Origin of the sequence: Actinocorallia aurantiaca (assembly GCF_039533685.1) — a bacterium.
Taxonomy (GTDB): Bacteria; Actinomycetota; Actinomycetes; order Streptosporangiales; family Streptosporangiaceae; genus Actinocorallia; species Actinocorallia aurantiaca.
On the sequence record NZ_BAAATZ010000026.1, the window covers coordinates 21,520 to 78,307 of the forward strand.

46 protein-coding genes and 2 pseudogenes are annotated in these 56,788 nt (G+C 69.1%); 27 read left to right on the top strand and 21 right to left on the bottom strand.

Annotation, left to right across the window (positions count from 1 at the left end):
• Window positions 1–14: 14 nt before the first annotated feature.
• Entirely contained in the window at window positions 15–1,097 is a 1,083-nt protein-coding gene (gene recA, locus ABD327_RS27295) for a recombinase RecA (protein ID WP_344454253.1), read from the bottom strand.
• Window positions 1,098–1,340: 243 nt separating this feature from the next.
• Here recA and ABD327_RS27300 point away from each other — a divergent pair, with 243 nt between their 5' ends.
• The 4 genes from ABD327_RS27300 to ABD327_RS27315 all read left to right on the top strand — a co-directional run bounded on the left by ABD327_RS27300 (window position 1,341) and on the right by ABD327_RS27315 (window position 4,283).
• Window positions 1,341–2,204, top strand: a complete 864-nt coding sequence (locus ABD327_RS27300; protein WP_344454255.1) for an ATP-grasp domain-containing protein — start codon at window positions 1,341–1,343, stop codon at window positions 2,202–2,204.
• 131 nt (window positions 2,205–2,335) lie between these two features.
• Complete coding sequence (locus ABD327_RS27305) at window positions 2,336–2,671, top strand: hypothetical protein (protein ID WP_344454257.1); 336 nt, start codon at window positions 2,336–2,338, stop codon at window positions 2,669–2,671.
• A gap of 3 nt (window positions 2,672–2,674) precedes the next feature.
• A complete protein-coding gene (locus ABD327_RS27310) occupies window positions 2,675–3,811 on the top strand; it encodes a glutathionylspermidine synthase family protein (RefSeq protein WP_344454262.1) in 1,137 nt (378 codons plus the stop codon).
• Window positions 3,812–3,833: 22 nt separating this feature from the next.
• On the top strand, window positions 3,834–4,283 hold the full coding sequence (locus tag ABD327_RS27315) for a DUF350 domain-containing protein (RefSeq protein WP_344454264.1): 450 nt from the start codon (window positions 3,834–3,836) through the stop codon (window positions 4,281–4,283).
• Here ABD327_RS27315 and ABD327_RS27320 read toward each other — a convergent pair.
• A complete protein-coding gene (locus tag ABD327_RS27320) occupies window positions 4,276–4,470 on the bottom strand; it encodes a DUF3046 domain-containing protein (RefSeq protein ID WP_344454265.1) in 195 nt (64 codons plus the stop codon). The two genes, ABD327_RS27315 and ABD327_RS27320, sit on opposite strands and share 8 nt — an antisense overlap.
• Window positions 4,471–4,715: 245 nt before the next feature.
• On the opposite strand from ABD327_RS27320, the gene rny reads away from it, so the two are divergent.
• Complete coding sequence (rny, locus tag ABD327_RS27325) at window positions 4,716–6,332, top strand: ribonuclease Y (RefSeq protein WP_344454266.1); 1,617 nt, start codon at window positions 4,716–4,718, stop codon at window positions 6,330–6,332.
• 7 nt (window positions 6,333–6,339) lie between these two features.
• Here rny and ABD327_RS27330 read toward each other — a convergent pair whose 3' ends face one another.
• From ABD327_RS27330 to ABD327_RS27350, 5 genes are all read right to left on the bottom strand, one after another.
• The gene (locus ABD327_RS27330) at window positions 6,340–8,319 is read right to left on the bottom strand and encodes a S9 family peptidase (protein WP_344454267.1); all 1,980 of its coding nucleotides are present in this window, start codon (window positions 8,317–8,319) and stop codon (window positions 6,340–6,342) included.
• A 71-nt stretch (window positions 8,320–8,390) separates the two neighbouring features.
• The gene (locus tag ABD327_RS27335; protein WP_344454269.1) at window positions 8,391–9,260 is read right to left on the bottom strand and encodes an amino acid ABC transporter permease; all 870 of its coding nucleotides are present in this window, start codon (window positions 9,258–9,260) and stop codon (window positions 8,391–8,393) included.
• Window positions 9,257–9,928 carry an amino acid ABC transporter permease gene (locus ABD327_RS27340; protein ID WP_344454270.1) on the bottom strand — a complete coding sequence of 224 codons (672 nt, stop codon included), beginning with the start codon at window positions 9,926–9,928 and terminating at the stop codon, window positions 9,257–9,259. The genes ABD327_RS27335 and ABD327_RS27340 overlap by 4 nt, the downstream gene beginning before the upstream one ends.
• 44 nt (window positions 9,929–9,972) lie before the next feature.
• On the bottom strand, window positions 9,973–10,830 hold the full coding sequence (locus ABD327_RS27345; RefSeq protein WP_344454271.1) for a glutamate ABC transporter substrate-binding protein: 858 nt from the start codon (window positions 10,828–10,830) through the stop codon (window positions 9,973–9,975).
• Between the two features lie 27 nt (window positions 10,831–10,857).
• On the bottom strand, window positions 10,858–11,607 hold the full coding sequence (locus ABD327_RS27350) for an amino acid ABC transporter ATP-binding protein (protein WP_344454273.1): 750 nt from the start codon (window positions 11,605–11,607) through the stop codon (window positions 10,858–10,860).
• Window positions 11,608–11,791: 184 nt separating this feature from the next.
• Between ABD327_RS27350 and miaB the strand changes: the two genes are divergently transcribed.
• Both miaB and ABD327_RS27360 read left to right on the top strand, forming a co-directional pair.
• Window positions 11,792–13,288 (top strand): tRNA (N6-isopentenyl adenosine(37)-C2)-methylthiotransferase MiaB, encoded by a 1,497-nt coding sequence (miaB, locus tag ABD327_RS27355; protein WP_425547231.1) that lies wholly within the window; start codon window positions 11,792–11,794, stop codon window positions 13,286–13,288.
• Between the two features lie 10 nt (window positions 13,289–13,298).
• Entirely contained in the window at window positions 13,299–13,973 is a 675-nt protein-coding gene (locus ABD327_RS27360; protein ID WP_344454274.1) for a class III extradiol dioxygenase subunit B-like domain-containing protein, read from the top strand.
• Here ABD327_RS27360 and ABD327_RS27365 read toward each other — a convergent pair.
• Window positions 13,960–14,163, bottom strand: a complete 204-nt coding sequence (locus ABD327_RS27365) for an antitoxin (RefSeq protein ID WP_344454275.1) — start codon at window positions 14,161–14,163, stop codon at window positions 13,960–13,962. The two genes, ABD327_RS27360 and ABD327_RS27365, sit on opposite strands and share 14 nt — an antisense overlap.
• A 117-nt stretch (window positions 14,164–14,280) precedes the next feature.
• Here ABD327_RS27365 and miaA point away from each other — a divergent pair, with 117 nt between their 5' ends.
• The 6 genes from miaA (at window position 14,281) to ABD327_RS27395 (ending at window position 21,239) form a co-directional block, all read left to right on the top strand.
• Window positions 14,281–15,168: a tRNA (adenosine(37)-N6)-dimethylallyltransferase MiaA gene (gene miaA / locus ABD327_RS27370; protein WP_344454277.1), complete on the top strand. Its 888-nt coding sequence runs from the start codon at window positions 14,281–14,283 to the stop codon at window positions 15,166–15,168.
• A 78-nt stretch (window positions 15,169–15,246) separates the two neighbouring features.
• On the top strand, window positions 15,247–16,017 hold the full coding sequence (locus tag ABD327_RS27375) for an SCO6745 family protein (RefSeq protein ID WP_344454279.1): 771 nt from the start codon (window positions 15,247–15,249) through the stop codon (window positions 16,015–16,017).
• Window positions 16,018–16,301: 284 nt separating this feature from the next.
• Complete coding sequence (locus ABD327_RS27380) at window positions 16,302–17,249, top strand: ABC transporter permease (protein WP_344454281.1); 948 nt, start codon at window positions 16,302–16,304, stop codon at window positions 17,247–17,249.
• Window positions 17,246–18,151, top strand: a complete 906-nt coding sequence (locus ABD327_RS27385; protein ID WP_344454283.1) for an ABC transporter permease — start codon at window positions 17,246–17,248, stop codon at window positions 18,149–18,151. Before ABD327_RS27380 ends, ABD327_RS27385 begins: the two co-directional genes overlap by 4 nt.
• A complete protein-coding gene (locus tag ABD327_RS27390) occupies window positions 18,148–19,632 on the top strand; it encodes an ABC transporter ATP-binding protein (RefSeq protein ID WP_344454285.1) in 1,485 nt (494 codons plus the stop codon). The genes ABD327_RS27385 and ABD327_RS27390 overlap by 4 nt, the downstream gene beginning before the upstream one ends.
• Window positions 19,629–21,239 carry an ABC transporter family substrate-binding protein gene (locus tag ABD327_RS27395; RefSeq protein WP_344454287.1) on the top strand — a complete coding sequence of 537 codons (1,611 nt, stop codon included), beginning with the start codon at window positions 19,629–19,631 and terminating at the stop codon, window positions 21,237–21,239. Before ABD327_RS27390 ends, ABD327_RS27395 begins: the two co-directional genes overlap by 4 nt.
• Here ABD327_RS27395 and ABD327_RS27400 read toward each other — a convergent pair.
• From ABD327_RS27400 to aceB, 5 genes and pseudogenes are all read right to left on the bottom strand, one after another.
• Complete coding sequence (locus ABD327_RS27400; RefSeq protein WP_344454340.1) at window positions 21,218–21,844, bottom strand: hypothetical protein; 627 nt, start codon at window positions 21,842–21,844, stop codon at window positions 21,218–21,220. The genes ABD327_RS27395 and ABD327_RS27400 overlap by 22 nt on opposite strands.
• Window positions 21,845–21,987: 143 nt before the next feature.
• A pseudogene (locus ABD327_RS27405) lies at window positions 21,988–23,244 on the bottom strand ((Fe-S)-binding protein); the annotation flags it as partial.
• Complete coding sequence (locus ABD327_RS27410) at window positions 23,245–24,363, bottom strand: FAD-binding oxidoreductase (RefSeq protein WP_344454289.1); 1,119 nt, start codon at window positions 24,361–24,363, stop codon at window positions 23,245–23,247.
• Window positions 24,363–25,787 (bottom strand): FAD-linked oxidase C-terminal domain-containing protein, encoded by a 1,425-nt coding sequence (locus ABD327_RS27415; RefSeq protein ID WP_344454291.1) that lies wholly within the window; start codon window positions 25,785–25,787, stop codon window positions 24,363–24,365. The genes ABD327_RS27410 and ABD327_RS27415 overlap by 1 nt, the downstream gene beginning before the upstream one ends.
• 43 nt (window positions 25,788–25,830) lie before the next feature.
• Complete coding sequence (aceB, locus tag ABD327_RS27420; protein WP_344454293.1) at window positions 25,831–27,426, bottom strand: malate synthase A; 1,596 nt, start codon at window positions 27,424–27,426, stop codon at window positions 25,831–25,833.
• Between the two features lie 206 nt (window positions 27,427–27,632).
• Between aceB and hflX the strand changes: the two genes are divergently transcribed.
• The 9 genes from hflX (at window position 27,633) to ABD327_RS27465 (ending at window position 40,856) form a co-directional block, all read left to right on the top strand.
• Window positions 27,633–29,048, top strand: a complete 1,416-nt coding sequence (gene hflX, locus ABD327_RS27425) for a GTPase HflX (protein ID WP_344454295.1) — start codon at window positions 27,633–27,635, stop codon at window positions 29,046–29,048.
• 314 nt (window positions 29,049–29,362) lie between these two features.
• Window positions 29,363–30,574, top strand: coding sequence for an imidazolonepropionase (gene hutI / locus ABD327_RS27430; protein ID WP_344454298.1), 1,212 nt, complete (start codon window positions 29,363–29,365; stop codon window positions 30,572–30,574).
• 216 nt (window positions 30,575–30,790) lie between these two features.
• Window positions 30,791–31,627, top strand: a complete 837-nt coding sequence (locus tag ABD327_RS27435; protein WP_344454300.1) for a DegV family protein — start codon at window positions 30,791–30,793, stop codon at window positions 31,625–31,627.
• Between the two features lie 257 nt (window positions 31,628–31,884).
• On the top strand, window positions 31,885–32,907 hold the full coding sequence (locus ABD327_RS27440; RefSeq protein WP_344454302.1) for a ComEA family DNA-binding protein: 1,023 nt from the start codon (window positions 31,885–31,887) through the stop codon (window positions 32,905–32,907).
• Between the two features lie 601 nt (window positions 32,908–33,508).
• Entirely contained in the window at window positions 33,509–35,101 is a 1,593-nt protein-coding gene (locus ABD327_RS27445; RefSeq protein WP_344454304.1) for a ComEC/Rec2 family competence protein, read from the top strand.
• A complete protein-coding gene (locus tag ABD327_RS27450) occupies window positions 35,052–36,536 on the top strand; it encodes a site-specific integrase (RefSeq protein WP_344454306.1) in 1,485 nt (494 codons plus the stop codon). Before ABD327_RS27445 ends, ABD327_RS27450 begins: the two co-directional genes overlap by 50 nt.
• 20 nt (window positions 36,537–36,556) lie before the next feature.
• A complete protein-coding gene (locus ABD327_RS27455) occupies window positions 36,557–38,287 on the top strand; it encodes a hypothetical protein (RefSeq protein WP_344454308.1) in 1,731 nt (576 codons plus the stop codon).
• Window positions 38,284–40,437, top strand: coding sequence for a hypothetical protein (locus tag ABD327_RS27460; protein ID WP_344454310.1), 2,154 nt, complete (start codon window positions 38,284–38,286; stop codon window positions 40,435–40,437). Before ABD327_RS27455 ends, ABD327_RS27460 begins: the two co-directional genes overlap by 4 nt.
• Before the next feature lie 53 nt (window positions 40,438–40,490).
• The gene (locus ABD327_RS27465; protein ID WP_344454312.1) at window positions 40,491–40,856 is read left to right on the top strand and encodes a hypothetical protein; all 366 of its coding nucleotides are present in this window, start codon (window positions 40,491–40,493) and stop codon (window positions 40,854–40,856) included.
• A 143-nt stretch (window positions 40,857–40,999) separates the two neighbouring features.
• Here ABD327_RS27465 and ABD327_RS27470 read toward each other — a convergent pair.
• Window positions 41,000–41,134, bottom strand: a pseudogene (locus ABD327_RS27470) (transposase); the annotation flags it as partial.
• Window positions 41,135–41,350: 216 nt separating this feature from the next.
• Between ABD327_RS27470 and ABD327_RS27475 the strand changes: the two are divergent.
• Window positions 41,351–42,019 carry an HNH endonuclease family protein gene (locus ABD327_RS27475; RefSeq protein WP_344454314.1) on the top strand — a complete coding sequence of 223 codons (669 nt, stop codon included), beginning with the start codon at window positions 41,351–41,353 and terminating at the stop codon, window positions 42,017–42,019.
• A gap of 105 nt (window positions 42,020–42,124) precedes the next feature.
• On the opposite strand, the gene ABD327_RS27480 is transcribed toward ABD327_RS27475, so the two are convergent.
• Complete coding sequence (locus ABD327_RS27480) at window positions 42,125–42,469, bottom strand: hypothetical protein (RefSeq protein WP_344454316.1); 345 nt, start codon at window positions 42,467–42,469, stop codon at window positions 42,125–42,127.
• Window positions 42,470–42,679: 210 nt separating this feature from the next.
• Complete coding sequence (locus ABD327_RS27485; RefSeq protein ID WP_344454318.1) at window positions 42,680–45,325, bottom strand: tetratricopeptide repeat protein; 2,646 nt, start codon at window positions 45,323–45,325, stop codon at window positions 42,680–42,682.
• A 494-nt stretch (window positions 45,326–45,819) separates the two neighbouring features.
• Between ABD327_RS27485 and ABD327_RS27490 the strand changes: the two genes are divergently transcribed.
• Together ABD327_RS27490 and ABD327_RS27495 are read left to right on the top strand one after the other, a co-directional pair.
• On the top strand, window positions 45,820–46,146 hold the full coding sequence (locus tag ABD327_RS27490; RefSeq protein ID WP_344454320.1) for a ComF family protein: 327 nt from the start codon (window positions 45,820–45,822) through the stop codon (window positions 46,144–46,146).
• 76 nt (window positions 46,147–46,222) lie between these two features.
• On the top strand, window positions 46,223–47,299 hold the full coding sequence (locus ABD327_RS27495) for an IS630 family transposase (protein ID WP_344454322.1): 1,077 nt from the start codon (window positions 46,223–46,225) through the stop codon (window positions 47,297–47,299).
• A 54-nt stretch (window positions 47,300–47,353) separates the two neighbouring features.
• Here ABD327_RS27495 and ABD327_RS27500 read toward each other — a convergent pair whose 3' ends face one another.
• Together ABD327_RS27500 and ABD327_RS27505 are read right to left on the bottom strand one after the other, a co-directional pair.
• The gene (locus tag ABD327_RS27500) at window positions 47,354–47,503 is read right to left on the bottom strand and encodes a hypothetical protein (RefSeq protein WP_344454324.1); all 150 of its coding nucleotides are present in this window, start codon (window positions 47,501–47,503) and stop codon (window positions 47,354–47,356) included.
• A 337-nt stretch (window positions 47,504–47,840) separates the two neighbouring features.
• A complete protein-coding gene (locus tag ABD327_RS27505) occupies window positions 47,841–48,266 on the bottom strand; it encodes a hypothetical protein (protein ID WP_344454326.1) in 426 nt (141 codons plus the stop codon).
• A 563-nt stretch (window positions 48,267–48,829) separates the two neighbouring features.
• Between ABD327_RS27505 and ABD327_RS27510 the strand changes: the two genes are divergently transcribed.
• Complete coding sequence (locus tag ABD327_RS27510; protein WP_344454328.1) at window positions 48,830–49,264, top strand: hypothetical protein; 435 nt, start codon at window positions 48,830–48,832, stop codon at window positions 49,262–49,264.
• 739 nt (window positions 49,265–50,003) lie between these two features.
• On the opposite strand, the gene ABD327_RS27515 is transcribed toward ABD327_RS27510, so the two are convergent.
• The 3 genes from ABD327_RS27515 to ABD327_RS27525 all read right to left on the bottom strand — a co-directional run bounded on the left by ABD327_RS27515 (window position 50,004) and on the right by ABD327_RS27525 (window position 54,325).
• Window positions 50,004–50,792: a hypothetical protein gene (locus tag ABD327_RS27515; RefSeq protein ID WP_344454330.1), complete on the bottom strand. Its 789-nt coding sequence runs from the start codon at window positions 50,790–50,792 to the stop codon at window positions 50,004–50,006.
• Window positions 50,793–51,149: 357 nt separating this feature from the next.
• Window positions 51,150–52,754, bottom strand: a complete 1,605-nt coding sequence (locus tag ABD327_RS27520) for a UvrD-helicase domain-containing protein (RefSeq protein WP_344454332.1) — start codon at window positions 52,752–52,754, stop codon at window positions 51,150–51,152.
• A complete protein-coding gene (locus ABD327_RS27525) occupies window positions 52,751–54,325 on the bottom strand; it encodes an ATP-dependent nuclease (RefSeq protein ID WP_344454334.1) in 1,575 nt (524 codons plus the stop codon). The genes ABD327_RS27520 and ABD327_RS27525 overlap by 4 nt, the downstream gene beginning before the upstream one ends.
• Window positions 54,326–56,059: 1,734 nt before the next feature.
• Between ABD327_RS27525 and ABD327_RS27530 the strand changes: the two genes are divergently transcribed.
• Window positions 56,060–56,428, top strand: a complete 369-nt coding sequence (locus ABD327_RS27530; RefSeq protein ID WP_344454336.1) for a hypothetical protein — start codon at window positions 56,060–56,062, stop codon at window positions 56,426–56,428.
• The last annotated feature ends 360 nt before the right edge of the window (window positions 56,429–56,788 follow it).

A 56,788-nucleotide genomic window follows, 5' to 3' on the forward strand; every position in this document is an offset into this window, starting at 1 on the left:
CCCCGGAGGGCCGCTCAGTCGCCGGGCTTGGGAGCCGAGGCGGTGCGGGTGCGGCGGGCCGGAGCGGCCGGAGCCGCCTGGGCGTCGGCGGGGGCGTCCACGCGGGGGCCCACACCGAGCTTCTCCTTGATCTTCTTCTCGATCTCGTCGGAGGTCTCGGGGTGGCTCTTGAGGTAGTTGCGGGCGTTCTCCTTGCCCTGCCCCAGCTGGTCGCCCTCGTAGGTGTACCAGGCGCCGGACTTGCGGACGAAGCCGTGCTCGACGCCGAGGTCGATCAGGCCGCCCTCGCGGCTGATGCCGACGCCGTACAGCAGGTCGAAGTCGGCGACCTTGAACGGCGGGGCCACCTTGTTCTTCACGACCTTGACCCGGACCCGGTTGCCCACGGCCTCGGTGCCGTCCTTGAGGGTCTCGATGCGGCGCACGTCGAGCCGGACGGAGGCGTAGAACTTCAGCGCCCGGCCGCCCGAGGTGGTCTCGGGGGAGCCGAACATGACGCCGACCTTCTCGCGCAGCTGGTTGATGAAGATCGCGGTGGTCTTGGTCTGGCTGATCGCGCCGGTCAGCTTGCGCAGCGCCTGGGACATCAGGCGGGCCTGGAGGCCGACGTGGCTGTCGCCCATGTCGCCCTCGATCTCGGCGCGGGGCACCAGGGCCGCCACCGAGTCGATGACCACCAGGTCGACCGCGCCGGAGCGGATCAGCATGTCGGTGATCTCGAGCGCCTGCTCGCCGGTGTCGGGCTGGGAGACCAGCAGGCCCTTGGTGTCCACGCCGAGCTTCTCGGCGTAGTCGGGGTCGAGAGCGTGCTCGGCGTCGACGAAGGCGGCGATGCCGCCCATCTTCTGGATGCTGGCGACCGCGTGCAGGGCGACGGTCGTCTTACCGGAGGACTCCGGCCCGTAGATCTCCACGACCCGGCCGCGGGGCAGCCCGCCGATGCCGAGCGCGATGTCGAGGGAGATGGCCCCGGTGGGGATCACCTCCATGGGCGCGCGCACCTCGTCGCCGAGGCGCATGATCGAGCCTTTGCCGAACTGGCGTTCGATCTGGGCGAGGGCGGTGTCGAGCGCCTTCTCGCGGTCGTTAGCTGCCATGATGGGCCCCTGTCGGGTCGGGTTCTTCTTGCTGGAATTCGCCATGTCGGGATCGAAGTTACGCCGGTCCACTGACAAAAACGCGGACCCCGCGACATCGTCACTCTACCGAACATAAATTCGATCGACGTCCCACTCGCCGACGGAGCGCGGAGACGTCCGGAACCGGCGCGGGAATCAGGCTGCGCGGTAAGCGCGCGGCGACGTACCCTGACGCTCAGACGATCACACGGGGGCTGACCGATGACCCTGACCGTTCTGTTCTGCGCCGACCCTCTCGATCCCCGGCGCGTGGATCCGCACTTCGCCCGAGAGGCGGAGACCGTCCGCGCCACGGGAGGAGCCCTGGCTCTGCTCGACCACGACCTGCTGCGTCGGGGCGAGGCGGCCGAGGCGGTCCGCAGGGTCCCGCGCGCGACCGGAGGCCTGTGGTACCGCGGCTGGATGGTCTCGGCGGCCGAGTACCACGCGATGTCCAAGGCGCTGGCGGACCGCGGCGGCTTCCTCATGACCCCGCCGGACGGCTACCAGCGCGCCCACGAACTCCCCGGCTGGTACGACACCTTCGCGGGGCTGACGCCGTCCAGCGTCTGGCTGCCGCTCGTCCCGCGCGAGGTGCCCTCGCCGGAACGGCTGGCCGAGGCGGTACGGGCGCTACCGCGCGGGCCCGGGATCGTCAAGGACTACGTGAAGTCCCGCAAGCACGAGTGGGACGAGGCCTGCTACGTCCCGGACGTGCACGACGTGAAGAGCCTCCACCGCACCGTCCGCCGCATGGTCGAACTCCAGGACGACTTCCTTTCCGGGGGCGTGGTCGTCCGCCGGTTCGAGGAGTACGACAGCGTGGAGGCCCGCGTCTGGTGGATCGACGGGGATCCCGTCCTTGTCGGCGCCCATCCGGACACGCCGGACGCCGAGTGCGCGCCGGCCCTCGACCGGATCCGGCCGCCCGTCCGTGCTCTCGGCTGCCGTTTCGTCACCACGGATCTTGCCCGCCGCAGGGACGGGGAGTGGCGGGTGGTGGAGGTCGGAGACGGTCAGGTCAGTGGTCTTCCCGCCGGCGCCGACGTCGGCGATCTCTACTTCCACCTGCCGGATCCCGCCTGAAAGTGAAGCTGATTCCACCGGAAGGTGAACCGAATCGCCCTTTCGGAGGTCTGAGCACGGTGTACCGCTGTTCTCGACGAGGCGGTACCCCTACAATTCGTGCGCATCGCTTCAACGGAGGGATACCCCCCATGCTCCGGCGTCGTATGAGCTCCCGGGCCGTCAAGGTCGGCATGCTCGGCACCCTGTCGATGTCCCTGGCCGCCTGCGGAGGCAACTCGTACACGGCCGACTGCGTGGACGGCTACTCCCACAGCGGAGGCCAGTACAAGGTCACCAGGGACGGCGACTGCGACTCCGGCGGCAACGGCGGACGCTACTTCTGGTACTACGGCGGCACCGCCACCGGCGCGGGCTACGTCTACAAGGGCACCACGTTGAAGCCGCGCAAGGGCGAGATCAAGTCGAAGTCCGGGCGCACCCTGCAGCGCGGAGGCTTCGGCAGCGGTTTCAGCAGCGGCGGCTGACCGGTGCGGAGAGAACGGTCACGGGCGCGTGACGGCTGGGAGTCGAAGATCGAGTCCCAGGGGCTCGCCTACCACCGCACGGCCCACCCGGAGAACCTGACCCGCCCCTACTGGGACGAGTCCGTCCACTACGTCCTGGAGATGGACGAGGTCCTCCGGCTGGAGGAACAGGTCGAGGAACTCCACCGCATGTGCCTGGAGGCCGCGGAGCACGTCGTCAAGACGGGGCGTTACGAGGTGCTGGGCATCGACGAGCGCCTCGTCCCGGCGATCGAGGAGTCCTGGAGGCGCCGGGACCCGCATCTGTACGGCCGCTTCGACCTGCGTTACGACGGCACCGGCCCCGCCAAGCTCCTGGAGTACAACGCCGACACCCCCACGTCCCTGGTGGAGAGCGCCATCATCCAGTGGTACTGGAAGGAGGACGTCTTCCCGGCCGACGACCAGTGGAACTCACTCCACGAACGCCTGGTCGACCGCTGGAAGGAGATGCGGCTGAGGGAGGGCCCCGTCCACTTCACCTGGACGGACGCCGACGAGTCGGGCGAGGAGATCATGACGATCTCCTACCTGCAGGAGACGGCCGAGCAGGCGGGCCGGTCGTGCGTGCCCCTCCCGATGGAGGCCGTCGGATGGGACGGGGAGGACTACTGCGACCTGGAGGGCGAGCAGATCAAGACGTTCTGCAAGCTCTACCCCTGGGAGTGGATCGTCGCCGAGCCCTTCGGCGCCTTCGTCGACGAGGCCGACTGGATCGAGCCGATGTGGAAGATGCTCCTGTCGAACAAGGGCCTGCTGGTCCTGCTCTGGGAGATGTTCCCCGGCCATCCCAACCTGCTGCCGGCCTACCTGGGCGCTCCCGGGGACCTGACCTCCTACATCAAGAAGCCCCTGCTGGGCCGTGAGGGCGCGAGCATGTCCATCACGACCCCGTCCTTCAGCCAGAGCACGGAGGGCCGCTACGGCGCGGAGGGCTTCGTCTTCCAGGAGTTCCAGGCCCTGCCGGAGTTCGACGGCCAGCACCCGGTGCTCGGCGCCTGGATGGTCGCCGACGAGTCGGCGGGCCTCGGCATCCGCGAGACGTCGGGTTTCATCACCGACGACACGTCCTCTTTCGTTCCCCACCGGATCCCCCTCTAGATATTCGTCCTAAGGAGCCTCCATGCCTCTCGCCCTCGACAGTGCCTTCGGCGAGGTGTTGGGTGACAACGTCCTCGCGATCCTCGCGTACGCGGGTGTCGGCCTGATCCTGTTCGTGGTCGGCTTCTACGCGGTGGACCTGGCCACCCCGGGCCGCCTGGTGTCGGTGATCCGGCACGACCGGAACCCGAACGCGAGCCTGCTGGCCGCCGCCGGTATGGCCGCGGTGGGCGTCATCGTGTCGGCCTCGATCTACGCGACGGACGCCGCGCTGACCGAGGGCCTGCTCGCCACGGCCGTCTACGGCCTGGTGGGGATCGTCGCGCAGATCGTGGCGATGATCGTCTTCAACCTGCTCATCGGGCTGAAGATCAAGGACCTGTGCCACGAGGAGCGCCTGCAGCCGGGCACCTGGATGCTCGCCGTCACCTACCTGATGATCGGCCTGGTGACGGCGCTCGCCGTCATCTGAGCCGGTCGGGCACGTCGAACGCCGAGCAGACCGCCTTCCAGACGGTCCGGGTGTCCACTCCGTCACCGAACGCCTGGTCGATGGTGCGGCTGCCGAGTTCGGCGATCACCTGGTCCCTGGCGACGCTCTCGGCGTACCCCTCGCCGAAGTGCTGGTTCATCCTGCTCCAGAAAGCCGTCAACCTCACCGGCCCAGTGTGCCAGCCCGCCGGAGCCGCGACGACATCCCGCTTTACGGACGGACCCGATGTGATACATCCGGGTTGCGAGGTGTTTGCTTGCTCATTAACTCCGGGCGGCTTACGGTGGCCGGAAAAGAGGGTCACTCCGCTCCGCGCGGACTGATCACGGGGGTCACCGGTGCGCTTCCGGCGAACCGGCGGCCTCGCGCGCCCGCGAGGCGACCCTCTTTCCGTGAGGAGGGGGCTGCGTCATGGAGAGCGTCGTACTCGGGGCGGCGCTGTTCGTCAGCCTGGCCCTGCTGGCCTGGCAGACGCTGCGCCGTCCCGCGGTCAGGAGGGCGTCCGAGGCCGAGCTCCAGCACCTGCGAGAGCAGGCGCTGAAGGAGGGCGAGGAGGCCGCCTCCAGGCTCCGAGACCAGGCGCGGGAGCAGGTCGAGGAGCTCCGTGAACAGGCGCGGGAGCAGGCACGCGAGCTCGGGGAGAAGGCGGAGGCGCAGGCCCGCGAACTTCGGGAGAAGGCGGAGGCGCAGGCCCGCGAGCTCCGGGAGGAGGCGCGGGAGCGGCTGGAGGACGTCGAGCGCAGGGAACGCCGGCTGGCCGAACGGGAGCAGCGGCTGGACCAGGACGCCGGACGGCTCGAGGAGCGCCGCGCCGAGCTCGCCGGGCGGGCCGCGGCGCTGGACGACCGCGAGGCCGGGCTGGGCCGCGCCGAGCGGGAGCGGGAGCGGGCCCTGGAGCGGGCGGCGGGGCTGACCGCCGAGCAGGCCAGGGCCGAACTGGTGGCGCAGATCCGCGACCAGGCCAAGCGCGAGGCGGCGCTGACCGTCCGGGAGCTGGAGACCAGGGCCCGGGAGGAGGGCGAGGACCGGGCCCGCAGGATCGTCACCATGGCGGTGCAGCGGGTGGCGAGCGAGCAGACCACCGAGTCGGTGGTCTCGGTCCTGCACCTGCCGCACGAGGAGATGAAGGGCCGGATCATCGGCCGCGAGGGCCGCAACATCCGCACGTTCGAGTCGGTCACCGGGGTCAACGTCATCATCGACGACACGCCCGAGGCGGTCCTGCTCAGCTGCTTCGACCCGGTGCGCCGCGAGGTCGCCCGGATCACGCTGGAGCAGCTGGTCCTGGACGGCCGCATCCACCCGCACCGCATCGAGGAGATCTACGAGCGCAGCGTGGCGGAGGTCGAGACGCTGTGCGTCAGGGCGGGCGAGGACGCCCTGGTGGAGGTCGGCATCACCGAGATGCACCCCGAGCTGATCGCGCTGCTGGGCCGGCTGCGCTACCGCACCTCCTACGGCCAGAACGTGCTCAAGCACCTGGTGGAGTCGGCGCACCTGGCGGGGCTCATGGCCGCGGAGCTGCGGCTGCCCGTGGACGTGGTCAAACGCGGAACGCTCCTGCACGACATCGGCAAGGCCCTCACCCACGAGGTGGAGGGGAGCCACGCCCTCGTCGGGGCCGAGGTGGCGCGTCGCCACGGCGAGCACGAGGACGTCGTCCACGCGATCGAGTCGCACCACAACGAGGTCGAGGCGCGTACCGTCGAGGCCGTCCTCACCCAGGCGGCGGACGCTATCTCCGGGGGGCGTCCGGGCGCGCGGCGCGAGGCGCTGGAGACCTACGTCCAGAGGCTGGAGCAGCTCGAACGCATCGCCAAGGACACCCACGAGGGCGTCGAGAAGGTCTTCGCGATGCAGGCGGGACGGGAGATCCGCGTCATGGTCGAGCCGGGCGCGGTGGACGACGTCCAGGCCCAGGTCATCGCCCGCGACATCGCCAAGCAGGTCGAGGACGAGCTCACCTATCCCGGCCAGATCCGGGTCACGGTGGTCCGGGAGTCCAGGGCCACCGAGTACGCCCGCTGAGCGGGCCTCAGGCGGAGAGCGCCTCCCCCTCGTTCAGCTTGAGCACCGCCACGCCCGGAGGGGAGAACCCGAGGGCCTGCCCGTAGAACGACAGCTCGGCCTCCAGGCAGGCCTGCACCGTCTCGGCCCGCCGGAACCCGTGCGACTCGCCGGGGAAGGTGAGGTGAGCGTGCGGGATCTTGTTCTCGGCCAGGGCCCGGGCGAACCGCGACGACTGCTCCGGGGGGACCACCGGGTCCTCCAGGCCCTGCAGCAGCAGCACCGGGCAGGCGGTGCGCTCGGCGCGGTTCAGCGGCGAACGCTCCTCGTAGGCGCGCTCGTAGCCGGGGATCGGGCCGATCAGCCCGTAGGGGTAGCGGGCCTCGAAGTCGTGGGTCTCCGCCAGCAGCGTCATCGCGTCGCTGACGCCGTAGTAGGACGTGGCGGCCTTGAAGACGGTGCCGGAGGTGGCGGCGGCCAGGGTGGTCCAGCCGCCCGCGCTGCCGCCGCGGACGGCGAGCCGCTCGGGGTGCGCCCGCCCGGTCCTGGCGAGCTCGGCGGCGACCGCGGTGACGTCCTCGACGTCCACCACGCCCCACTGGCGGCGCAGCCGCTCGCGGTAGGCGCGGCCGTAGCCCGTGGAGCCGCCGTAGTCGACCTCGACGACCCCGATGCCGCGGCTGGTGAAGTAGGCGCGCTCCAGGCTGAGCGACGCCGAGGCGCGCGCCGTCGGGCCGCCGTGGACGAACACCACGTACGGCGGCAGGTCGCCCTGGGGGCCGATCGCCGTCGGGTTGGCGGGCTCGAAGACGTAGGCGTACACCGGCCGGCCGAACTGGCCCTCGAACTTCTCGGCGCGCGGCGCCGGCAGGTAAGCCTCGTCCGGCACCCGGTCGAGCTCGCGGCGCAGCACCGTCACCCGGCCCTGGGAGACCTTCACCACGGACGCCGGGAGCGTCGGGGAGGACCCGATGCCCACGAACGTCTCGCCGTCCGCGGACAGGCTCATCTGCCAGTCGGTGTAGGGGAGGTCCAGCGGCTCGAGCTCCAGGGTGTCGGGGTCGTAGAGGCTGAGCCGCTGCTCGCCCTGCCCGTGCATGACGACGAGCCGGCCGTCGCCCATCAGCGCGTACGGCATGCCGCCCAGCTGCCACAGCGGGCCCGCGAACTCCTCCTCGGCGGGGTAGAGCGCCTGGGGGGACTCCCCGTACAGGCCGACCTGGTAGATGTTCCACCAGCCGGGCCAGTCGGAGGCGACGTACAGGCTCTTGTCGTCCGCCCACAGGGGGGCCAGCACCGACTCGGACATGCCGCCCTTGACCGTCCGGGGGGAGACGACCTTGCCGTCGTCGATCACCCCGACGCGCAGCTCGGTGCCGTCCCACGGCATCCGGGGGTGGCTCCACTGCACCCACGCCAGGTGACCGCCGGACGGCGAGGGCGAGGGCGAGGCGTAGAAGTCGGTTCCGGTGACCAGCTCGTTGATCGCCGCCGGGTCGTTGGCCGCCCGCCCGTCCAGGGGGATCCCCACGATGGCCCGCCGCACCCCCGGAGCGGACGGCGCGTCGCCCTCGGCGGCCGGAGCCGCGACATGACCCTCGCAGACGCACCAGACCTCGGAGGCGTCGGGGGAGATCACCAGGTCGGCGTACCGCAGCCCCCCGGTGATCGCCGGCTCGGGCGTCAGCGGGCGCGGCCGCACGTCCCTGGGCGGCAGCAGGTACAGCCGCTGGTCGTCGTAGTTGGCGAAGACGAGCCCGCGCGAGGTCGGCAGGTAGGACTTGCCGCCGTACTCGTGCACCCGGCTGCGGGCGTTCCAGGGGGAGGGGAGGACCTCCCTCCCGTTGAGCATGACCGTGGTCCGGCCGCCCTCGTCCGGCCGCGTCTCCTGCCACCAGACGTCATCGCCTCGGACGGTCGGAAAACCCAGTCTCACCCGGTTGCGGGCGACGTCGGCTGCGGAGATGGGGGAGGGCCAGGAACCGTAGGGGGCAACGCGAGCGGTCATACCGGAATCGTCCCGCATGCTGAGGGGGATTGGAGCCAAGAACGGACACTTGAGCTCTGAAAGTAACAAGGTCAGGCACCGAGGGGCGGTACCGCGGCCACCGGGTCGGCCGCCGCCGTCACGGCGGTGGACTTGCGGTTGCGGCGGCTGCGTCCCTCGAGCCAGGTGGCGAACTGACCCAGCGCCAGGTTGATGGCGATGTAGACGGCCGCCACGACGATCGCCGCGGGGATGATGTTGCCGTAGTTGGCCGGGATGACGCGGAAGCCCGCGTTCAGCAGGTCCTCGTAGGCGATGATGTAGCCCAGCGCGGTGTCCTTGAGCAGCACGATCATCTGGCTGACGATCGCGGGGAGCATCGCGGTGACGGCCTGCGGCAGCAGGATCAGCCGCATGACGCCGCCCTTGCGCAGGCCCAGCGCGTACGCGGCCTCGGACTGCCCGCGCGCGACCGACTGGACGCCGGAGCGGAACACCTCGGCCAGGACCGAGCCGTTGTAGAGGGTGAGGCCGATCACCACCGCCCAGAAGGCGGGCATGACGTAGCCGAAGACCGCGAACGCCCCGGCCTGGGCGAAGAAGATCATGATCAGGACGGGGATGGCCCGGAAGAACTCCACCACTCCGCCGGCCGGAAGCCGCAGCCACCGGTGGTCCGACAGCCTTCCCAGGCCGAAGACCACTCCGAACAGCAGGGCCAGCACCGCCGAGACGGCGGCGGCGGACAGGGTCCCCCACAGGCCCGGCAGGATCAGCCCCGTCCACACCTCGGGGTCGAGGAAGGGCTTCCACAGTTCGCCGTCCCACTGTTCGGCGGTCTCGAAGCGCGCCCAGACGAACCAGGCGGCCAGCAGCACCGCGAGCAGGCCGATCAGGGTCAGCACGTTGTGCCGCAGCCTGGCCCGCGGGCCGGGCGCGTCGAACAGCACTCCCGTACTCATCGGCGCACCGCCAGCCGCCGGGCCAGCCAGCCGGTGAGGTAGCCGACCGGAAGCGTGAGGATCATGTAGCCCGCGGCGAATCCGAGGAACACCATGACGACGGTTCCGGCACTCTCGTAGAGCATGTCCTTCATGATGAACGCAGCTTCCGCGTAACCGGCGACGATGACGACGGTGGTGTTCTTGATCAGCGCGATGAGCACGCTGCCGAGCGGGGCGATGACCGCGCGGAAGGCCTGCGGCAGGATCACCATCCGCATCGACTGCGTGAAGGTCAGGCCGATGGCGCGGGAGGCCTCGGCCTGGCCCATCGGCACGGTGTTGACGCCTGCGCGCAGGGTCTCGCAGACGAAGGTGGAGGTGTAGGCGGACAACCCGAGGACGGCCAGCCAGTAGCCGTTGAACTGCGGGTCGTAGGCGTCGAAGTTCAGCTGCAGGGTGTTGCTGATGCCCAGGGAGCAGAACAGCAGCACCAGGGTGAGGGGGGTGTTGCGCAGGATGTTGACGTAGACCGTCCCCACCCCGCGCAACACCGGCACGGGCGAGACCCGCAGCGCGACCAGCAGGGTGCCCAGCAGCAGGGAGAGCACGGCGCTCATCGCCGCCAGCCTGATCGTCGACCAGAAACCGGCGATGATGGCGTCGAAGTTCTCGATCAGCGCTGACATCGTCCTCTACCCCGCCGCTCTCTCGCTTCTCCCCGAGCCCCGGGTCAGGCGCAGCCCTCGAAGGCGGGCGCCTCGGTGGGCAGCTGCAGGCCCGCGGTCTGGCCGAACCACTTCTTCAGCAGCTGGGCGGCGGTGCCGTCCTTGTACATCTCGGTGATGGCGCCGTTGACCGCCTCGCAGCCGGCGGTGTCGCCCTTCTTCAGGCCGACGCCGTACTTCTCGTCGGTGAAGGGGGTGCCGAGGATCTTGTAGTCGCTCGGGCTCTGGGCGCCGAAGCCCGCCAGGATCAGGTCGTCGGTGGTGACGGCGTCGAGGGTGCCGCCCTTGAGCTTGGCGACGCACTCGCTGTAGGAGCCGGCCGGGACGAGCTTGGCCTTGATGCCCTGGCCGTTGGGCGCGGGGTCGGTGATGCGCTTGTAGGAGTTGGAGCCGGACGCCTGGCAGATCCGCTTGTCCTTGAGGTCCTCGACCTTGGTGACGGAGGACTCGTCGCTGCGGACCATGATGTCCTGGTGGGCCACGATGTAGGGGCCGGCGAAGGTCACCTTCTCCTTGCGCTCGGGCAGGATCGAGTAGGTGGCGACGACGAAGTCGACCTGGCCCTGCTGGATGAACGGCTCGCGGTTGGCGGAGATGGTCTCCTTCCAGGTGATGCCGCTCTCGGGCACACCCAGCTTCCCGGCGACGTAGCGGGCGACGTCGACGTCGAAGCCCTCCATGGTGCCGTCGGGCTTCTTGACCCCCACTCCCGGCTGGTCGATCTTCACGCCGACGGTCAGCTTCTTGTCGTTCTTCGCCTTGTCCACGAGGTTGTCCGAGCCTCCCCCGTCGCCGCCGCCGCAGGCGGTCAGCGCGGTGGAGCCCAGAGCGAGGGCGGCCAGTGCCAGGACGATACGGCGCATGAGAGCTGGTCCTTTCAGGGGGTCCTCTTAGTGCCTCAGGATCTTGGAGAGGAAGTCGCGGGCCCGGTCGGTGCGGGCCTCGGTGAAGAACTCCTCGGGGGTGCTCTGCTCGACGATCTGGCCGTCGGCCATGAAGACCACGCGGCGGGCGGCGCTGCGGGCGAAGCCCATCTCGTGGGTGACGACGATCATCGTCATGCCCTCGCGGGCGAGGTCGGTCATGACCTCCAGCACCTCGGCGACCATCTCGGGGTCGAGCGCGGAGGTGGGCTCGTCGAACAGCATGATCTTGGGCTTCATGGCCAGCGCCCGGGCGATGGCGGCGCGCTGCTGCTGGCCGCCGGACAGCTGGGCGGGGAACTTGCCGGCCTGCGAGGCGATGCCGACCCGCTCCAGGAGGGCCATCGCCTCCTCCTCGGCCTGGGCCTTGGGGACCTTGCGGACCTTGATCGGGCCGAGGGTGACGTTCTGCAGGATCGTCTTGTGCGCGAAGAGGTTGAAGCTCTGGAAGACCATGCCGACCTCGGAGCGCAGCCGGGCCAGGGCCCTGCCCTCCTGGGGGAGGGGCTCGCCGTCGAGGGTGATCTTCCCGGAGTCGATGGTCTCCAGGCGGTTGATCGTCCGGCAGAGGGTGGACTTGCCGCCTCCGGACGGGCCGATCACCACGACGACCTCGCCGCGGTCGATGGAGAGGTCGATGTCCTTGAGCACGTGGAGTTCGCCGAAGTACTTGTTGACGTTCTCCAGCACCACGAGGGGCCCGCCGCTGTCCGCCATAGGGCAGGACGCTACGTGACGGAAGTGGATCACGGGAGGGTATCGGCGATATCTATCTGATCACGAGAATGTAATCCATATGGCTGTTGCCCAATCTGTCGCGATTTTTAGCGCTTTCTTGCGTCCTGCTGGGGTTTTCTGTCGGGCCTGCGGAGAGGGCTCGCACGGGTACCCTGGGAGCGCCATGAACGTCATGAATCCCGCTCCCACCGCCGAGGCGCCTCGCACCTACGAGGTCCGCACCTACGGCTGCCAGATGAACGTCCACGACTCCGAGCGCCTGGCCGGGCTGCTGGAGTCCGCCGGGTACGTCAAGGCGGACGGTGAGCCGGACGTCATCGTCTTCAACACCTGCGCCGTGCGGGAGAACGCCGACAACCGCCTGTACGGCAACCTCGGCCACCTGCGCAAGAAGGCCGAGAACGGCCTGCAGATCGCGGTGGGCGGCTGCCTCGCCCAGAAGGACCGCGACACGATCGTCAAGCGCGCGCCCTGGGTGGACGTGGTGTTCGGCACCCACAACATCGGCGCGCTGCCGGTGCTGCTGGAGCGGGCGCGCGTCCACCAGGAGGCGCAGGTGGAGATCGAGGAGTCCCTCTCGGTCTTCCCCTCGACGCTCCCGACCCGCCGCGAGTCCCCCTACGCCGCCTGGGTGTCGATCTCGGTCGGCTGCAACAACACCTGCACGTTCTGCATCGTGCCCGCGCTGCGCGGCAAGGAGAAGGACCGCCGCCCCGGCGAGATCCTCGCCGAGGTCGAGGCGCTGGTCGCCGAGGGCGTGATCGAGGTGACGCTGCTGGGCCAGAACGTCAACGCCTACGGCTCGGAGTTCGGCGACAAGGCCGCGTTCGCCAAGCTGCTGCGCGCCTGCGGCGGGATCGAGGGGCTGGAGCGGGTCCGGTTCACCTCCCCGCACCCCAAGGACTTCACCGACGACGTGATCGCGGCGATGGCCGAGACCCCGAACGTCATGCCCTCGCTGCACATGCCGCTGCAGTCCGGCTCGGACCAGGTGCTGCGCGCGATGCGCCGCTCCTACCGGCAGGAGCGCTACCTCGGCATCATCGACCGGGTGCGGGCCTCGATCCCGGACGCGGCGATCACCACCGACATCATCGTGGGCTTCCCCGGCGAGACCGAGGAGGACTTCGAGCAGACCCTCCACGTGGTGCGCGAGGCCCGCTTCTCCTCGGCGTTCACCTTCCAGTACTCCAAGCGCCCCGGAACCCCGGCGGCGACCATGGAGGACCAGGTGCCCAAGGAGGTCGTGCAGGCCCGCTACGAGCGGCTCGTGGAGCTCCAGGAGCAGATCTCCTGGGACGAGAACAAGAAGCAGGTCGGCCGCACCCTCGAGCTGCTGGTGGCCGAGAACGAGGGCAGCAAGGACGGCGCCACGCGGCGCCTGTCCGGGCGGGCGCCCGACAACCGGCTGGTGCACTTCCAGCGCCCCGCCGAGGAGGTGCGCCCCGGCGACCTGGTGACGGTCGAGGTCACCTACGCCGCCCCGCACCACCTGCTGGCCGACGCGCCCGTCCGCGCCGTCCGGCGCACCCGGGCAGGGGACGCCTGGCAGGCCCGCCAGGAGGCGCCGGAGCGCGGCTCCGCGGTCTCGCTGGGTATGCCCAGGATCGGTGCCCCCGCGGCGGCGCCGGCGTCCTCCGGCTGCTCCACCTGCCCGTGAGGCGGCGGGAGTGCTGATCCGCGCCGCGGTCTGCCCGCATCCGCCCCTGCTGGTGCCCGAACTGGCCGGCGAGGCCGCCGGGGAGCTCGCGGAGTTGCGTGAGGCCTGCCGCAGGGCGGTCCGGACGCTCCTGGAGCCCGGCGCAGGCGATCTCGTGGTGGTGGGCGGAGGCCCTGAGACCAGGGCGTTCGGCCCCTCGGCCGCCGGGTCGTTCCGTCCCTACGGGCTGGACCTGGACGTCGGGTCCGGCGCGCCGGTGCTGCCGCTGTCCCTGACGGTCGGCCGCTGGCTGCTGGAGGGGCGGGAGCCCGCGCGCTTCCAGTCCGTGGCGTTCGACGCCGCACCCGAGGCCTGCCTGGAACTGGGCCGGGAACTGGCGCGAGAGGACGTGGCGCTGCTGGTGCTGGGGGACGGGTCGGCCTGCCGGGACGAGAAGGCCCCCGGCTACCTGGACGAGCGGGCGCTTCCCTACGACCGCGAGGCGGCGCGGGCCCTCGGGCACGCGGACGCCGCCGCGCTCGAGCGGCTGGACCCCGTGCTGTCCGGTGAGCTGCTGGCGGCGGGGAGGGCGGCGTGGCAGGTCCTCGCGGGGGCCGCGTCGGCCGGGGGCGGGCCGCTGCGCGGTGAGCTGCTGGCCGACGAGGCGCCCTACGGTGTGGGGTACTTCGTGGCTACCTGGACGTAGGCGGCTGCTGCCCGCGCCGCCTGGCCTGCTCCGCGGCGGCCTCCTTGGCCCGGCGCTGGGCCTCGTCGACCTGGCCCTTGTACTTGTTCCCGGTCTTGCGGTCGATCATGTCGCCGGCCTTGTCGATGGCGGGCCCCGCCTTGTCCCCGTGCTTGCCCACCAAGTCCATGAACTTCTGGACGATGCTCATTCCGGTTCCCCCGATACTGGTTCTGGCGGTGCCCACGGACGGTCGCCGCCGGTCTCACCGGTATCTACCCAGGAACCTGCCACTACCCCTATCTGCGGAAACCGGTAATTCGTGAACGTGATCTCTGTGGTCGGACCGACCGCGGCGGGCAAGTCGGATCTGGCCGTCGAAATAGCTCTGCGGCTGGGCGGTGAGGCCGTCAACACCGACTCCATGCAGCTCTACCGCGGCATGGACATCGGTACCGCCAAGCTCAGCCTCGAGGAGCGGCGCGGGGTGCCGCACCACCTGCTGGACGTCTGGGACGTCACCGAACCGGCCAGCGTCGCCGAGTACCAGCGGATGGCGCACGAGGCGATCGCGGAGATCAGGGGCCGGGAGAGGACGCCCGTCCTGGTGGGCGGGTCGGGGCTCTATGTCCGGGCGGCGCTGGACGAGATGGACTTCCCCGGCACGGATCCGGAGATCAGGGCGCGGCTTGAGGCGGAACTGGCCGAACAGGGCTCTGGGGCGCTGTTCGAGCGGCTGCGGGCCGCGGATCCGGAGGCCGCGCGCACGATCCTGCCGAGCAACGGGCGCCGGATCGTCCGCGCCCTGGAGGTCGTCGAGCTGACCGGGCGCCCTTTCACGGCGAACCTGCCCGACCACCGCTACCGGGAGCCGGGGACGGTGCAGCTGGGGCTGCTGGTGCCCCGCCCCGAGCTGGACGAGCGCATCGCGCTGCGGGTGGGGCGCATGTGGGAGGCGGGGCTCGTCGAGGAGGTCCGGGAGCTGGAGAAGGCGGGGCTGCGTTCGGGCCGCACGGCCTCGGCCGCGCTCGGATACGCCCAGGTGCTGCGGTTCCTCGCGGGGGAGTGGACCGAGGAGCAGGCCCGGGAGGAGACGGTCCGGGCGACCCGGCGGTTCGCCCGCCGCCAGGAGTCGTGGTTCCGCCGCGACCCGCGCATCCGCTGGCTGCCGTACGACGCGCCCGACCTGCTGGAGCGGGCGCTGGAGCGGGAGTAGGGCACTCCGGGGGTGTCCTCGTCCCGACGCCTGCCATAACCTCTTGCCGAATCTCATTCGGTTTTAGGAGGAGGGGTCATGACGGAACCCACGACGGTGGCCTGGCGCGTCAACAGCCCGATCCAGGAACTCGGCGGGGCGTTCATGTTCTCCCGCGAGACCAGGGAGTTCGGTGAGAGCACCGGGGTCCCCGGCTTCATCGGGCCGTACATGAAGGGGCGCTGCGGCGTGCTCGGCGACGTCGACGCCGACGTGGTGACCTCGGCGGTGGGCTTCTTCCACCCGGGGACCGTCCGGGAGGCCTGGGAGTCGGTGGCGATGCCCGCCGCGCAGGCCGCGGAGGGCTACCTGCACGCCTGCCACGGGTTCGGGCGGCGCAAGCTCGCCTCCTTCGACGGAGCCGAGCGGCTGGCCGAGCTGCTGCTGGCCGTCGTGCGCCACGGAGACGCCAACGGAGCGCCGCTGTTCGCCGGATGGCGGGCCATGCCGCTCGCCGAGGACGCCCGCGCCCGGGTCCTGCAGCTCGTGCACACCCTGCGGGAGTTCCGCGGCGGACTGCACTTCCTGACGATCCGGGCCGCGGGACTGGCGCCGGCGCAGGCCGTCCTGATCGGCGGCTCGCCCCTGCTCGGGGCGCGCGACCAGGCCCTGTTCTACGGCTGGCCGGAGTCGGAGCTGGGCGAGGTCACCGAGGAGCGACGGGCCCGCTGGCAGGAGGCGGAGCTGCTCACCGACCGGCTCACCCAGCAGGCGTTCTCCGTGCTCGACAAGGCCGAGGGCGAGGAGCTCGTCGAGCTCGTCGCCGGTGCGCACGCGGCGGCGGGCCTTCGCGCGAAGGGAAAGGGCTGAGGGACGTCCCTCCGGAGAGCCCGCCGAAGTCGGGACAGGTGTCCCTTAAGGGCGGGATCTTCGGGCCCGTAACTTCTAGATCTGTAAGGGGGTACGCGCGCCACCGGGTCGGGAGCCCCGGAACGAGCCGCGAACCAGAAGGGCCGGCGGTCATACTCTTGGCGGGGGACGACCGACCGGCCCTTCCTCCTTTGCTCCCATGCCCGTCCGCGCGAATGGCGTGAACGGACGTCGCCCATCGTGATATCTCACTTGCTCTCTGTTGTCACCCGACGGGAGCGGTGATGCTGGTCCTGCTCGTCCGCCGCTGCTCGTCCGCCCTGATACTGGCGGCCGTGGCGGCCAGCCTCGGCTACCTGCTGGCCGGGACGGGCCTCGACCCGCGCGCACGCCTGGAATCGGCCCGGCCGCGGCCCCCGCAGGCGGCGATCGAGGCCGAACTGACCGCGCTGAACCTCAACGACCGCACCCCGCTGCACACCCGCTACCTGACCTGGGCGTCCGGAGCGGTCCGCGGGGACTTCGGACGCACCCTGCGCGGCACCCCCGTCAGCGGGGAGCTGCCCCGGAGGCTGCGGACGAGCCTGCTCCTGCTGCTGCCCGGCACCGTGCTGGGAGCCGCGCTCGGGGTGCTGCTGGGGGCCCTCTCCGCGCTGCACCCCGGCACGGACAAGGCGCTGACGGTGCTGTCCCACGTGCTGCTGGCCATGCCCGTCTTCGTGCTGGCGGTCCTGCTGCAGCTGGGGGCGCAGCACGTCAACGCCGCGACGGGAACGCACCTCTTCCAGTGGACGGGCGACGGGACGGGCCTCGCCTCGCGGCTGCAGCACCTGGTCCTGCCGACCGCGACGGTCGCGCTGATCCAGGCGGCCCTCTACAGCCGCTACCAGCGGGCGCTGATGCGCGACCTGCTGGAGGCCGAGCACGTGCGGGCGGCGCGCGCCCGCGGCCTGGGCCTCCACCGGGCCTTCTTCAAGCACGGGCTGCGCACCGCGCTCGTCCCCACGACCACCTTCTTCGCCTACGACCTCGGCCTGCTGCTGCTCGGCGCCGCCTTCATCGAGCAGGCCTACGGGAGGCACGGGATGGGCGCGTGGCTGCTGGACTCGCTGCGCCAGGCCGACCCGCACCCCGTCGCCGCCTGCGTCGCCCTGGCCGCGCTGCTCGTCCCGGCGGCCACCGTCCTCGCCGGGGCCGCGCGCCGCCTCCTCGTCCCCGGGAGCCGGGCATGACGGATCTCGCGCACCCGCTGCGGCGGAGCGGCCGCCGCCTCCGGAAGGGCGGAAGGCCCGGGGGGCTCGACCGGTTCAGGCCGCGCGAGGACGGCCCGGTGCGGCGGTCGTTCCGGGACAGGGCCGCCGTGTGCGGCGCCGTCCTGCTGGCCTCGCTGCTGCTCCTGGCCCTGTTCGGGGCGCTCGGCCGGGACTGGCGGGCACTGGACCTCGCCGCCCTGCGCGAACCGCCCTCGGCCCGCCACTGGTTCGGCACCACCGGCACCGGCCGCGACATGTTCGCGCTCAGCCTGCGCGGCATGCGCCGCTCCCTGGCCGTCGGGCTCGCCGCCGGGCTGCTGGCCACCGCGGTCGCCGCCGTCGCGGGGGCCTTCGCCGGACTCGTCGGCGGCGCGCTCGACCGGCTGCTCATGGGCACCGCGGACCTCCTGCTGGTGCTGCCGGGCGTCCTGCTGGTGGCCGTCCTGGCACCCGAAGGCGCCTCGTGGGGCACGGTCGTGCTGCTCCTCGCCGCCTTCCTCTGGCCTCTGACCGCGCGGGCCGTCCGGGCTCAGGCCCGCGCGCTCAGGGAAAGCGAGTTCGTCCTGGCCGCCTTCTGCCTGGGCGCGTCCCGCCGCCGCGTCGTCCTGCGCCACCTGCTCCCCAACCTGGCCGGCCTCCTGGTCGCCGACGCCACCGTCAACGTGGGCCTGGCCGTCATGGGGGAGAGCGGGCTGGCCTTCCTCGGCTTCGGCGTGCGCCCCCCGGACGTCTCCCTGGGCACCCTGATCGCCGACGGGACCTCCGCCGCCACCGTCTACCCCTGGCTGTTCGTCCCGCCCGCGATCCTGCTGACCCTGATCGTTCTGGCGGTCAACCTGCTGGGCGACGGCCTGCACCGCGCCCTGGGCCCGGACTCGTGAGCCCGGCGAGCCTGGAGGTCCGTGGCCTGGGCGTGGCCTTCGGCGGACGCCGGGTCGTGCGCGGCCTGTCCTTCGACGTCGCCGCGGGCGAGACCGTCGCGCTGGCGGGCGCGTCGGGCGCGGGCAAGTCCGCGACGGCGCTGGCCCTGCTGGGCCTGCTGCCCCGCGGCGCACGCGCCGAGGGCGAGATCCGCCTCCTGGGCCGGCCCCTGTCCGGCCTGCGCGAACGCGACTGGTCCCGGATCCGGGGCCGCGACATCGCGATGGTCTTCCAGGACCCCCTGGCCGCGCTGAGCCCCGCCTTCACCGTGGGCGCCCAGGTCGCCGAGGCGGTCCGGGCGCACGCCGCCCGCCGGGGCGCCCGCGCGCGGGCCGCCGAACTCCTGGAGTCCGTCGGGATCCCGTCCGCCCGCCACCGCGCCTACCCCGGCGAGCTGTCCGGCGGCATGCGCCAGCGCGTCCTCATCGCGATGGCGGTGGCCCACCGCCCCGCCGTCCTGGTCGCCGACGAGCCCACCGCCTCCCTGGACCCGCTCACCCGCGACCAGATCCTCGACCTCCTGCGCGACCTGTGCGCCGCGAGCGGCACGGCCCTCCTTCTGATCTCCCACGACGCCGAGGTGATCGCCCGCCAGGCCGCCCGGGTGCTGACCCTCGGCGACGGCCGCCCGTCCGGCACACCGCGCGGACCGGCCGCGGCTCCCTTCTCTCGCGGACTCGCGTCAAAGCAGGAGGACATGTCCGGCGGTGGCGGGCGCGGGGACGAGGAGGAGGGAGCGCAGGCCCCTGCGGAGCGGGAGGGGCGCGCGGCGCGGGCCGGGGCGGCGGTGCTGGTCGTCCGGGGGCTGGGGCGGAGGAGGGGCGCGGTCGGAGTGCTGGACGGGGTCGCGCTAGAGGTGGGAGAAGGCGAGATCGTGGGGCTGTCCGGGGCGTCGGGGGCGGGGAAGACCACGCTGCTGCGGGAGGTGCTGCTCCTGGAGCGGCCGCAGGAGGGACGCATCGAGGTCTGCGGCCGGGACGTGGCGGGGCTGTCCCGGACGGCGCGGCGGGAGCTGAGGGGATTGGTCCAGCCGGTGTTCCAGGATCCCTGGGCGTCGCTGAACCCGCGGATGACGGTGCGGCAGATCGTGGCGGAGCCGCTGCGGGTGCACGGGCTGCCGGTCCCGGGACGGGTGGAGGAGCTCCTGGAACTGGTGGAGCTGCCGGAGGAGATGGCGGAGAGGCATCCGCGGGCGCTCTCCGGGGGGCAGCGCCAGCGGGTGGCGATCGCGCGGGCGCTGGCGCCCTCGCCCCGGCTGCTGCTGGCCGACGAGCCGGTGTCGGCGCTGGACGCGCGGGCCAAGGCGGGGATCACGGAGCTGCTGGGCGGGCTGCGGGACCGGCTGGGCCTGGCCTGCCTGCTGGTCTCCCACGACGAGGACGTGCTGGCGGAGCTGGCGGACAGGGTCCTCGTCCTGCGGGACGGGCGGATCCGTCCGTGAGGCCGTCCGTCTGGAGCGCGGCGCTCTCAGCGCTGCCGCTGGCCGCGGTGGCCGCCTGCGCCGTGCCGCGGGAGCCGGTCCCGGACGGGCCTCCCGCCCTGGCGGACGTGCGGCCCGCCCCCCGGGACCGCGTCCGGGACGGGGGCGTGCTGCGCTGGCCGCTGCCGTCGTTCCCGGGCCAGTGGAACTTCAACCAGGTGAACGGGATGGACGGAGCCTCCGAGCTGGTGCTGCGGGGGCTGATGCCGTTCACGATGGTCAGCGACGCGCGGGGCGTGGTGCGGCCCGACCAGGACTACGTGCTGAGCGCGACGGCGCGGGCGGGGCGCCGGCAGGTCGTCCGGTACCGGGTGAACCCCCGCGCCCGCTGGTCCGACGGGAGGCCGCTCACCTACCGGGACTTCGCGGCGCAGGCCAGGGCCCTGTCCGGGAGGGACGAGCGGTTCCGGCTCGCCAGCAACGTGGGGTACCGGCAGATCGCCTCGGTGCGCAGGGGGCGGAGCGACACCGAGGTCGTGGTGACGTTCCGGGAGCCGTTCGCCGACTGGAGGGTGCTGTTCAACCCGCTGTATCCGGCGGAGACGAACAGCCGCCCCGAGCTCTTCAACGAGGGATGGCGCGGGCGGATACCCGTCACGGCGGGCCCGTTCCGGGTGGGGACGCTGGACGAGGCGGGGCAGTCCGTCACGCTGGCGCGCGACCCGGCCTGGTGGGGGCGGCCCGCCAAGCTGGACGAGATCCGGTTCCGGGCGCTGGCCCCGGCGGCGCGGGCCGGCGCCTTCGCCAACCGGGAGCTGGACCTGCTGGACGTGGGGGACGATCCGGGCGCCTACCGGCGAGGCACCGCCCTGCCGTGGGCCGAGGCGCGGCGCGCGGCGGGGCCGGACTGGCGGCATCTGACGTTGAACGCGGGCCGGGGGCCGCTGGCCGACCCGTCCGTCCGGCGGGCGGTGCTGCTGGCGCTGGACCGGCGGCTGCTGGCCAGGGCGGCGCTGGAGCAGCTCGACAGCCCGGCCGAGACACTGGGCAGCCACTTCCTGACCAGCGGGAGACCCGGTTACCGGGATCTGGCCCCGGCTCCGGACCTCGGTCTGGCGCGGGCGCTGCTGGCCGGGGCGAGGCCGTCGCTGCGGTTCGTCGTCCCGGCGGGCAACCCCGCCGCCCGGGACGAGGCCGAGCTGATCCAGGCCATGCTCGCGCGGGCCGGTCTCCGGGTGGTGCTGCGGGCGGTTCCGCAGAACGAGCTGATCAGCGGCCACGTGGTGCGCGGGGACTTCGACCTGGTGTCGTTCTCCTGGCTGGGCACGCCGTTCCCGGTGTCGGACATGGCGTCCGTCTTCACCCGTGACGGGGGGCAGAACTTCACCGGCGCCGGCAGCGCGCGGATCGACGCGCTGCTGGCGAGGGCGGGACGGGAACTGGACCCGGAGCGGGGGGCCGCGCTCGTCGGCCGGGCCGACGCACTGCTGTGGAGTCAGGCCGCGGTGATCCCGCTCTACCAGCGGCCCCAGCTGGTGGTGCTGGACCGCGGGCTGGTCAACGTGGGGGCGAGGGGGCTGCGGCAGCTGCAGTACGAGGACATCGGCTACGGGAGGGGGAGCCCCTGAGCGATCCGGTTCCTGACGAAGCGCACGTCCCACACGTAGAGCCTGAGGTTCGCGGCATCGGCGGACTCGGTGACGGGGTCCTCGGTGGTCACGCGGACGATGAAGGACGCGCCGGCGGGCATGTACTGGTCGACCCCGTCGGGAGAGGGCCGCGCGTCGCCCACGAAGCCCACGATCTCCGACTCGGTCGGAGGGCTGCACAGGCCGACCTCGGTTCCCTCCTGGTCGACGCACGCCTCGTTGCCGGACTCCTCCTTCGGGAGGAAGAGCTGGCCGGGGGCCTCGAACGGGGCGGTCCGCCCGCTGGTGTTGGCGACCAGGTACTCGATGTAGGCGCGGCGTCCGGAGTCCAGGCCCGCCTTGATCGCGCCCAGGGAGTAGGAGAAGTCCTCGGTGCTGGTGAACCCCAGCTGCGTCCCGGTCCTGGGGGTGCTCGCCGCGGCGGGGACGTTCCCGCTCGCGGGGTCCGCGGTCTCCCCTCCGGAGCGGACGAGGAACACGACCACGCCGACGGCGACCACGGCGACGGCTGCGGCGATGACCCCGGGAAGGGCTTTCCCGGGGCTCTTCTTCCTGGCGGACCTGGCGCGGTGCGTGCCTGACAACGATTTTCCCAAGGGTCGAGTAAGGGGTTGCTGGCGCAGCATATTGGAACGATCTGGGACAAAACACCACAGGGTGGCACGTAGGGGCAATAGTTGTTACAGAAAGGGAATAAGTCGAGCCTTTCGATCATCGAGGAGACGCCCAGAACGCCGGGACCAAGGCCGCGTAGCGAGGCGTCGAGGACCTGCGCGGGATGCGCGACCGCCACCTCCCTGCCCTGCCTGCGCAGCGCCGTGGCGATCTGCAGGGTGCAGCCGGGATTGGCCGCGACCAGCAGGCTCGCGTCCGTCGCCGCGACGTTCGCCGCCTTGCGGTCGCCCAGCTCGTTCGCCGCCTCCGGCTGGAACAGGCCGTAGGTGCCGGCGGAGCCGCAGCAGATGTCGGGCTCGGCGACCTCCCGCAGCTCCAGGCCGGGGATGCCCGCCAGCAGCGAGCGCGGCTGGGCCCGGACGCCCTGGCCGTGGGCGAGGTGGCAGGCGTCGTGGTAGGCGGCGGTGAGCTCCAGCGGGTGGCGCTCGGCACGGGGGCCGAGCTCGGCCAGGAACTCGCTGAAGTCCTTCGTCTTCGCGCCGAGGGCCTCCGCGCGGCCCGCCCACTCCGGCTCGTCGGCCAGCAGCGCGGCATAGTCCTTCATCGCCGAACCGCAGCCGGCGGAGTTGACGACGATGACGTCGGCCGTCTCGAAAGCGGTGATCGTGGCCCTGGCGAACCTCCTGGCCTCCTCGTTCCGTCCCGCATGAAGGGAGAGCGCGCCGCAGCAGCCCTGCCCCTTGGGGACGAGGACGTCGCAGCCCTCCATCGCCAGCACGCGGGCCGTCGCGGAATTGACCTGCGGGAAGAACTCGCGCTGGACGCAACCGGTGAGCATGCCGACGGTCGCCCGCCGTCCGCCGCGGGCCGGGACCAGCTCGGGCAGCCGGTAAGCGCGGCCCAGCGGGGGCGCCAGGCGCTCCATCGCGGCCAGCGCGGGACTGAGCCGCTCCAGGACCGGGCCGACGATCCTGCTCAGCCCGCTCTTCTGGTAGAGCCGAAGCGGCCCGCGCAGGGCCCGCAGCCGTGCCGGATGGGTGAAGAGCGCGAAGACCGCCCCGCGAAGGGCGCGTTCGGCCGGAGTACGCGGGTGGACGCGCTCGACCTCCTCGCGGGTGGACTCGATGAGCCGGTCGTAGCGGACCCCCGACGGGCAGGAGGTCACGCAGGCCAGGCAGCCCAGGCACGCGTCGAAGTGCCCGGCCATCTCCGGGGTGAGGGGCGTCCCCTCGTGGTGCTGCTGCATCAGGTGGATACGGCCGCGCGGAGAGTCCATCTCCTCACCCCACAGCACGTACGTGGGGCACGTCGGAAGGCAGAACCCGCAGTGGACGCAGTCACCGAGGAGCTCGCCGAGTTCGTCGCTCAATCAAATGCCTCCGATGAAGCGGCCGGGGGACAGCCGGTGGCCGGGATCGAACTGGTCCTTCACCCTGCGCATGAGGGGCAGCGCGGGGGAAGGGCCCCAGAGGTCGAGCTTCTCCCGGACGTCCGCGGGAGCGTGGCGGACGACCGTGGGCAGGTGCTTCCGCAGCTCGGGGACGAGCCGGACCGCGGTCTGCGCGGACGTGCCGAGGAACCAGACGCCGGAGCCCGCCGAGCCGCGCGGCCACGCGTCACGCACGGCCAGGAGCAGGGGAAGGTCCGTCGGCTTGCCCTGGACCTCCAGCAGGACCTCGCCGTCGGGGTAGCGGCCCCACCAGGCGGGAGCCGTGTCCGCGGCCTCGGCGCCCCCGCCCAGCAGCGCCACGGCCTCCTCCGCGCGGCGGCGGGCGGCGGTGCCCTCGAACAGGGCGGCCACCGTGCCGTCGCCGTCCACCTCGATCGCGCTGGGCACCAGAGGGCTGTGCAGGAGCGCGCGCACGCGGATCCAGGGGTCGCGCCCGTCCGTCGTGACGTATACCCGCTGCTCCGGAAGGGGGTGCAGCCGGAAGGACGCCTTGACGATGAGGCCCAGCGTCCCGAACGAGCCGGTGTAGAGCTTGCCGAGGTCGTATCCGGCGACGTTCTTCACGACCTTGCCGCCGGACTTCACGATGGTCCCGTCCGCGCGGACGACCGTGACGCCGATGAGCAGGTCCCGGGCCGTGCCGTACAGGAGCCGCCTGGGGCCCGCGGCGGCCGTCGCCACCAGGCCGCCGACGGTGGAGGGGAGCGGAGAGTCCAGGGCGAGCTGCTGGCCCGTCGTCCGCAGGACGTCCTGCAGGGATCGCACGGGCAGGCCCGCCTCGACCGTCACGACGAGGTCGCCCGCGGCGTGCTCGATCACCCGGTCGAGCTTGCGGGTGTCGATGACGACGTCGCACGCCCGCGGCGCGCCGCCCCAGTGGAGGCGGGTGCCGTTGCCGCGCGGGACGACCGTGAGGCCCTCCTCGTGCGCGACGCGCATGACGGCGGCGGCCTCCGCGACGGTCGACGGCTCGACCACGTACCGGGGGCGGACGCCGAGGACCGCGTCCTCGTCGGTGACCGGGCGGGAGTCGAACATCAGAACAGCTCTCCGTCGGGCGGGCCCTTGCGGACCCGGGGGACCTCGCCGCACAGGCGGGGAGTGGGGAAGACCTTGCCGGGGTTGCACAGGTTCGGGGGATCGAACGCGCAGCGGACCATCTGCATCGTGTCGAGGTCCGCCTCGGTGAACATGCGGGGCATGTACCGCGCCTTGTCCACGCCGACGCCGTGCTCGCCCGTGATGGAGCCGCCGTGCAGGATGCACAGGTCGAGGATCGCGCCGGAGACCTCCTCGGCGCGCTCGGCCGCGCCCTCCTCGGCGTCGTCGAACAGGACGAGCGGGTGCAGGTTGCCGTCCCCGGCGTGGAAGACGTTGGCGACGCGGACCCCCGACTCCCGCGACAGGCGGTCGATGCTCGCCAGGACCTCCGGGAGCGCCGTCCGGGGGATGACGCCGTCCTGGACGATGTAGGCGGGGGAGACGCGGCCGACGGCGGCGAAGGCCGACTTGCGGCCCTTCCAGATGAGGGCGCGCTCGGCGTCGTCGCGGGCCACGCGCTGCTCGAACGCCCCGGCCTCGGCGCACAGGCGGCGCACCCGGGCGAACTGGTCGGCGACCTCGGGTTCGGGGCCGTCCAGCTCGACGATGAGCACGGCCGCGGCGCCCGCCGGGTAACCGCAGGCCACGGCGGCCTCCGCCGCCTCGATCGCGAGGGCGTCCATCATCTCGACGGCGGCCGGGACGATGCCCGCGCCGATGATCGCGCTGACCGCGGCGCCGGCCGTCTCGACGGAGGGGAAGGCGGCCAGCAGCGTCTCGACCGTCTGAGGCGCCCGGGTGAGCTTCACCGTGATCTTCGTGGTGATGCCCAGGGTGCCCTCGGAGCCGATGAACACGCCGAGGAGGTCGTAGCCCGGGCCGTCCCCGAGGGTGGTGATCTCGCCGTCCGGGGTGACGATCTCGCAGGCCAGCACGTGGTTGGCGGTGAAGCCGTACTTCAGGCAGTGCGCGCCGCCGGAGTTCTCCGCGACGTTCCCGCCGATGGAGCAGATCTGCTGGCTGGATGGGTCGGGGGCGTAGTAGTAGCCGTGCGGGCGCACCGCCTTGGTGACGTCCAGGTTGATGACGCCCGGCTCCACCACGGCCCGCTGGTTGTCCAGATCGACCTCCAGGATGCGGCGCATCCTGGAGGTGACGATCAGGACGCCGTCCGTGCGGGGCAGCGCCCCGCCGGACAGGCCGGTGCCGCTGCCGCGCGCGACGTACGGGACGTTCGCGTCCACGCACGCGCGCACGACGGCGGCGACCTCCTCGGCCGATTCGGGCAGCACCACCAGGCCGGGAACGGCCCGGTGGTACGTCAGCCCGTCGCACTCGTAGGTGCGCAGCCTCACGGGATCGTCGATGACGGAGTCCGGACCCAGCAGTTCACGGAAGCGCTCGACCAGTCTCCGCGGCATCGGCTCTCCTCGTCCTTCGCCTTCCCGTCCTCGCGTTCTCGCCTCAGGGGAAGCGGACGTAGGCCGGGGTGGTGAGGAACTCGCTGTACTCGTCGGCGAGGGTGACCTGCTTGAAGAGCGCCACCGCCTCGTTGTACTGGTCGGAATTGTAGGCCTCGCCCAGCTCCTCCTGGATCTTGGCCAGTTCCTCGTCGAGCAGCCCGCTGACCAGGTCCTTGGTGATGAGGGTGCCGTCGGGGAGCTTGATCCCGTTGTAGATCCACTGCCAGACCTGAGAGCGGGAGATCTCGGCGGTCGCCGCGTCCTCCATCAGGTTGTGGATCGCCACCGCGCCCGAGCCGTTCAGCCACGCCGCCAGGTAGCGCAGCGCGACGTCGATGTTGTTGCGCAGGCCCGCCTCGGTGATCTCACCGGGGGTCTTGTCGACGGCCAGCAGGTCGGAGGCCGAGACCCGGACCTCCTCGCGCAGGCGGTCGCGCTGGTTCGGCTTGTCGCCCAGGACGGAGTCGAAGACCTCGCGGCAGACCGGGACCAGGTCGGGGTGGGCGACCCAGGAGCCGTCGAAACCGTCACCGGCCTCGCGGGTCTTGTCCGCGCGGACCTTCTCGAGCGCGACCCGGTTGATCTCCTCGTCCTTGCGGGACGGGATGAACGCGGCCATGCCGCCGATCGCGTGCGCGCCGCGCTTGTGGCAGGTGCGCACCAGCAGCTCGGTGTAGGCGCGCATGAACGGGGCGGTCATCGTGATCGCGTTGCGCTCGGGCAGGACGAACTCCGCGCCGCGGGAGCGGAACTTCTTGATGACCGAGAACAGGTAGTCCCAGCGGCCGGCGTTCAGGCCCGCGGAGTGGTCGCGCAGCTCGTAGAGGATCTCCTCCATCTCGAACGCGGCCGGGATCGTCTCGATCAGGACGGTGGCGCGGATGGTGCCGCGCGGCAGCTCCAGCTCGTCCTCGGCGAGGTTGAAGGCGTCGTTCCAGAGGCGGGCCTCGAGGTGCGACTCCATCTTCGGCAAGTAGAAGTACGGGCCCTTGCCCTTGTCGAGCTGGCGGCGGGCGCTGTGGAACATGTACAGGCCGAAGTCGAACAGCGAGCCGGACATCACCTTGCCGTCGACGGTGACGTGCTTCTCCTCCATGTGCCAGCCGCGCGGGCGGACGACGATGGTGGCGAGCTCGGCGTCGGGCTTGAGGGAGTAGCTCTTGCCGGACTTCTCGTCGGTGAAGTCGATCGTGCGGTCGAGGGCGTTCCGCAGGCTGAGCTGGCCCTCGATCATGTTGTTCCACAGCGGGGTGTTGGCGTCCTCGAAGTCGGCCAGCCACACCTTGGCGCCCGAGTTGAGGGCGTTGATCGTCATCTTCCGGTCGGTGGGGCCGGTGATCTCGACCCGGCGGTCCTCCAGGCCGGGGGCGGGCTCGGCCACCCGCCAGGTGTCGTCGGAGCGGACCCCGGCGGTCTCGGGAAGGAAGTCCAGGGTGCCGCCCCGGTTCAGCGCCTCCTGCCGCTCGGCGCGCTTGGCCAGCAGCTCCAGGCGGCGCTCGCCGAACTCGCGCTGCAGAGCGCCGACGAACTGCAGGGCCTCGGGGGTGAGGATCTCGTCGAATCGCTCGTTGGTGGGTCCGGTGACCTCAACGCCCATGATCGGGACCTTTCTTCGCGTCTGCCGATTTCGTCAGGTGAAAAGATACTTCTGAGTAATGAAAAGCCTAGCTTCCGGGGAGGGGGTCCTTCAAAGCGGGGGTGTGGAAATCCGAAGGAAACCCAGATGAACTCGACCGGGGCGTCATGGCAGGCTGGACATGGAAGAACCCGCCGTCGCCCGGTGTTGGTACAGCCAGGAGGAACATGACTGAGTTCAATTCTCGCCCGTTCGAAGATCACGAGACCACGGGGGAGTTCGATCTCGCCGACAGGCACGCCCTGCGGCGGGTGGGCGGCCTGTCCACGGAGCTCCGGGACGTCACCGAGGTCGAGTACCGCGCACTGCGGCTGGAACGGGTGGTCCTGGTCGGCGTCTGGACGGAGGGCACGCTCGAGCACGCGGAGAACTCGATGCGCGAACTGGCCCTGCTGGCCGAGACCGCCGGCTCGGAGGTGCTCGAGGGACTGATGCAGCGGCGCGCCAAGGCCGACCCGGCCACCTACATCGGTTCGGGCAAGGCCGAGGAGCTGGCGGACGTGGTGCTGGCCACCGGCGCCGACACCGTGATCGCCGACGGCGAGCTCGCGCCCTCGCAGCTGCGCACCCTGGAGGAGATCACCAAGGTCAAGGTCATCGACCGCACCGCGCTGATCCTCGACATCTTCGCCCAGCACGCCAAGTCCCGCGAGGGCAAGGCCCAGGTCGAGCTCGCCCAGCTGGAGTACCTGCTGCCCCGCCTGCGAGGCTGGGGCGGCAACCTGTCCCGCCAGGTCGGCGGCCGGGCGGCCGGCGGCGTCGGCATCGGAGGCCGCGGCCCCGGTGAGACCAAGATCGAGCTGGACCGGCGGCGCATCCGCACCCGGATGGCCAAACTGCGGCGCGAGATCGCCGAGATGTCCAAGTCCCGGGTGACCAAGCGTGCCTCGCGCCGGGCCCGCGGGGTGCCGTCGGTGGCGATCGCCGGCTACACCAACGCGGGCAAGTCCTCGCTCCTCAACCGGCTGACCGGGGCGGGGGTGCTGGTGGAGAACGCGCTGTTCGCCACCCTGGACCCGACCGTGCGCAAGGCCGCCACCCCGTCGGGCAGGCTGTTCACGCTGACCGACACCGTGGGGTTCGTCCGGCACCTGCCGCACCAGCTCGTCGAGGCGTTCCGCTCCTCCCTGGAGGAGGTCGCCGAGGCGGACCTGATCCTGCACGTGGTGGACGGCTCCGACCCCGAGCCCGAGGCGCAGATCGCCGCGGTCCGCGAGGTGCTCTCGGAGGTGGACGCCGCGTCGATCCCCGAGCTCATCGTGATCAACAAGGCGGACGCGGCCGACCCGATGACCGTCTCCCGGCTGCGCCGCGCCTACCCGCGCAGCGTGGTGGTGTCCGCGCGGACCGGCGCGGGCGTCGGCGAGCTGATGGAGCTGGTCGAGGCCGAGCTGCCGCAGTTCGACCGCAGGGTGCACGTGCTGGTGCCCTACGCCCAGGCGGCGCTGGCCGCCCGGGTCCACGCCGAGGGCGAGATCCTCAAGACCGAGCACCGCGAGGAGGGGACGGAACTCGTCGCCCGGGTGCCCCTGGATCTCGCCGTCGAACTCGAGGGCTTCGAGGTGGCGCCGTCGGCGCCCTGACCCGCGCCGGGTGACCCCGGACAGGTCACCGAAGGGCTACAGATAGCGCGTTCGGGCCCCGTCAGGGGCCCGTTCGCTCTAAGGTCGTGAGGAACTTTCCCGGACCGTGCCACGTTTGCTGTCAAGAGGTTGTATGGCGGGCCTGACGTGCACTACCGTGACGAAACCGATATCTCCGGTCTCGTCGCTCCCGGTGCTCAGCCGAGCACCGGTCGGTACCCGCCACCCGGCATCCAGTCGGACGGCACGAACGAGAGCAGGTGGCTCTTGACGTCCGGTCGATCCCTCCCAGCCGACGGTTCGGTGACACAACTATGACGGTTCGCCTGCTGACGAACATCGGACGCCTGTGGACCGGCACCGATGTCTGCAGCAACGCCGCGATCCTCATCCACAAGGATCGCATCGTGTGGGCCGGACAGGCTTCCGACCTCCCCTCCAGCGTTCCCGGCGTCATCGACGACATCGTCGACGTCGACCACGTGGAGAACCTCGGCGGCGGGCTCGTCACCCCCGGACTCATCGACGCGCACTCCCATCCCGTCTACGCCGGGAACCGCTGGGCCGAACTGGCCATGCGCACCAGCGGCGCCAGCAGCCAGGAGATCGCCTCGGCGGGCGGCGGCATCGGCTCCACCGTCACCGTCACCCGGGGCACCGACCCGTGGACGCTGTGCAACAGCGTGCGCGAGAGGCTGCGCGCCTGGGTGCTGTCGGGCACCACCACCGTCGAGGCCAAGACCGGCTTCCACCTCACCAGGGACGGCGAGCTCGCCGACATCCGCATGCTGCGCTCCCTGGAGAACGAGCCGGCCATGCCGCGCATCCACGCCACCCTCCTGGCCGCCAACGTGCTGCCGCCCGAGTACTTCGGCCGCCGCCGCGACTACGTGGAGGCCGTCCGCCAGTGGACCGCCGACGCCGCCGCGGCCGGAGCCGACAGCGTCGACGTCTACTGCGACGAAGGGCACTTCACCGCCGACGAGGCCCGCGTCATGCTCTACACCGGCAAGCAGGTCGGGCTGAAGCCCCGCATCCACGCCTGCACGTCCGACCGCAGCGGCGCCGCCCAGGTCGCCGCCGAGATCGGCTGCGCCTCCGCCGACCTGCTCACCGAGGCCTCCGAAGAGGACATCAAGGCGCTCGCGCACGCCGGCGTCACCGCCACCGTCTGCCCCGGCAGCGCCCTGCGCACCGGCCGCAAGGCCCCGGTGCGCGCCATGCTCGACCGCGGCGTCACCGTCGCGCTCGGCACCGACCACAACCCCGGCGAGTGCGGCATCACCTCGATGCCGCTGGTCGTGGGCCTGGCCGTCGCGATGTTCGGGATGAGCGTCACCGAGGCCCTGCGCGCCGCCACCATCGGCGGCGCCGCCGCCCTGCGCGTCTCCGACCGCGGCACCCTCTCCCGCGGCATGTACGCCGACATCGTCCTGTGGGACGCCGACCACGAAGGCGCCTTCGCCTGGGCCTACGGCCTCCGCGCCCTGCGCGTCTGGCGCGGCGGCACCCCCGTCCAGGCCTGACCACCCGTCCGGTCCTCCGCGTTCGGAGGGGTGGCCGTCCCGTTTAGGGTTGGTCTTTCATTACCTCTACGTCACAAGCCCGGTTTCGGTGCGGTGTCCTGCCGTCCGTGCGGGCGCGGTGCCGTGATTCGGGCATATTGCGGAGACCTGGAATCGGCAGCGCCACAGTCACGTTGACGTGACGAGGGGTTAACGCTATCTGGGTACGGTGCGGACATGGGTGTTGCGATAGTCACGGATTCCTCCGCTCATCTGCCTCCCGAGTCGATCACACGGCACGACCTGGAGGTGGTCCCGCTTCAGATCATCATCGGGGGGGCCTCCTACGAGGACGGTTTCGTCACCACGGACGATCTGGCCGAAGCGATGCGCGAATGGCGGCCGGTGTCGACCTCCCGGCCCTCCCCGGAGCGTTTCGCCCAGGCCTATAAGGCCGCGGCCGGAACCGGGGCCTCCGCCATCGTGTCCGTCCACCTGTCGGGCACGATGTCCGGCAGCCTGGAATGCGCCCACCTCGCGGCGGAGGAGGCGTCGGTCCCCGTCCGCGTCGTCGACAGCCGCACCATAGGCATGGCCCTCGGCTTCGCCGCGCTCTCCGGAGCCCGGGCCGCCGCGGAAGGAGCCTCCCTGGACGAGGTCGAGGACGTCACCCGCCGCCGCGCCGAGAAGAGCAGCACGCTCTTCTACGTCGACACCCTGGAGTACCTGCGCCGAGGCGGCCGCATCGGCGCCGCCGCCGGATTCCTGGGCACCGCGCTGCGGGTCAAGCCGCTCCTGCACCTGGCCGAGGGCCGCATCGCGCCTCTGGAGAAGGTGCGCACCTCCTCCCGCGCCCTGGCCCGGATGGAAGAACTGGTCCTGGCCCGAGCCGGGGACTCCGAGGTCGACATAGCCGTCCAGCACGTCGCGGCCTCCTCCCGCGCCGAAGCCCTCGCCAACCGCCTGCGCGACCGCGTCCCCCGCCTCCGCACCCTCCACGTCACCGAAGTCGGCCCCGTCATCGGCGCGCACGTCGGCCCAGGCACCCTCGGCGTGGCCATCAGTCCCCTCTGAACGATCCACGGAAGAACGTGGGCCTGGCGGCGTACTGCCCGTGGCTGGACGCGTGCTGACGCGCGCTGAACGATCCACGGAAGAACGTGGGCCTGGCGGCGTACTGCCCGTGGCTGGACGCGTGCTGACGCGCGCTGAACGATCCACGGAAGAACGTGGGCCTGGCGGCGCACTGGCCGTGGCTGGACGTGCGCTGAACAATCCACAGAACGTCGTTCGGTGACTTCTCATGTGCGGAGGGTGTCTAGCGTCGGGGTATGAGCAGACGCCCGGTCGCACAGAGCCAGCGGTTCTCCGAGTCCGGCATGTTCGGTGAGGAGCCGGACGCGCCGCCCGCCGCCTTTTTACGAGCGGGTCCGCAGCCGCCCAAGGGCGAGCGGCGGTCCCGTCCGGATGAACGCCTCTGGCAGGGGGCGCACGAGCCCGCGTCCACGTACGACGGCCGGCGTTCTGACGACTGGACGGAGCAGGGCGATTCCTCGGAACCCTCCTCGGGACGGGCGATGTGGGCCGATGACGAACCCCGGCCGGGGCCGGTCTCCGCGGTCCCGCCGAAACCGCGCTACTCCTTTCGGGGTGCGGGAGGGTTCGGCACGGCCCTGGAACGCTGGGACCCGGGCATCACCGGCGCCCGGGCGCTGGCCGTCGTCGGCCTGATCGCCGCCCTCGCGGCAGGCGTCCTGCTGTGGACGAGCCGCCCCGAACCCGAACCGGTCCCCCCGTTCGCCGGCGGACCGGACTCCCCGCTCCCGCCCTCCGCCGAGCTCCAGAGTCGGTCCGCCGCGGATCTCCAAGCACAGCCCGTGGCGGCTCCCACCACGGCGCTCACCGGGGACCCGCTGGTAGTCCACATCACCGGCGACGTCCGCACCCCGGGAGTGGTGACCCTCCCGCCCGGCTCCCGGGTGACCGACGCGCTGAAAGCCGCGGGCGGCCTGCGCAGGAACGGCAAGGTCGGCACCGTCAACCTGGCCCGCAGGCTCACCGACGGCGAACAGATCATCGTGGGGTCCGACGCCCCGGACCCTCCCGTCCCCGTGGCGGGGCCCGCCGCCCCGGCCGGCCCCGGCGGCCCGGGCACACCCCTGGACCTCAACACCGCGACCCTGGAACAGCTCCAGGAACTCCCCGGCGTGGGCCCCGTCCTGGCCCAGCGCATCCTCGACCACCGCACCGAGAACGGCCTCTTCCGCACGGTCGATCAGCTCCAGGACGTCAACGGCATAGGCGAACGCCGCTTCGCCGACCTGAAGGACAAAGTCCATGTCACCCGACCCTGATTCCGCGACCCCGCCTGAGCCCGGCACGCCTGAGCCCGGCACGCCTGAGCCCGGCACGCCCGAGACCGCCCTCGCTCGTCCCCGGACCGGCCCCATCCCGCCTCCGGCGGCCTCTTCCCCGTCTGCCACGCCCGATCCGCCTGCGGGGCACTCCGCCGACCTTCGCCTGGTGGCCCCCGCCCTGTCCGTCTGGTCCGCCGCCTTCCTCCTGCTCTCCGCCCCGCCGGCCCTCGCCTACCTGACGGCCGCTCTCTGCGCCCTCCCCGGGTTCCTCCTTCTGGCCGCCCCCTTCCGCCGCCTGGGAGGGAAACCGCTCCACCGCACCTCTGAGAACGATCGACTCCTCGCGCTTTCCGGGGGCCGGGGAATCCGTCGGGAACAGCGGTCCGACTCCGGGGGCCGTCTTCCCCTCCACCCGAGCGGTGGCACAAGAGGTGCATCTCCTGCCCGTTCCTGCGGCACCGACAGGAAAGGGGAGCTCTTCACCTGTTCCTGCAGCGGTTGCGTAGGGGCTGCGTCTCGTGGGTGTTCCTGTGGCGGTGACGCGAAGGACGCGTCTCGGGGGTGTTCCTGCGGTGCTGGTGAAGGAGGGGCGTCTCGTGTGCCTCTTCGCCGGGACGAGGGGGTGAGGAGGCCGTCGGGGTTCCGGGCGGCGCGGGGGCTGGCGGGGGTGGTGCTGGTGCTGGGGGCGGCTTCGGCTGTGGGGACGGGGCTGCGGGTGGAGTCGGTGCGGGGAGGAGCGGTGCGGGAGGCGGCGGAGCGGGGGGTGAACACGACCGTGGAGGTCGTGGTGAAGGGGGAGGGGAGGGTGAGTGACAAGGGAGTGGTGATCGTGGAGGGAAGGGCGGTCTGGGTCGGGCTGGGAGACGGGATGCGGGTGCGGACGCCGGTGGTGGTGCTGGCGAGGCAGGAGGGGTGGCGGGAGGTCGAGAGCGGGCAGCGGGTGCGGACGCGGGGACGACTGGCGGTTCCCGACCGGGGGGAGCTGCTGGGAGCGGTGGTGCTGGCCCGGGGCGGGCCCCAGGTGGTGGGGGAGGCGGGAACGGCCCTGCGGGCGGCCGCCGCGGTGCGGGACGCGATGCGGGAGGCGGTCCGAGGGCTGGAGCCGGGGGCGCGCGGAGTCGTGCCCGCCATGGTGCTGGGGGACACGGCGGGCATCGGCGCGGAGCTGAAGGAGGAGTTCAAGCGGTCGGGCCTGGTGCACTGCCTGGTCGTCAGCGGGGCGAACTTCTCGATCCTGGTGCTGGTGGTGCTGTGGGCGGCACGCCGCGCGGGTCTGGGCAACCTGCTGGGGGCGGTACTCGCCGGAGCCGTGGTGCTGGGCTTCGTGCTCGTCGTGGGAACGGAACCGAGCGTGCTGCGGGCGACCGTCATGGGCCTGATCGGGCTGACGGCCGTGTGCCTCGGCCGCGAACGGCAGGGCGTGCCCGCTCTGGCCGCGGCGGTCGTCGTGCTGGTGCTGGGCGACCCGGGGCTCGCCCGCTCCTACGGATTCGCCCTGTCGGTGCTGGCCACTTCCGGGCTGCTGGTGCTCGCCCCGCGCTGGCGGGACCGGCTGTCCGGCGCCGGGCTGTCCCGGAGGTCGGCCGAGGCGATCGCCATCCCCCTGGCGGCGCAGGCCGCCGTCGGCCCGGTCCTGGTGCTGCTGTCGGGCACGGTCAGCCTGGTCGCCGTCCCCGCGAACGTGCTGGCGGCCCCAGCCATCGCCGTCGCGACGGTCTGCGGTTTCCTGACGGCCGCCGTGGCCCCCTTCTTCCCCGGTCTGGCGACTTTGACGGTCCGCCCCGCGGGCTGGGCGGCGGGCTGGGTCATCTCGGTGGCCCGAGCCTTCGCCGCCGTCCCCTACGGCTCTGTCCCCTGGCAGCAGGGCCTCCTGGGCGCGCTCCTCCTGGTGGTCCTCACCACGGCCCTGGTGGCGGCCGTCCGCCACCGAGCCCCCCGCAGGCTCATCGCCGCGGCTCTCGCGGGTCTGGCCGTCGCCGCCCTCGGCCTCCGCCTGACCGCCCCCGCCTGGCCTCCCCGCGACTGGCGCCTGATCGCCTGCAGCTACTTCCCTATTAAATCTTCGTGTTGCCCAAGAGGCTGTTGCGAAGAGGGGGAGCATGTTGGGTTCAGCATGGCGTGTCCACTGGGTGGCGGGGGCGGTGGCGACTGTGGGTGGTCACCTGCTGTTGGAGAGTTGGGCGGATCTTGAGGAGCGGGAGCAGGCTAGTCGGGTCGACCCAGGGGATCCGTTCCTGACAGATCCGGATTACCGGGTGGATGCGCGTCTGACGCGTTATTTCACCAGATCATCTTTTGCGCACCTGTCGAGTGAGACCAAGCGGAATTACACAAAGGACTGTTGTCTGTTCTTCAACTTCCTGTGGGCCCGTGACAAGGATTGGTGGCAGGCGGAGTCGGAGGATCTGCTTGACTTCGAAGATTGGCGTCGGTGGTCTCCGCGTAACCCGAGGCGCATCGGTGGGGCGAAGTGGAACCGGGAACTGGCTGCGCTGAGGCATCTTTATGCATGGGCAGTACGGCAGCGTTATGTGGCTGTCAGCCCTGTGACCGAGCGAGAGGTCATCGGCCGTCATGGCGAGGTGATCCGGGTGCCGGCGGCCCGAGCGAAGGACGTCCGTTCTAGCAACGTCAAGTGGTTGACGCCTAGGGCGTATCGGCTTTGGCGCGACGTCGGGTTGCGGGGCTATGACGCGGACGGCCGTCGCGATCAGCACTGGTATGGCCGCAACGATGACCGGAACGCCGCCTATTCTGATCTGCTGTTTTCCTCAGGAGTACGGCGCACCGAAGGCGGATCATTGCTGACGATCGAGGTTCCTGAGCGGGCAGGTGAGAATCGCCGATTCTACGCTGGTCGGCTCGGCCGGGAGGTGACCAAGAGCCGACGGGAACGGACTTTTTATATCTCGGCGGAGGCGCTGGCGGCAGTGGAATCCTATTGCCTGACCACCCGGCGGGCGGTGATTCGTCGAGCACAGGCAAAGAGGCGCTATGAGCAGTTGGACGGGATCCTGGTGGTGACGAGGCAGACCGGGCGCCAGGGTTCGATGCTGCACTGGCGTGATGCTGCAGGCAGGTCGGTTCGGCGGCCGCTGACAAGTTTGGACGTCTCGGAGAGGGCATTGCTGTTCGTTGAGGGGCCGGGGGGCTTGGAGCCGCTGTGGTTGTGGCTGTCGGAGTCCGGGATGCCGTTTCTCCCGCATTCGTGGGAGGCGGTCTACCGGGCGGCGTCGCAGCGGTGCCAGAAGGTCCTCGCTGGCAAGGTCGCCTCCCCGCCGTTCTTCACACCCCATATGGCCAGGCATTCCTTTGCCCTGCACATGCTGGTGGCGCTCCAGCACGTACACGACCGGAGATTCGGCTTGACTCCGAAGGAGCGCCGCGACTTCCGGCTGCTCTACGGCGATGTGTGGCGGATGGTCAAGGACCTGCTGGGCCACCAAAGCGAGGAGACAACGCGCAACATCTACCTTGCGCCGGTCGCTGACCTCCAGGTGCGATCGCTGCTCCTGGATGAGTCCGGTCCGGATACCACCGACTTGCTGGCGGCGATCGCACGCATGTCGGAGCAAGTGATGGATACCGATGATTTCGCTGTGACCGCAGCTGAGGAGGCGCCATGAGACGGGGATCTGCTGCGACGTTGCCCGACTACGACCACCGCCGAGCGCAGCCGCTGCCGCCGGGCTCGCTGGTGGTGCGGCACGTGGAGGAGAGCGGCACCCGTGCACGGGACTACGACTTCGGCGAGCTGCCGATTCCTGAACCGCTGCGCCGCACGTTGGCGGAGCTGTTTGCTGGCCGGGTAGGGCCGGACGGTATCTGGCGGCAGCTGGTCACCAGCCGGGAGATATGGATCTTTGTGGTGCAATTCAGCCGGTTCTTGGCCGATCGGTCCGAGCCGGTCAACGACATAGAGGACATCAGAGCTGCGATCTGGAGTGCCTGGCGGCTGAGCAGGCCATCTAACGAAGGCGGAAGACGAGCGGTCAGCAAGATTCAGGCGCTACTACGAGATCATCCCCGGCTCCCGGCCGAGACTCGGGAACTGATGGTCAAACGGGTGAGCGTCCGCAGAGCCGAGGAGAAGGCATATACCAGCGAGGAGTTCGAACGGATTAAGACGTTGGCAGGGAAAAAATTCCGATCGGCGCTGCTCCGCATCCGCGACAATCAGCGACTGTTGGAACAATGGCAAGCAGGAGTGCTGACCAAGAGCAGTGAGCAAGAGCGCATCGGAGAAGCGCTGAACTGTCTGGCTCTTACAGGCGGATTGGAAGTCTACCGGGGCAGGAGCGGGCGGATCCGTCCCCGGTCCGGCCAAGGGGCAGCGCTGGGCGGGGCGAACGCTGAGTCGACTTGGAAACGGTTGTTTCTGGACAGTGAAGAAGCCGCAGCGCTCGTTGTGCTGATGGTCGCCACCTACGGCTGGAACGTGACGACGGTAGCGGAACTCCAGATGCCGGAAGCCGCGCCCGATACCGGCGAGGACGGACATGTCATCTACCGGATGGAGCTGCAGAAACGGCGGCGGAACAACCCACACCGTTACGAGACCCGGAATCTGACCGACTTCGGCGCCAACTCACCGGGTCGGCTCATCACTCAAGCGATCGAGGCCACCGCCCCGGCCCGCGCCACGCTGGCAGCTCTCGGGACACCTCGAAACGACCTGATCCTCTGGCGGCTCGGCACGCACAACCGCCATGGGCTCTTCCGCGCCGGCTTCCGGCAACAAGCCACGCTGTCATGGCGGGAAGAGTTGCAGATCGACGGGCTCAGCGCCCGACGGCTACGCAAGACGGTAACGGTTGGCAAACGGGTGCCGATCCAACACAGCCAGGACGTGCACGACAGCGTCTACGTGCTGCCAGACCCGCGCACCGCCGCAGATGCCGCTGCAGTGATCGCTGAGGGGATCAATGAAGCGGTACAGATCGCCCATACCGCTTTCGCGGCAAGGATCAGCAGAAACGATGTCGAGCCTCCGGCAGGCACCACAGGAGACGGCGCGGCAAGCAACGTGGTCGAGACCGTCACGGCAGGCTGCACCAACTATGCTGCCAGTCCGTTCACGGGGGCCGGAGTGCCATGCCGTGCATCGTTCTTGCTCTGCACTGCCTGCCCGAACGCCGTGGTCACCCCATCCCATCTGCCGAGGCTGGCTTATCTGCTCCACGTTCTGTCGGGGCTGGCATCAGTGCTGCCCGCGGCTATCTGGGACGCGGATTGGCGCGCCCACTACCAGAGGCTGCTGGAACTGCGCGGTCGGCCTGAATTCACCGATATCGAGTGGGACGATGCCCTGGCCCAATGCACTGCGCGCGAACGCGAGACGATCGACGCCCTACTGAACAGGGGATTTGACGAATGAACCCGATACATGATGTGCCGCCGGACACGGTTGCGTTCTTCCTGCCGAGTGCCGACGAGCTCGTTTTCAGCCCGGCTGAGGTCCGTGAGCAGGCGAGAATATTCGCCCCCAGATACGGTGATCCGGCCTGGCCGTTTCACGTCATCTCCCATAACCCCTCATCCACCGGCGACGTGATGCGCTGGGCCCGGTTCCCCGATTCGCTCCGCGAACAGTTCCGGCAAGCTTCCTGGTTTCTGGTTCGCTTCCCGATCGACCATCTCTTCCAAGCACGGCACGGTGCGGCGTTCCGTAGCAGGCTCAGTGCCTCCCGGCAGTTCCGGACCGTGAACGATTGGCGGAGGTTCGCGTGGTGGCTCGATGGTCGTGGCATCGTGACGCTCGGGGAAGTGACCGTCGAAGACCTGCTGGACTACAACCGGCACGTGGTCAAAGAACTCGGGCTCGCACGCACGACAGTCACGTCATTGCTGATCGGATTGTCACGTCTGCATGCTTACTCCAGCAGGTACATGCCGCCGCAGCATCGGCTGGTGGAACCGCCATGGGTAGACGAGGGAATGGATGACTACCTGCCCGCCGCTTCGCCACTTGGTGAGAACACTACCGAGCCGATCACGCCCGAGACAATGGGCGCACTGCTGATCTGGGCGATGCGATTTGTGGAAGTGTTCGCCCTCGACATCCTGGCCGCTGACGCTGAACGGGGTCGGCTGGTTAAGGTCGCCGACGCCGCCGACGCCCAATCTCCCTCCCATCAATCTTCGGCCGCCCTGACCAAATATCTGGGGGAGCTCGTATCCCAAGGCCATCCCCTCCCGGCGACGGGGCTCTACCAGCCGCTCGACGGCAGCGGAGTTTCGACGTTCGTCGCAGGGCTGACTGGAACGTCACGCAGCAGGGCACTTTCGATCTTGGCTCAGCCGCGCTGGCGCAAGTACGCAGCCGCTAACCCAGGGCCGTGTCTACTGGGCACCCCAGTCACCGGTCTACTGGACGGCAAACCATGGCACCCAGGCATCACCTTCCAACAGGCAGCGACACTCAAGCGACACCTAGTCACCTGCTGCTTCATCATCATCTGCTACCTGACCGGAATGAGGATCGGTGAGGTACTGGGGCTGGAGCACGGATGCTGCCCCGATCCCGAAGGACCAGACGACGGCGCGAAACGATTTGTGATTCGCGGCCGAGACTTCAAGAACGCCCGCGACGAGCACGGCAACCACCTCTCGGCCGGAGTCGTACGGGAGACCGGATGGATAGCAATCCCACAAGTCGTCACCGCGATCCGACTCCTAGAACGGATAACAGGCCCCGGACTGCTCTTCGACGCTCTGGCCCACGACATCCGACAGCCTGACCAGCGAGGGGGCCGATCTCTGTCGAGCTCCACGATGGCTAACCGGATCGAGTACTTCGTCCAATGGGTCAACCGCTACGCCAACGAACACGGCCGCGTCGACGAGACGATCGAAAGAGCAGACGGGGAGAGACTGGCCCCCATCAGGTTCCGTCGGACCCTGGCCTGGCACATCGCACGCCGCCCCGGCGGACTGGTAGCACTGGCCATCCAATACGGGCACATGCGCACCATCGTCAGCTCGGGCTACGCCTCCCGCTCTCGAGACGGTATCCATCAACTGCTGGACTTCGAGACCGCACACGTGGTCGCAGAACACCTATCCGACGTCCATGAAACACTCCAGGACGGCCAAGGCATTTCTGGACCCGCAGCCCGCCGGCTGATCACCGCTGCGGCAGTCGAACACCAGCGCTTCGGCGGAACCGTCACCACCGCCCGGCAAGCCAAAGCGCTGCTCTCCGACCCCACGCTGAACGTATTCGAGAACAAACAAGCCTATCTGTTCTGCAACTGGGACCGCTCAAAGGCACTCTGCGAGGTCGGACGGTCTGCCTCCGACGCGCCCAGCCTCGACCGTTGCCAAAGCGCTTGTGCGAACATCGCCCGAACTGACGCCCACGCGGACCAGATGGAAGCCGCCAGCAGCACTCTGCTGGAACAGGTCAGCTCCGGGATGCTTCCGCCTCCGATCGCTGACCGAATTCAAGCCAGAGCACAAAGGCTGCAGCAGTTGGCTGCCCAACACCGTGCAGAGCGGATCACCATCGAGAGGCGGACGACCTGAAACGGAGTCCAGAAGCCGAACGGGCAGCCATACGGGCTGCGGCGGAGCGGCTCTTGGCCGGAATCCCGCTGCATTCCGACGGAGCGCTGACCATCGTCTCCCTCGCCGCAGAGGCCCAGGTCAAACGTCACGTCCTGACCCACCGGCACACCGATCTCAAAGACGAGTTCTACGCCAACGTCCGCGCCCGCGGGCACATCCCAGACTCCGAACGAAAACTCCGAGAGAAACTTGATGAAACCACGCGCCAACTCCAAGAAGCAGTAGCCAGGATCAAGGAACTCGAAGCCGATGTTCACGGCTTCGCCCGCGTTATCAACGTGCTCAGCCTGGAAAACGAGACCCTTCGTGCAGCTCCGAGGAACGGAAAACTCCAGCCCTTTCCGCGAGCCATGGGTCGGAGACCAGGAGAATTGTGAGCCGATCAAGCCGCGAGGCTGACAGCGTGTTTTAGAGCTGATCGTCGGGCGTTCAGCGGGTGTATTCCAGGGGCTGGGGTCCGGGACGGATGGCGAGGTGGCTTATCTGGTCGATGGCGGCCCAGCGGATGAGGACCTCTGAGGGTGGTCGGGTCGCGCTCGTAGTCGCGGACCAGGCGGCGGCGCAGCAGCAACCGGGCCCAGGTGCGCTCCACCACCCACCTCCGAGGATGCACCTGAAAGCCTCTCTGGCCCGCAGGTTTGCCCACGATGTGCACCACATCCCCGCCCCGGCTTCACCTGCCGCTGACGTACGTGGCAGAGAGTAAGTAGATTCGTTCTCTGTGTGACTGTCAGTGTTGTCTGCCGGAACTAACTGCTGACCGTGACAGACGTGACGGCTTGGGTGTAGTGCGCATGCCTGTCGATGGGTGGCGCGGCGGATGGTGAGCGTTCGGCCGGGCGGGTTACCGTCTCACGATCACCTTCTGATCATGGAGGCCCCGGTGGTGCTGTTCAGGGTGTGCGCGGGTGTACTGGCGGCGGCCTCGGCCGGGGTGGTGGGCCTGGCGGCCCCCGCACACGCTGAGGAACTGCCGTTGCGGGCCGCGCTGGCGGAACTGCCGGTGGCGGCCGAGTCTCGCGAAGGCTATGTCCGCACCGCGTTCAAGCACTGGATCGACGCCGACAAGGACGGCTGCTCCACTCGTGCCGAGGTGCTCTTGGCGGAGGCGGTCGACGCGCCGGCACAGGGCGAGCGGTGCGTGCTGACCGGGGGCCGCTGGTACAGCTACTACGACGACGTCTACGTCGACGGCGCGTCTGGCTTGGACGCCGACCACGTCGTGCCCTTGGCAGAGGCCTGGGATAGCGGCGCCTCCGCCTGGACCGCCCAGCGCCGCCAAGACTACGCCAACGATCTCACGGACCCTAGGGTTTTGGTCGCGGTCACCGCCAAGGCCAACCGGTCGAAAGTCGACCGAGACCCCGCCGAATGGCTGCCGCCCCGCATCGACGTCCGCTGCCGCTACGCCAGCGAATGGATCGCGATCAAACTCCGTTGGGGCCTGAGCATCGATACCACCGAGCAAGCCGCGCTCACCACCCTGACCGACAGCTGCCCGAATGCGCCGATCACCGTCAACCAGTTCACCGACCTCTGATCGCGCCGGCCGCGCGGCGGAAGGTCGGGACCCATGCCAGGCCACTGTTATCCGGGCCGTCACCGGCATACCGCTGACGCTCTGACCAGCGAATATGTCCAGGTCTCAGGTCGCGGGCGTGGATACCATGTGGTCGATGTCGAGGCCGCCGGGGGCGGTGAGGTAGACGTCGTTGTAGTAGAAGTACCAGCGGCCGCCCTTACCGATCCTGCACCGCTCGCCCACCTGCGGCTCCTGCACGGCCTCCTGCAGGAGCACCTCGGCCCGGGTCGAGCAAGAATCCCGATCCTCATCGATCCAGTGCTTGAACGCGGTGCGGACATATCCCCCGCACGACTCATCGACTACCGGCAGCGCCGCGGCCGCCTCGCGCAGCGGCAGCATCTGTTCGGCCGCGCGGGCCGGCGCGGTGCCCGCCACTGCGCCCGCGGTTGCCATCGTGACCAGCACACCCGTAGATGATCATTGACGCTAGCCCTGTTCGGCGAGCACCCGCCACTCGCCGTGCCCTCACCTGGGCAGCAGCGGCCGGCCACGTTCTCAACACGTATCCCCGACAGCGCCGAAGGCCGCTCACTGCGGCGAGAAGAGCGTCCCGCTGGGTGTCGGAGAACCGATCGGTTTTTAGACACCTGAGATGTGCCAATGGCGGTCTGTCGGTCAGGATCCGTCGGCTGGGTCCTCGTTCTGTTCCTCGTCTAACTCGTTGTCGTTGGGGGCATCGGGAAGGTCGAGGGCGATGGCGTCCCGCTCCTCGCCAAGCTGGGCCAGCTGGCGTTGCAGTTCGCCGCGGTGGTCGAGGTAGGCCTGTCGGTACAGGTTGGGATTCCACTCCGCCAGCTCACGCCACACACCCACCATCTCCCGCTTCACCCCCAGGCTTTCGGTGTGCTGCCCGACCTCGCTCAGTGCGACGCTGAGGTTGGCGAGGGCGCGGGCGAGGTTGTGCTGGTGGACAGGGTTGTCGGCAGCGACTTGGCGGTACAGCGCGACCGCCTCCCGCACCACCTCCAGGCTTTCGGTGTGCTGCCCGACCTCGCTCAGTGCGACGCTGAGCTCGGCGAGGGCGTCGGCGAGGTTGTGCTGGTGAGCGGGGTTTTCAGCGGCGATTTGGCGGTATAGCGCGACCGTCTCCCGCGTCACCTTCAACTGCTCGGTATGCTGCCCGACCTCGTCCAGCGCAGCGCCGAGGTTGGCGAGGGCGCGGGCGAGGCCGGGCTGGTGGGTGGGGTTGTCAGCGGCGGCCTGGCGGTGCAGCGCGACCGCCTCCCGCGCCACGTCCAACTGCTCCATGTGCTGCCCGAACTCGTTCAGCGCGACGCTGAGGTCGGCGAGGGTGTTGGCGAGGTTGTGCTGGTGGGCGGGGTTGTCAGCGGCGGCCTGGCGGTATAGCGCGACCGCCTCCCGCGCCACGTCCAACTGCTCCATGTGCTGCCCGATCCGGCCCAGCGCAATGCTGAGGTCGGCAAGGGCCCGGGCAAGGCCGGGCTGGTGGGTGGGGTTGTCAGCGGCGGCCTGGCGGTGCAGCGCGACCGCCTCCCGCGCCACGTCCAACTGCTCCGTGTATTGCCCGATCCGTTCCAGCGCAGCGCCGAGGTTGGTGAGGGCGTTGGCGAGGTTGTGCTGGTGGGTGGGGTTGTCAGCGGCGGCCTGGCGGTGCAGCGCGACCGCCTCCCGCGCCACGTCCAACTGCTCCATGTGCTGCCCGATCCGGCTCAGTGCGACGCTGAGGTCGGTAAGGGCGTTGGCGAGGTTGTGCTGGTGGGTGGGGTTGTCAGCGGCGATTTGGCGGTATAGCGCGACCGCCTCCCGCGTCACCTTCAACTGCTCGGTATGCTGCCCGACCTCGTCCAGCGCAGCGCCGAGGTTGGCGAGGGCGCGGGCGAGGTTGGGCTGGTGGGTGGGGTTGTCAGCGGCGGCCTGGCGGTGCAGCGCGACCGCCTCCCGCGCCACGTCCAACTGCTCCATGTGCTGCCCGATCCGGCTCAGTGCGACGCTGAGGTCAGTGAGGGCATTGGCGAAGTCGGTGGTGGTGCCGTTGGTGCGGGTGTGGTGGAGGTGGTGGCGGGCGAGAGCGAGAGCGGTGCGGGGCAGCGCGTGGGCGGGCAGAAGGGCTTGGAGGAGTGCGATGGTGTCGGGGTCGAGGTCGGCGTCGGTCAGGGTCTGGGCGGTGGTGTGGTCGAGCTGGGCGCGCCGGCCAGTGGTGAGGGCGGCGTAGACGGCGTGGCGGGCGAGCCGGACCGGGTCGCCGCCCAGAAGCTGCTGGAAGAGCAGATGGGCGGGTGGATGGTGTTCGCCGGCGCGAGCCAAAACGGTCAGGGCACGGGCGGCTTGGTCTTCGTCGAGCCCAGTGAGCAGGTTGCGGGCCAAGGCATGGTCGTCGCGTGTGAGCCGATGGGTGATGAACCAGTCGACGAGCAGGTCTGGGCCGATGCGCACCATCGGACCAACGGTCGGCGGGTAGAGGGCGCGAGCCCACCGCACCAGGTACCGCACCCTCTCCTGCGAGGCATCGGCGAGCTCAGGGATCCGCCGCAGCACGCTGGCAGCTGCTTCCTCTCCCTGGGGGGTGAACAGCACCAGGGCGGCCAGCACGTCGGCGAGGGTGTCGTTGGTGGCATCACGGATCGCCCAGCGTTCCTGGCGGGCGGTGGCGGCCCACCAGCCGGCCTCGTGCTGGAACAACGCCTCTGCGACCTCGCCCAGCGGAGCGGCAGAGGCGTCGGGAGGACTGTGGGTGAGCACGGCCACCATGGCCGCGGCGAGGACTTCCACCATCATCTGGCCCTGACGAACCGGCGCCACCGTCACCGAGGTGCGCGGCGCCTGGACTTGAAGGGCGGCGGTGAAGGCCTCGACGGCCTCGCCGTACCAGCGCACCAGATCCCCCTGCTCCCCCAACGGCTCCAACGACATCCGCTGGGCGACGCCCAACGCGGCGGCGTGCCGACTTGGGCTGCGGGACTGCAAAGCGGCCTCGAGTTCGTCGCTGTGCCGGGCGATCAGCACTACCCGCAACAGGCCCGTCCCCTCATAGCCGCTCAGGTCGGCGAGCAGGGCGGGAAGGTCGGTGCGGGTGTCGGCATCATCAATAAGGACTAGCACCGGGTCCGGCACCACAGCAGCCGCAGCCACCAGCTCTGCGGCCCGGCCGTCCTTCAGCCAGCCCGCCCGCCAGCCCACCTCGACCAGCCGCCTGGCAGCCTGCAACGCCAAACGGGTCTTGCCACACCCGCCCGGACCATCCGCCACCAGCAATGACACCGCCGCCGGATCGTCCTCACACCACTCCAACCACTTGCGCACCTCATCACCGCGGCCCCGGAACGGGGCCGGGCACCACCGAGGCTCTAGCAGGACGAGCACACTGCGCTGCTCCTGGCCGCCGGGAGCGGGTGGGGCGAGGGGCTCCAGCAGACCGTCAAGATTCTCGCGAGCGACCTTTACCGGGTCCGGGCCCAAAGCGATGCTCGCCACGCTGCCCACCGCACCCGCAAAACCCGCACCCACCACCCCGGCAAGCAGCCGTACCCCCCACGGCCAGTCATCTGGAGCAAGAGCCAACAACCCCGTCCCCCCGGCGAGTGCAGCCGTTCCCACCCACGGGCCCTTCCACCATCGGCGCATAACACCAGAATCAACCCCAGCCTCTACCCGCCGCCCGTCGCGACACCGCTCGCCACCAACCTGTTACACCACCACGCAGACCGGTCGGCGGCCTAGCCCGTGGTGTTGAGAATCGTTGGCGGGTTCAGGGGGTCAATGCACCAGCCTGTCCGCAGAGGTCAGCGTAGACCTCATTGGAGGTCCGGTATCCGTGGATCTTTCGGGGTCAGCGCACCATCGAAGAAGACGACCGCGGGTTTCCCTTCGTCCTCGACCCGCCTCTGGCCGAAAAGAACCGTAAGGCCAAGAAGATGCGCGAGACGACCTCCGCATTCGAGCGGCGCATCCTGGCGGCCCGCCTGCCGTCAGCGTTAACCGTGCCGGAGCCCGATTGCGTCAGGGGCCTACGCATCATGGTGTACGACGATGTCTTCACCGGCGGCAATACGCTTAACGCCGTCGCCAAGAAACTCAAAGCTGCTGGGGCCACCGAGGTTCACGGCCTAGTGAGTTGGTCGTGAGTCGGACGGTCACCACTTGTGTTGTCTTATGTAACTTGGTGGTGGCCGTTCGTGGTTTGTGGTGTGTGCTGGTGGGATGGGAGACAACAGGCTGCCGCCGCTGGTGCTGACCGATGATGAGCGGGTGGTGTTGCAGGGGTGGGCGTCCCGCCGGACCACGGCGCAGGGGCTGACGGTGCGGGCGCGGATCGTGCTGGAGCGCGCCGGCGGCCACTCCAACTTCGTGGTGTCGGCCCGGTTGCGGGTGGCACGGGGGACGATCGCCCGGTGGCGGGCGCGGTTTATCGCCGACCGGCTGGACGGCCTGGCCGACGAGCCTCGGCCGGGAGTTCCCCGCACCATCACCGACGCCCAGGTCGAGCAGGTCGTGGTTATGACGTTGGAGAGCGTCCCTGAAGGCGAGACGCACTGGTCCAAACGGCGGCTGGCGCGGAAGGTCGGGATGTCCTCAACGTCGGTCGGGCAGATCTGGAAGGCGTTCGGCCTCCAGCCATGGAAGACCGAGACGTTCAAGATCTCCCCGGACCCGCTGCTGATCGACAAGATCCGGGACGTTGTCGGCCTCTATCTGGCCCCGCCGACCAACGCGGTGGTGTTCAGCGTAGATGAAAAACCCCAGATCCAGGCTCTGGAGCGGACCGCGCCGGTGCTGCCCGGCACCCCCGAACGCCGCAGCTTCGACTACGTCCGGCACGGCACCGTCGACCTGTTCGCTGCACTCGACATCGCCACCGGCCAGGTCATCGCCAAGGTCACCGACCGACACGCCGCCATCGACTTCCGCGACTTCCTCGCCGACATCGACGCCCACGTGCCCGCCGGCCTGGACGTCCATGTCATCTGCGACAACCTGTCCGCCCACAAAGCACCCGTCGTCCAACACTGGATCATGCAGCATCCCCGCTTCACCCTGCACTTCACCCCCACCTACTCCTCCTGGATCAACCAGATCGAGCGATGGTTCGCCGAACTCCAACGCCGCTGCCCGGACCGCGGCGTGTTCTGCTCGGTCGACCAACTCACTACCGCACTCCACACCTGGATCGACATCTGGAACAAGGACGCACGACTCTTCACCTGGAAGAAAACCGCCGACCAGATCATCGACCACATCTGCCACTACTGCTCAAGAATTTCTCGACCAGCTCACTAGACCCCTTCGACCATGCGTTCACCGACGACACCAGCACGGTTGCGGACTCTGGGGCTACCACAAACCGACCTGTCCCGGCTCGTCCTCGTCCTGCAGATCCCTGATCATCTGCTCGTAGAGCACTGCTTGTTCCTCCACGAGGTTGCGGGCATAAAGCTCGGAAACGTCGTCGCGGCTGTAGGTCTCGCTGTGGCCGTTGGACATGTCGCCCCGGAAGATGACAGCATCGACCAGCGACCTCGGCTACCCCGCTGCTAGAACAACGCCTCACCGCCCGCCGCGCGAAGATCAAGGTTTTCTTAAACCTGCACATCAGGAAGGCCGACCAGCGACCCCTCTCGCTGGACGCGGCATACACCATGCTCGTCGCTGACGACCGCGGCCAGCACTCGGCTGGATGTACGCGATGGACGAGAACATGTCCTATCTCGTCCTAATGCTGCTGTACGTGGATCCCAAGCACCATCAGCGCGGCATCGCCGACTGGGTTCGGGCTGTGTGTTGGTTAGGTGTGTTTCACCTGGTCACACAGCCCGCATCGTTATCCGCCGTTGTCTCTGTGCGCGAAGAAGTATCCGATGATTGGCCCAGCGGTGAAGAAGACCCAGGTGCGGACTTCCTTCACTTCCGGCTGGAGCTGAGCCCAGCGCTCCGGCTCCATGAACGCGGCGCCCAGCCAGCTGACCCCGACCGTCGTGGTCAGGACGATCCCGATAATCATGATCAGGAGGAACGTCCGCTGGTTTCTCCCCTCGGGTGCGCGTGCCTTCTGGACGACCGGCTCCGGGTTGGCCGCAGGCATGGTCTCCAGGTCGATCAATTCGTACTCGGGCTTTCCCTGTGGGTCCCGAGGAAGCAGAGGTCTCTTCTCCTCCTCATCAGTCTGTGGCTCGCCGTCTGCTTGCGGACCGCCGAGGGAGGGTTCGGCTTCTCCTCCGCTGACCGAGGCCAGACGATCACTGCTCAAGGTTTCTCCTCGGCACGTCGTTGTGCCCCTTGGGCACTCCTCTGTGCTGTTCCGTGTAGGGCTTTCACCCTTCGCGAATACTGATGGGGCCCCAGGCGATCCGCCTGCGGGCCCCGCACTGCTGTCGCGGGCGGACCCCTCCTCAACATCTCGACCCCGCCGAGGCCCTAGCGTACCTGAAGCGCTTCAGACACGCAGATACCGTCCAGACAAGGTGTTGTTAACGCACATCATAGTCGTGGTTTATCTGATGTCTGCCGGGCGTGGTGTCAAGCGGGCATCCAGCATGCAGCGGCCAACCACCTTGCTAGCTTGACCATCCGGATGCCCACTTGATCATGAGAGCCCAACACGGGGGGCCCCTTAGGGGGATGATGACCGGCTGGTTACCATGTACAGTGCACAATAATGGGGAGGAATATATGAGGAATCTCTGTTGTTCTACGTATCCTGCACGGCAATCGTGTACATGAGTTATCTTGAACAGCGAAAAGTAGCAACCTGGAAGCAATAAGTGACCAATGCAGTCTGACGCAACCAGAAGCGGGCACCGTGTGACAAACATGCTGATTTTTGAGAGAAGTAGGGGAAAACCAACAGCGACAACCAACGACATCACAGCCCCCAGCAGCCACACCTCTCCTAACTCCCCATACGATCAAGCGAAAGATGATCAAGACGTCGTCAAGAGCACCGCGGCGCAGGAGGACAGTCAGATGGAGCCACTCGAGACCGATGCACACGAGAAGCCCACACGGTCAAGGCGTAAGCAGGATCAGAAGGACAACGACGCCAAATACGTCCGCATGTCGTTCAATCTCGGCATCGAGTCGGCGAATGTGTTCAAGGCCCTGATCGAACGCAAGGGGTTGTCCATCACTGAGGGCATCCGCCGCGCAATCGCCATCTGGAAGTTCTTTGAGGAAGAGACCTCTAAGGGCAACCAGATCGCGGTCATCGAGCAAGACGGAAGCATCCACAAGGCGTACTTGCTCTGAGCAGGTGGTCTCCTCTGTTCAAGCCGAAGGATCCTCAGCCAGGGGCAGGGAGACCGAAAAGCAATATCGCATCAGCTCGGGGGGCAGCTCCCATGAGGACGTCGTTGTTGCACCTCATGAGGGAGCACTCTGATGCACTGGCGGCCGGGGCCGGCCTGAGGAGGCCGCAAGCCCGGTCGCCGGAGACGCGGAAGCACCGTTTGAAGCCATAGTGCTCATCTGGCCACACCACTGACGCCGCAGTGTCGCTGACCAGCAGTGGTGTGAAGACAACAGCCATGCGAACCAGGCACGTATCCGACGTATCTTCAGACCAGCCAGACATGGTGGCGATGACTTTAGTACGACAACGACAGTTCGTAACGCTTGATCGGTCCTCGCCATCGCTCGCGGCCTGAACGCAGACCCGGCTCTTCTCATCCGATCTGCCGATCCATCCTGACGAGGCTTATTTGGCCACCTGCTGTCTCCTGAACCTTCGTGGATTGCCGGGACGGCGAACCGCCGCTACTGTCCAATCTCTCTGGTCTAGGTCCGGTCTTCTGGGGACTTCGGCCGAACACGATCGGCATGCGCTTTTGCCGCAGGTCATGGCGCTGCGGAGGCATGCGACGGATCCGGGATTCGGCTGTGGACAACGGCCCGGAAGCCGGAGCAGGATCGGTCCCAGGGTGTGCGTGGCGGTGCTGAGCCGGGAGGATCGCGGGCGGTTACCGGTGAGGGTTTCGGCTCAGTCGGGTTACCGGCTGGTGCCGCCAACCGTTGCTACGGTATCGAGGCCGTTGGTGCGGCGTGCGGCGTCCAGATCGGCACGGGCGGTGGCGAGCTGGGCAGCCAGGGCGAGGCGCTTGGCGCGCTCGGCGCGGGCAAGCTGCTCGGCAGCCGCCGCTTTCGCGGTGGCTTCGGCGATCTGGGCGGTGAGGTCGGTACGGATAGCCGCGACAGCGGCCAGGACGCGGGCGTTCTCGGCCTCCAGGGCGTTCTCGGCCGCGGCACGCAGCTTCTTGTTGGCCAAGGTGAGGGCTTTGTTCTCGGTACGGACCTCGGCGAGAGCCGCGGCCGTCTCCTCGGCGCGCTCGGTCTCCTTGCCCAGCTCGGCCAGGGCGTCGGCATGGTTTCGCCGGGCGTGGAGAGCAGCCAACGCCATGCACCCTGCGACAACAGCAAGAGTGGACGGGTGGGCCAGGCGCGAGACGAGCCCTTTCTCGACCTGGAGCCATGACTTGATCGAGCCTGCTTTCCCCGCCATCGCATAGAGCGTGCGTGGATCCTTGCCCTTCACCAGCCCGAACTTCATGGCATGCTGCGCGGACCCCTTAGTTATCATCAGCCAGCGGCGGAAGTTTACGGCAGCCACGGAAGCTGTTACCACTACGACGGCCGCTTGATTGCGGCGGTACTTAAGCCCAGGTCCGAGGTCCTTCGACGAAGACGGGCCCTCTGAGACGGGATATTTTTCGACAGCCGCCGGATCCTCGAAGATCTCCAGGCCGTCGTCATCGCCGATCAACTGAATCTCGCTATCCATTGTCGGCTCCTCAAGTGACGTTTTCTCAGTAGGCATAGTGGGGCAAGGATTTCACAAGAGCCAGTTATTCACAGCCGAAATCCCGGATCCGCCGCACGCCTCCGCAACGCCATGACCTGCGGCGAAATCGTCTAACGTGCAATCTCCGCTGGATAGTCCGGGACCTCGGTCAGGCGGCGAGGCCGAGGTCGAGGGATCGAAGTCCAGGCGCGTCGTGCCCGTCTTGTTTCCCACGAGTCTCCTTCTTCCCTACATCTCGGGGCAGACCATCGGCTCCACCAGACCCCGGACGCTTCATTATGGAGGCTCGGTACTGCTCGCCGAAGGAGTCAGTGAGCCCGGGAATTTCCATGTGATTCACGCCGGGTGGCAGGCGGAGGTGATGGCGGCCCACCATTGGCTCGGTTTGGTGGAGTAGGGATTGCCGCTGTTGGCGATGAGGGTCAGAGCGCGGGTGGCGGCCAGGCCGTGACGGGCCCGGGAGAGCATGACGAGGGCGACGCGTAGCTCTTCTTGCCGCTCGGCGGGCGTTTTAGCTTGGCCGCTGGGGATGTGGAAGCCCTCGATGCCTGGGATGAACACCCAGTCGAATTGCTGGCCTTTGCCGGTGTGCGCGTTGAGGATGTGCACGCCTGGGCTGATGGCCCGCTCGGTTGCGGGTGGGCGGAGCTGCGCGGCGGCGGCTCTGGGAGTGCCGTCGTGCTTGACCAGGGTGCTGAACTCGTGGAGGGCGTGGAGTGCTTGCTCACGGGTGTCGACGTCGGTGGGATCGATGCTCTCCAGGACAGTCTGGGTGATCGTTGCCATGTCGGCTTGTCGTGGCAGGCGTTGGATGGCGTCGAGGAGGTGCTGGACGATGAGGTCGTCTTCGATGGGCAGGTCCCACCGCTGTGTGGGGATTTTGGCGTTGGCGAAGACCTCGTCGATGGGCCGGCGGCGCCATGCGGCTCGGATGATGACGCCGATGGTGGTACTCGGGTCGGCTTCCAGCAGACGGGTGGCTTCGTCCAGGATCCACTGGGCCTCTTGCAGTCCGGTGTCGAAAGTCGCGTAGAGGGCTTGTCCTCCGGAAGGCCAGGCCGCGGGATCGGCTGCTTGCAGGGGTTGACCGCCCAGCAGGGAGCTGGCGCGGTTGACGACGGCTAGGACGGCGGGGGAGGAACGGTAGGAGGTGTTTAGGTAGTGAGGCTCACCGCAGATTTCGAGCAGGTGGGCTTCGACCTCGGCGGGGCGGGCCCCGGCCCAGCTGTAGATGCCTTGCAGGGGATCGCCGACGAAGGTGCGGTGTCGGGCGGTGCTGGCGAGCGCGATCTGCAGTTGCTGAGGGGAGAGGTCTTGGAACTCATCGACCAGGATCGCGCTGAAGTGCTGCTGGTAGAGGTAGGCGATCTTCTTGATGCCCAGCAGCCGTTGGGCGTGCCTGAGGAGGTCGTCGTAGTGCAGAACGCCCTGCTGGCGCCGCTCCAACTCGATCTCCAGCGCCGCCTGATTGCCGATCTCGGCAAGGACTTTGAGGACTTCGTCATCATCGTGGGGCTGGCTTTTGGCTGCGGCCAGAGCAAGTTCGATCTGCCTTTTGCTCTGCGCCGCCGCGGCGAACGGCAAGCCGGAGATATAGGGCTCGATGGCCTGGCTGAGGGTGGACTTGTTGGCCAGCGGGCAGTGAGGGTCCAGGCCGATGGTCGGGCCGTGGGCGCGGATGAGCTCAGCGGCGTGCCCGTGGAAATTGGTGACCTTGATACGGCGGAACCGCTGCGGTCCCAACCCGGTCAGCAGCCGCTCGGCCAGGTTGGCTTTGGCCCGGTTGGAGAACGTCAACGCCAGGATCCGTTGATGCGGCTCCAGGACGGGAAGAAGGTGCGCGGCGCGTCGGGCGAGTAGTTCGGTCTTGCCGCAGCCGGGCGGAGCGATCACCAGCAGGTTCTCGCGTGGACTGTGCGCCGGATCGAGCGGGGGGATCATGCTTCGGCCAACTCCGCGACTTTGGCCAGCAGGCCGCGGATGCTGGACATCTGCTGCACCATCGCCTCCGTCAGCTTCGCGGCGATGACCACTGCGGCTTCCACCTTGTTCTTGCGGCAGTAGGCCGCAACAGCTTCAGCGGTCAGTTCCTCCAGCGCGGTCGCGCCGCAGGATTGCAGCAGCCCCTGGGCCCTGGCGACACCGGCGTCGATGAGGATTCCTCCAGCCACCGGACCCGTCAACGCCGTGCAGTACTCCTCTTCCAGATCGGCCTGACAGGCCCAGACCTGGCTACCCACGATGTCCTTGGGCTTGCCTTCGATAGCGCCGGTGAAGATGCCGAGCTCCTGCACATCCACCAGGCCTAGGACATGAACACCGAACCCTTCCTTACCGAGCAGCTTGTAGACGTGGCGGAACTTATCCGCCCCGTCCAGCTCGAAGACCACCGCACCGATACGGTCCAAACCGATGCCCAGAACCCGGGCGGCGGCCTCGACGATGATCCGGTCGGCCACCCCCTCCACGGCGATGACGTACCGGGCGGTCAGCGCTTCCAGCAGCCGGGAGGACCACCATTGAGCACGCAGCTTCTCGATCACGTTCAGCTTGTCATCCCTGATCTGGTGTGCCGTCCCGTCCGGAGTGATCACCACCACGTCAGACGGCTCGAAACGCTGCAGGATGTAGGGAGAGTGCGTGCAGATGACCTTCTGGTTGGCGCCCGCGACGAACAACTCGGCCACCGTCCGCTGGCTGGCCGGGTGCAGATGCAGTTCGGGTTCGTCGACCGCGATGATGTTGGCGCTGTTCTCCGCCAGATCGAACAAGGTCATGGCCATGAGCTGACGCAACCCATCGGACTGCTCGGAGACCGGGATGTACTGGTCTTCTCGCTGGACATACATCCCCACCCCTTCCAGTACCGACGCCGCAGGATCCGCTGCGGTGCGCACCGCCAGATCATCACCGGCAACCGGCTTGGGCATCGACTTGGCCAGATGCTGGGCAATGCGGCTGCGCAGCTCGCTGAGCTTCTCGCTCGTGTGCAGCTTGGCGTTGAAATCCAGCAGGATCCCGGCCAGGTGGGACTTCTCCCCTCCCAGGTCGAGCCCGTCGAGCAGGATCCGCAGCGCGCTGTTGGGTCCATCCAGCTGCGCGGCTCCGGTGCCGCGGGTGGCCGGCAGGTAGCGCCATCCCAGTGCCAGCAGCTGCTCGCGGGTGGGCGGACGCCGGTCGGCGGTGCCGGCCAGGACCCGCTGAATGTCCACGGCCTCGGGATCGTCCACCGATGGGATCACCTCCAGCCGGACGGTCAGCGTGCGTTGACGGGTCATCGGGTCGACATCGATCTCCCGATAGAACACCCCGCTTTCCACCGCAGAGAAGTCGCGGAGGACGGCCTCCACCATCAGCGGCCTGTCAGTATCACGCAAATCCTCGCGCGACAAACTCTGATACAGCTGCCCAAGCGGTGCAGCCAAGGCCAGGTTCAGCAACCGCAGCAGGGAGGTCTTGCCGACGTCGTTGGCGCCGACCACCACCAGGTGTTGCCGGACCTCAAGATCCACATCCTGCAACCGAGAGTAGTTGACTACCTTGAGGCGCCCCAGTCTCACTGTGCTTCTCTTCCGTCTCGTCCGCAGACCAGATCCGGTCGCGAGGGTTCAGGGAGACTGATGCCCGGGACCGGTCTGGCACACATTGACTTCGTAGAGCCCATCGTTCTTGACCCGTGGCACCAGCGAGCCCGATCCTCAAGAAGTGCAGAGGGAAGCCGAGAACAGTTCATCACCCATGGTCACAAGGTCAACACTCGTCCTAGTGAACCGGATACCCCGCCGTGCCGCGACTGGTTTTGAAGACTGAGGCGAAAGAGACAGCCCCCGCTACAAGCAAGGTTGGAGCGGTGGCTTACACAAGGCACCCATGAATCGCCTCGGGTCTGGTGGAAACTCTGGTCCGCCCTGAGACGTGTGGGAGAAGGAGGCTGGGCTGCCTCCTTGATCATGCCCGCCTTGCCCAGGGGCGATTGGCCCACCATTGCGGGAGGCCGCGCCACCATGGCGCCGGGGCTGGCTGTGGAGAGACGGGTCGGTGTCGGTCGAGGTTGTCGATCGCGCGCCGGGCTGAGGCGGCCAACTCCTCCCCGACGGTGCGGAGCCTCCAGCGGTGGGAGGACCTCTCGAGCAAGGGGTGAACGGCGTTCCCAGAGCCCCTATCGCGCTGACGGGGATTATTACCAGGAGAGCGAGTCGCAGCGCGGCGCCGTCAACGGCGGTGCGCTCGGGGTGGGGGACCTTGCCGTCCAGCCAGAGGAGGACTGGAAGAACGCAGAACATCCCCAGCGACCAGCACCCAAGCTGGAACGTCATCGCGGACTTCTTACTGCGGATCCACTGACGGACGGTGAGGAAGTCGGCTTGCTGGACCATGTGCTGCCCGGCGTGTTCGATGCGCCGGGCGAATACCAAGGCCTGCTCGTGGTCGGCCGGTGCCATGGTGAGCAGGGCGTAGCCGTGCAGCTGTCTGCGACATCGTCGCAGAGCCCGGCCAGGTGGTCCGAGCTTCACCAGCCTCAGCCCTCCCCAGGTGAGGCCGAGTATGGGCGTCACGACGTACACGAACCCGAGGAAGACCGTCCTGGGACTCTGGTCATCGCCGGTGAGGACGTTGATGCCGAAGCCCGTGGAGACTGCGACCCCGCAGGAGAGCAGCGGTGCGTAGCGATGCCGATCGTCGCCGGGGTCTCCAGCCGGTCCAGCTCGCAAGCCCACCGGTAGTAATGAGGGCCGATTAGCCGTTCTGCTACCTGCGTCACGAGGACCACACAGCTGAAGAAGCAAGCGATCACACCGGGCACGGCCAATAGGAGCAGCAGGGTCTCAGCGATTGCGAACAGACGGGTGATGACACTCTCCCTTTCGCCCTGAGGCCAACCAGATTCGCGGTGTTCGACGGACTTGTCGATGTCCTCGGTTCCTCTTCTAGGTGAGGGGGCGGGGGCTGCTTTGAGGGAAGAAGTCGGTGCGCCTTTTGTGGGTGTTTGTGTAGGTTGAGGGTGTAGTGATGGCTGCCGGATGGTGCGCTTGGAGTGGTATTGGGATGGGTTGCAGGTGGAGTTTCGTTTGGGCTCTATTAGCAGGAGGCCATCTCTTGGTCGACGGCCTGCTCCCCGGCAGGGTCCGGGTCGGCCAACAGGTGGTCATTGCCCGCGGCTATGACGGACGGGCCGGTGAGCATACTCCCCGCCTAAGCTTTCGAACTTGGCCCCGCACAGCGCAGAACTCAGAGACACTGGGGCCATGAGCGCGCTCAAGGAGAACGTTCGCAAAGTCCTCGTCATGGCCGGTTTCGCGGAGTACGAGGAGCCCACAGCAGGCTTCCAACTGACCGGCCAAGCCGAGGAGGTCGACGTATATCTCCTCGTCGGTGAAGAAGAGTTCGAGGCGACCTACAGCGACACCGCAAGAGATCCCGGCCATCCGGCGTACAGCATGCGACTCTTCAGGCTGCGTTGCGAGAACGCGCTAATCGCTGCCTACGCCGCCGTTCTGCACGCCGCAGGATTCACCGTGACGCTGTTGCCCGATGAGGCAGACGATCACGATGGAAAGCTGCGGGTCACCGACGGCCCGCTCGTCGGCATCCGTCCAAAGCGGTACGACTCCTAGCCGCCAACCGGCCTCGGCTCCACCGGAGTGCGTTACCGCAGGGGACTTTTCGGATAGATTGAGTTAACCAGTCCGGATCCCGTTTCGGTCGTGGGGCTTGCCGTTAAGCCAGCAGGCACGCCTACTTCGGCTGATGCCTGGCCGTGGCCGGGGTAGAGCGGCGCTTCGGCGGGCGGGACCGACCGCCGCGCTGCTCAGCCTCCGGTGTTTCATTTTATCTCGAAGACCTCAATGGATCAGCGTGCCAGGTAGCCCAGCCTCCTCGGCGTAGACGCCCGTGAGCGTTCCACATCCTGCACGCCACTGAGCCTTTTCCATCACGCGGCGATGGCGGCCTCGCGGTTGTGAAGAACGCTGATG

Bases quoted from the DNA above. Each gene is read 5' to 3' on its own strand.
- recA (WP_344454253.1), bottom strand. From the start codon at position 1,097: ATGGCAGCTAACGACCGCGAGAAGGCGCTCGACACCGCCCTCGCCCAG.
- ABD327_RS27300 (WP_344454255.1), top strand. From the start codon at position 1,341: ATGACCCTGACCGTTCTGTTCTGCGCCGACCCTCTCGATCCCCGGCGC.
- ABD327_RS27305 (WP_344454257.1), top strand. From the start codon at position 2,336: ATGCTCCGGCGTCGTATGAGCTCCCGGGCCGTCAAGGTCGGCATGCTC.
- ABD327_RS27315 (WP_344454264.1), top strand. From the start codon at position 3,834: ATGCCTCTCGCCCTCGACAGTGCCTTCGGCGAGGTGTTGGGTGACAAC.
- rny (WP_344454266.1), top strand. From the start codon at position 4,716: ATGGAGAGCGTCGTACTCGGGGCGGCGCTGTTCGTCAGCCTGGCCCTG.
- ABD327_RS27330 (WP_344454267.1), bottom strand. From the start codon at position 8,319: ATGACCGCTCGCGTTGCCCCCTACGGTTCCTGGCCCTCCCCCATCTCC.
- ABD327_RS27335 (WP_344454269.1), bottom strand. From the start codon at position 9,260: ATGAGTACGGGAGTGCTGTTCGACGCGCCCGGCCCGCGGGCCAGGCTG.
- ABD327_RS27340 (WP_344454270.1), bottom strand. From the start codon at position 9,928: ATGTCAGCGCTGATCGAGAACTTCGACGCCATCATCGCCGGTTTCTGG.
- ABD327_RS27345 (WP_344454271.1), bottom strand. From the start codon at position 10,830: ATGCGCCGTATCGTCCTGGCACTGGCCGCCCTCGCTCTGGGCTCCACC.
- ABD327_RS27350 (WP_344454273.1), bottom strand. From the start codon at position 11,607: ATGGCGGACAGCGGCGGGCCCCTCGTGGTGCTGGAGAACGTCAACAAG.
- miaB (WP_425547231.1), top strand. From the start codon at position 11,792: ATGAACGTCATGAATCCCGCTCCCACCGCCGAGGCGCCTCGCACCTAC.
- ABD327_RS27365 (WP_344454275.1), bottom strand. From the start codon at position 14,163: ATGAGCATCGTCCAGAAGTTCATGGACTTGGTGGGCAAGCACGGGGAC.
- ABD327_RS27375 (WP_344454279.1), top strand. From the start codon at position 15,247: ATGACGGAACCCACGACGGTGGCCTGGCGCGTCAACAGCCCGATCCAG.
- ABD327_RS27380 (WP_344454281.1), top strand. From the start codon at position 16,302: ATGCTGGTCCTGCTCGTCCGCCGCTGCTCGTCCGCCCTGATACTGGCG.
- ABD327_RS27385 (WP_344454283.1), top strand. From the start codon at position 17,246: ATGACGGATCTCGCGCACCCGCTGCGGCGGAGCGGCCGCCGCCTCCGG.
- ABD327_RS27410 (WP_344454289.1), bottom strand. From the start codon at position 24,363: ATGTTCGACTCCCGCCCGGTCACCGACGAGGACGCGGTCCTCGGCGTC.
- ABD327_RS27415 (WP_344454291.1), bottom strand. From the start codon at position 25,787: ATGCCGCGGAGACTGGTCGAGCGCTTCCGTGAACTGCTGGGTCCGGAC.
- aceB (WP_344454293.1), bottom strand. From the start codon at position 27,426: ATGGGCGTTGAGGTCACCGGACCCACCAACGAGCGATTCGACGAGATC.
- hflX (WP_344454295.1), top strand. From the start codon at position 27,633: ATGACTGAGTTCAATTCTCGCCCGTTCGAAGATCACGAGACCACGGGG.
- hutI (WP_344454298.1), top strand. From the start codon at position 29,363: ATGACGGTTCGCCTGCTGACGAACATCGGACGCCTGTGGACCGGCACC.
- ABD327_RS27435 (WP_344454300.1), top strand. From the start codon at position 30,791: ATGGGTGTTGCGATAGTCACGGATTCCTCCGCTCATCTGCCTCCCGAG.
- ABD327_RS27440 (WP_344454302.1), top strand. From the start codon at position 31,885: ATGAGCAGACGCCCGGTCGCACAGAGCCAGCGGTTCTCCGAGTCCGGC.
- ABD327_RS27460 (WP_344454310.1), top strand. From the start codon at position 38,284: ATGAACCCGATACATGATGTGCCGCCGGACACGGTTGCGTTCTTCCTG.
- ABD327_RS27475 (WP_344454314.1), top strand. From the start codon at position 41,351: ATGGAGGCCCCGGTGGTGCTGTTCAGGGTGTGCGCGGGTGTACTGGCG.
- ABD327_RS27495 (WP_344454322.1), top strand. From the start codon at position 46,223: ATGGGAGACAACAGGCTGCCGCCGCTGGTGCTGACCGATGATGAGCGG.
- ABD327_RS27500 (WP_344454324.1), bottom strand. From the start codon at position 47,503: ATGTCCAACGGCCACAGCGAGACCTACAGCCGCGACGACGTTTCCGAG.
- ABD327_RS27510 (WP_344454328.1), top strand. From the start codon at position 48,830: ATGCTGATTTTTGAGAGAAGTAGGGGAAAACCAACAGCGACAACCAAC.
- ABD327_RS27515 (WP_344454330.1), bottom strand. From the start codon at position 50,792: ATGGATAGCGAGATTCAGTTGATCGGCGATGACGACGGCCTGGAGATC.
- ABD327_RS27520 (WP_344454332.1), bottom strand. From the start codon at position 52,754: ATGATCCCCCCGCTCGATCCGGCGCACAGTCCACGCGAGAACCTGCTG.
- ABD327_RS27530 (WP_344454336.1), top strand. From the start codon at position 56,060: ATGAGCGCGCTCAAGGAGAACGTTCGCAAAGTCCTCGTCATGGCCGGT.